Origin of the sequence: Paenarthrobacter sp. PH39-S1 (genome assembly GCF_030063245.1) — a bacterium.
Taxonomy (GTDB): Bacteria; Actinomycetota; Actinomycetes; order Actinomycetales; family Micrococcaceae; genus Arthrobacter_M.
Genome location: NZ_JASISR010000026.1, coordinates 1 through 57,066, shown reverse-complemented (window position 1 = coordinate 57,066; position 57,066 = coordinate 1). Strand labels below are relative to the sequence as shown.

Here is a 57,066-nt window from a genome sequence, read left to right as displayed (position 1 = left end):
CAAGGACATCTCTTACGTGCGCCTGCGGCCCGACCGGGTGGTTGAGGTGCGCTACGACCAGATGGAGGGCGCACGATTCCGGCACACCGTGCAGTTTTTCCGCTGGCGCCCCGACCGGGAGGCACGGTCATGCACCTTCGAGCAGCTGGAGCGGCCCATTGCCTATGACCTGAACCGGGTGCTCGCCTGACGGCCAGATGCTCGCCTGACGACCCGATGAGGTTTCCTGCTGCGGCGCTACGTAGCCGCCGGGTCCGGCTTGCGGGCGCGGCTGGGCTGCACCCGCGGCGGCTCCCCTGGCATTTTCGGGTAATCAGGCGGGAAAGGCAGCTCGCCCAATCCGGCCTCCACGTCCCGCTTCCACCAGCCGAGCAGCTCCCCGATTGTCCCGGGCGTCGCACGCATGTCGGCCCACGGGTCGCCGACCGTTTTAAGCCGCTCCGGCACGGTGGCAAGCGTGTAGTTCCGCGGATCCGCGTTCTCCAGCTCGTCCCACGCCAGCGGACAGGAGACTGGCGCGTGCGCCAGGGCACGCGGGCTGTAGGCGCCTGCAATCGTCCGGTCGCGGTTCGCCTGATTGAAATCAACGAAAACCCGACGGCCGCGCTCTTCCTTCCACCACGCCGTCGTGACCTTCTGGGGCATGCGGCGCTCAAGTTCACGGGACGCCGCGATCACGGCGTGACGCACATCCAGGAATTCGTGTACCGGTTCGATCGCGGCGAACACGTGCAGGCCGCGGTTTCCGGAGGTCTTGATAAAGGCGGTGAGGCCAGCCTCCGCCAGCACGGACCTCAGCTCCAGTGCAACCGGGACCGCATCGGCAAAGTCCGTGCCCGGCTGCGGGTCCAGGTCAATGCGCAGCTGGTCCGGATTGTCCGAATTGCCGGCGCGGGAAGCCCACGGATGGAACACCACGGTGTTCATCTGTACCGCCCAAACGGCAGCCGCCGGCTCATCGATGACCAGCTGCGGATGGGACCGAGCGCTCGGATAGACGACCATCACCGACCGGACAAACTCCGGTGCGCCCTTAGGCGGGTTCTTCGAAAAGAACTGCTCGCCGTCGATCCCGTCCGGAAAGCGCTGCAGGGAGACCGGCCGGTCTCCATTGGCGGCAACGAAGGCCTCCCCCACCGCCACGATGTACCGGGCAAGGTCCAGCTTCGAGATCCCCGGCTCCGGCCAGAGGATTCTCCCAGGGCTGGAGATCCGCACCTCGCGTTCCCCATGCGGTCCGCCGACGGGAAGTATTACTGCTTCGCTTGCCATAGGAACAACCTACTCAAGGAAGGCCGCCGCGTCATGTGTTTCCGTTCGGCACCGAGAACTCAGGACTGTTCGTGACGACGGGGCGGAGCCGTGACAACGGGGCGGAGCCGTGACAACGGGGCGGAACAGCACCGTCATCACGGTCCCGCCCCGTCGTCAGCGCGACGCGGCAGGAAACCAGCTGATTCCTCAGGGTCGTCACGCGGTTTGGGCGCACTGTAGCCCGTCGGCCGTACGGCCCATGCAGCTCATCCCGCCAGGCAGCGCCGGCTGCCCTGGCGTCGGCACCGGACCGACCAGGTGAACGGTCAGCCCCACCTCCGAGCCGAAAGCATTGCGACCGAAGAAGCGGTACATCGATTCCGTGGTCCGCAGTCCGATGAAGTTCGGGTCCCGGTAGTGAACCTCCGTATCAAAGGGCGCCAACCCGCAGACGGATAAGCTATCTGTGTGGCGCGGCGGATCCCACGCCGTGACCTCACTCCCCCTCGATCCGGAGCCACCGGGTTTCGGCTCGATGTCCCTCGGCCACAGCCAGCCGGCGTTGCCGGTCGTGACCGCATCGAACACCTGCTGCGGCGCCCGTCAATGTCGGTTTCGGAGACGATCTCAAAGTCCTTACCCACGGTTCTGCTTCTCGATCAGGCCGGCGCTTCTGCCGGCTGCCTGGGGTGATGAAGCCGGATAGCGGGCAGCGGTAACGCTTGGATGAAGGGCGCGCTGGCGAACCGGACCTCGCCGCCCATGACAAGGTGGCAAGCGGCTTTGGGCCGCCGCCGCTCCGGTCATCGGGGTCCCGACATCGACCACCGGCCGGGCCTCGACCGCCAGCACCCAGCGGGCGGAAAGCCGGTCTGGGGACAGCCCCGGATCCGGCTGGACCGCCGCCAGCGCCGCGGGTGAAATGACGAACGACGACGCCATCACCGGCACGATGCACTCGCTCACGTTGCCCTTGCGGCGCTCTTGGATCAGTTCCACCAGACCGTGCCGCTCCAGCGCCTTGAGGTGGTAGTTCACCTTCAGTTGGCCCAGACGGTTGGGCCGCAGGAAATCGCGCTCGTGGTGATCATCCGTCGCGACGAGCTCGGAGGCAGCCCAGCGGGGTGCCACCCTATGGTCAGTCCAGGAACATCATTCCTGGAACGGCCGAACCTCGGTTGGAAGGCCGGTCACGCGGGTGGCCCTGCGGCCCCAGTCGAGGGCGGCGTCAAGATCTGATGCGGTGATGATCCAGAAACCGCCCAGGTGCTCCTTACCCTCGGCGAAGGGGCCGTCGGTGGTGAGCACCTCCCCATCCTGGAACCGCAGCACGGTGGAGGTGTCCGCCGGGTAGAGGCCCCCGGTGAATACCCAGGCTCCGGCATCCTTGATCTCCTGGTTGAGGACGTCGATGTCCTGCATCACTTTCTCCAGAAAATCCGGCGGCGGGATCTCCCCATCGGGCTGATACATGCTGAGCAGATACTGGGTCATTCCGTGTTCCTCCTTATGGTTGACGCCAACCTTTTGCCGGCGTCCCAACGGTCATAAGAACGGCCTACGCCCGCGAGGACAACCGCACAACAAAAGAGGCGGAATTTTTCGGTCGTCACGGATGCTGCAGAACTCAGCCTATTCACAGCCTACGAACGAAGCAATTGACTGACTAGTAAGCAACGTAAGCCGAGGACAAAGGCACTAGGATAACCACGCAAAGCAGGGTCTGGCGGGCCAGCTCGAAATCGGGCCGGATGCCTTCGATGAGCTCACAGTCGTGGAGCTTGCCGGGTTCGTCCGCTCGTTCTAGAGACGTTCGAAATTGCCTCCCTTTCCTGGGGAGGAAACGGAACCTCGACACCCAGCTGCGTCCCGGCAGCAATGGCGGGCGCAGCTGGCGACGGCAGTTAATGCCTTCCTGGAAAAGTGGACAGTCGGTCGATTTTGCCTGCGGTAACGAGAGATATATATATCGTGTGTATTCCAATGCGCGGAAGAACGCGATGGAAGGCAATCCAAAGTAAGGGTCGCGGCGCTTCTCCTTCTTCGGGACACCGCCGGTTCCCGTCGTTATGCTGCTTAGACCGGTACCGCCGCAGTGAGTGAGATCCTTTTACGCGACATCCCCACGACGGGCGGTTGCCTCGAATATGGGGACTACCTCGACAAGGTGGGGGCTCGTTTGAGAAGCTGCAGGCGGCTCCGGTTAGCCTCATTTCTGTGGCACATGGCCTAGCGATCGAGTAGCAGGGAGCGACTTTGAGTTCATAGCCGGAAGTGGCACGGCTTGTGCTGCGGGCGAAGCAGTTGATTGGCTCATTGATTTCTGCGCCGCTGAACATCGAGATCATGCCTCGAAAGTAGCAAAACGGGACCGGTCAGGCCGGCAAGTGCGCGGCGCCGTCGGGCCTGGACCTTTGCCGGCGGCCCGCTACGCACGCCGGTCTTGCGCCGGTGATAACGTGTCGGATATGTGCGTCGAAGTTGCCTGTTTTGGCCGCCCCACCCATTGATGAAGGAAGGCTTGTCTGCTCTCATGGGGAATTTCTCCTCTGCGTGGAAGGGATTGCTCCTCGGCTTCCGAACCTTTCTGCGTTGGCTTGCCCCGAAACATCCGGCCCAGGTGATTGTGGCAGGCTTTGTGGGCGCGATCGCTGCCGGAACGTTTTTACTGATGCTGCCGGTGGCGAAGCAGGGCCCGGGCGGGGCCTCCCTGCTGGAATCATTGTTCACCGCTACTTCCTCCGTTTGTGTTACAGGGCTGATCGTTGTGGACACGCCGGTATTCTGGACTCCGTTCGGCCAGACAATCATTATGGTTTTGATTCAAATCGGCGGCTTTGGTGTCATGTCGTTCGGCACCGTGCTCGGGGTTCTGGTGGCCCGAAGGCTGGGCCTGCGGTCCAGGCTATCGGCCGCTGCGGAGACCAAAAGCACGGGCATCGGAGATGTGCGCCTTGTCCTGTTGGGGGTCCTGAAAATCAGCCTCGGCACGGAGGCCGTCCTGGCACTGGTACTGACGATGCGTTTCATGACCGGATACGGTTACGGGCCCGGCAAAGCACTGTGGCTGGGCGTATTCCATTCAGTTTCCTCATTCAACAACGCCGGATTCGCCCTGTTTTCAGATAATCTGACGGGCTTCGTGGCCGACCCCTGGATATGCCTTCCCATTGCCGTCGCGGTCATCATCGGTGGACTCGGATTCCCGGTGCTCTTTGAATTGCGCCGCCAGTACCGCCGTCCGGTGCTGTGGAGCATGAACACCAAACTCGTCCTGAGCGGGTCGGTGGTGCTCCTGATCGCAGGAACGGCATTCATTGTGGCCGTGGAATGGATGAACCCTGCCACTTTGGGACACCTGCAGCCGGGCGAACGGATTCTCGCCGGATTCTTCCAGTCAGCAATAACCCGGACAGCGGGCTTCAACAGCATCGATATAGGCCAGATGCACCCCGTGTCCTGGATGGGCATGGATATCCTGATGTTCATCGGGGGCGGCCCCGCCGGCACCGCTGGAGGGCTGAAAATAACGACCTTTTCCGTACTGTTTTTCATCCTTTCCACCGAGGTGCGTAGCGGAACCGCCGTCAACATCTTCGGCAAGCGCCTTTCCCGCGCTGTTCACCGGCAGGCCATCACTGTTGTCCTGCTCGCGATCGCCCTGGTCGTCGTGTCGACCATGATCCTGATGCTCATCTCCGGCTTCGGGCAGGAGAAGATTCTCTTTGAAGTCGTCTCCGCGTTCGCCACCGTGGGGCTGTCCACCGGCATCACCGCCGGTCTCCCGCCGGCTGGGCAGGTGATCCTGATCATCCTGATGCTCGTTGGACGCCTCGGGCCCGTCACCCTCGGATCAGCTCTGGCCCTGCGGCGTCGTCCCATACTCTATGAATTCCCCAAGGAAAGGCCACTCATTGGCTAAGAACATTTTCTCCACCCGGACCGGCGACCGGATCGCGCAGGCCAACTCCGTCGCGGTCCTCGGATTGGGCCGCTTCGGGGGTGCCCTCGCGCTGGAATTGGAAGCCCAGGGCACGGAAGTCTTGGGGATCGACGCCGACGAGGACACCGTTCAGTCGTTCAATGGGCGCCTGACGCATGTGGTGCGCGCGGATTCCACGAAAGAGGAAGTGCTGCGCCAGCTCTCCGTCCACGAATTTGACCGCGCCGTCGTGGGCATCGGTTCAGACATCGAAGCCAGCATCCTCACCACGTCACGGCTTCTGACCTTTAAGAGACCGCAGATCTGGGCCAAAGCCATCAGCGAACCGCACGCGGAAATCCTGGGCCAGCTCGGGGTTGAACACGTCATCCGGCCCGAACACGACATGGGCCGCCGGGTCGCCCATCTGGTCCTGGGATCGATCCTGGACTACGTGGAGTTCGAAGACAACTTCGTCATGATCCGAACCCGCCCCCCGGCGGTCGCGACTGACCGACCCCTCGGAGTGCTCCAACTCCGAGACAAATACGGCATCACCATCGTCGCAGTAAAGCGCTCCGGAAATGCTTGGGAACACACGACGGCCCAGACCATCCTCGACGGTGACGACCAAATCATCGTGCAGGGAACCAAACCGCAAGCCGAAACCTTCAGCAAGCTCCCCTGAGCGACTGGCGGAATATTCGCGGAAGAGTTCGTTTCAGACGTACTTCAGGAATTGAAGATCGATTACGTCCGGCGCGGACCTCGCAGGAGAACGGCGGGTCGCATCCGCGCAGGAATTTCGCAGTGCCCGAGACGACGACTCCTGAGCGCCCCCGGGGGCAGCTACTGCCACGCTCCTGCCACCGGTCAGCGCTCGCTAAGCGCCGCGGTGTCGCCGGAATCAGGCTCGCAGTTGCGTTCGGTGTTCGGGATGAGCCGCTCGTGGAGCAATTGGGCCAAGTGCTTGGACGGGCTTTTTCCTATTTGTTCGATTTGGAGGCGGCAGGAAAAGCCATCGGCAACTACCTCATCTTCCGGACCGGCCTGTTGCAAGGCCGGCATGAAGGACTGTTCTGCACATGCGACCGAGACGTCGTAGTGTCCTTTTTCAAAACCAAAGTTACCGGCGAGGCCGCAGCAGCCGTCTGTGACCGAGGTGACGTCAAGCCCCGCCGAGATCAGCAGTTCCGTGTCGGCTTCAGTGCCGAAGGTACTGCGCTGGTGGCAATGGAATTGCGCCAGCGCTTTGGTGGGCATGCTGTGATCGAAATCCAGACCGCGGCCGGAGAGCGCCTCGGCCAGGGACTTTACGCGGGCCGAAACACGCTTCGCGGCGTCCGTGTTGAGCAGTTCGACGACGTCGGTGCGCAGCGCTGCCCCGCAGCTGGGCTCGAGAACGATGATAGGGGTTTCGCTCCCGTCATCCAAAGCCGCCACGGTGCGCCGCATGATGGTCTTGGCGGCGTCGAGCTGCCCGGTGGAGACCCACGTCAGCCCGCAGCACAACCCCCGGGGCGGCGGAAGGGTTTGGTAACCAGCGGCACGCAGCAATGCGACAGCCTGCCCCGTGATCCCAGGCGAAAATGAATCAGTAAAGGAGTCAAGCCACACGATGACCGGCTGCGCCCCGGCCATATCAGGGGTGGCCATCTCAGGGGTGGCCGTACCGGGGGCGGGCGTGCGGCGCAGGGCGCTGCGCCCGGTGCGGCGGTACAGTTTCGGGATGGCGCGTTGCTGGTCGATTCCGCCCAGCGTCCTCGCCAACTTGGCCACGCCGGGGATGCTCATCGCAAGGTTGACCAGCGGCGCAATGGGCGAGGCGAGACGGAGCCAAAGCGGCAGCCACCCCATGGAGTAGTGCGAGGCCTGCCGGATCCGGCCCTTGTAATGCTGGTATAGGAATTCGGCTTTGTAGGTGGCCATGTCCACCGAAACCGGGCACTCGGAATGGCAGGCCTTGCAGGACAGGCACAGATCAAGGGCATCCTTGACCTCGGTGGAACGCCAGCCTTCCTCCTGCAGGGAGCCGTTCATCATCTCGGAGAGCAGTCGGGACCGGCCCCTGGTGCTGTGGCGTTCGTCCTGGGTAGCGCGGAAGGACGGACACATGCCGCCTCCTGAGGTTGTGCGGCAGGATCCGACGCCGACGCAGCGGCGCACCGCCTTGGTAAAGTCACCGGAGTCATCCGAATAGGCGAAGGCCAGACCTTTCGTGGCGCTTTGCTGTCCCAAATTGCGCAGATCCGCGTCCAAGGGTGCGGGATCGACGATGATGCCCGGATTGAGCAGTTTTCCGGGGTCGAAAGCATGTTTGAAGGCGCCGAAAGCCGCCAGCATCCGGGGCGAGTACTGCCGGTCGAGCAGTTCCGAGCGGGCGCGTCCGTCGCCGTGTTCACCGGAGAGCGACCCGCCATGGGAGGTTACCACCTCTGCTGCGGCTTCCTGGAAGTGCCGGAAGTGGCGGACCCCTTCGGCCGTGAAGAGGTTGTGATCGATGCGGATGTGCAGGCAGCCTTCACCGAAGTGTCCGTAGAGCATGCCGTGGACGTTGAACCTCGCCATTAGGGACCGGAAATCCCTGATGTAGGCACCCAGGTTTTCTGGAGGGACGGCGGCGTCCTCCCACCCCGGCCACGCTTCCTGACCGTCTGCGGTACGGGAAGCCAGCCCGGCGCCGCGTTCGCGAATAGACCAGTAGCCGCGCTGCGCGGCGCCGACGATGATCTGCACGTCGATGGCACCCGTCTCGCGTGCCACCTTGCGCATCTCCTCCGCCTTGGCGCGGGCGTCGTCGTCATTGAACCCGCCAACCTCCACCAGCAGCCACGCGCTGCCCTCCGGCAGGGTAGGGCGATGCCCGGGCCCCGGCCGGGAGTCGGAGGCGCGGACCAATTCGGCTTCCATGCCCTCCACGGTCAGCGGGCCTGCCTGGGCCACGACGGGAGCCGCGACGGCGGCAGCATATTCGTCCCGGTAGCCGGCGACGACGAGTTGGCGCACGGGCGGGGACCTGACCAGTTTCACGGTCGCGGCCGTGATAAGAGAGCAGCTGCCTTCACTGCCGACGAGGGCCTTGGCAACGTCAAGGTTGTTTTCGGGTAAGAGGTACTGCAGGCCGTATCCGGAGATCTGCCGGCGGAAAGTTCCCAGTTCGGTGCGGATTTCCCCCAGATAGGCGTCTCGGACGGTGATGAGTTCTTTCACCAGCCCGGCAGCGGAATCCGGGATGGGCTGGCCGGTGCGGCCGTGGGCGGCGACGGAGGCTGAGGTGCCGTCGGCCAAGACAAGGTCCAGAGCATGGACGTTGTCCGCGGTCGTTCCCCATGCCACGGAGTGGGATCCGCAGGCATTGGTGCCGATCATCCCGCCCAAGGTGCACCGGTCGTGCGTGGACGGATCAACGCCAAAGGTGAGCCCGTCATGCTCTGCTCGTGCCCGGAGTGCGTCCAGGATGACCCCGGGTTCGACGACGGCGGTACGGGCTTCGGGGTCCACGGACAAGATGTTGTTCATGTGCCGGGTGAAGTCAACGACTACTCCGGGGCCGATGGCGTTGCCAGCAATATTAGTTCCAGTGCCGCGCGCGGTGACAGGGATGTCCTCCTCCCGGCAAACCTGAACTATGAAGGCGACGTCCCCGGCATGGCGTGGAAAGGCAACACCTTGGGGCAGCACCCGGTGATTGGAGGCGTCGCTGGCAAACGCGGCTCTGGTGCCGGCGTCAGTACGGAAATCCCCATCGATGCTGGCACGGATTTCTCCGGCCCATGTCGGCGTGATGTCAGAATTCATTTCAGTACAAGCTTTCTGGGGGTCTCATCGGCCGCGGACTGCAACCGACCGTGGTCAAGGCCCTGACCGCCGAGGGCCTTGACCAATTGTTCCAATGCCTGGGGCGGCTGAGGGCTGTCCGGTTGGCCGGCGTCCGAGGCAAGGACCAGCCGGTCCCCGGCGGCTCGTGCTACCGCCGCGAGACCGGTCTCGGTCATTCCTGGCTGATGCCACAGCTGGTAGGCGGTAATTTCCACGTAGGCTCCCACATCGGCGAGTTCACCGATCTCGGCCGGGCTCATCCCAGGAACCGTATAGGAGGGATGGGTGAGCAGGAACCGGGAGATGCCACGGCTCCTGGCCTGGTCGAAAAGCCACCGGCATTCGCGTCTGCTCAAATGCCCGGTGCAGAGCACTGCGTCGTGGTCGGCAATTAAATCCAGAACGAGGGCGATGTCGGCCATCTGGTTGTCTCGAGGAACGAGTACCGGGGGAACGGCCAGCGTGTGCCGGTCAAGGCGGGGATCCAGGTCGTTCAGCCGCGGCAGGTGCGCGGACTCCTGGGTGTGTGCATCGGCGGTGGGGAACCAGATCATCCTGCCACCACTGGAAAGAGCCGCGAGAACCGCCGCGGGATTGATGCCTCCCGCGGCGCTGTTCAGCGCCACGCCCCCCACCACGTCCAGCCCGGACGAGCGGGCCAGCGCGGCGGCGCGCCCTACTGTGGACTCGTGGTGGGCTTTAAGGACAAACCCGCTGAATCCCGCGTCAGCGTAACGGGAGCAGATTTCATCGTCGTAGCCGATGCGGTCCACCACATCGGGAGCGGCGTGCACGTGCACGTCAAACATGGCGTCCACCTCCCCGAGGTTCAGGAGCGAGACCGGCACGAGTCAGAGTGTCGATCACGAAGCTGTTGCGGGCTTCTGCCAGTATTGGCGTGTCGGCGCGAAGCTTCCGCAGGGCCGCGAGGTCCAGTGTGGCCTCCAGAATGGTTTCTGAGTCCCCGGCGTTGGCGAGGGTGTTCCCGTCTGGGCCAAGAATCCGGGAACCGCCCCAGAATCTGGCGCCGCCGTCCGTTCCGCATCGGTTGATGAACACGACGTAACACTGGAGCAGCAGGGCCGTGTGCTCTAGAATCACCTGCCAGGTGCGTTGTATCTGGTCGGGGTTGGTGCCGTCGATGCTGGCCACGGGCACGATGAGTACCTCGGCCCCGGCCCTGGCGGCGAGCCAGGGTACGACAGGGTGCCACATGTCGTTGCAGATCACCGTGGCGCACCGGGCGCCACGGATCACGGCGGTCTCCAGGACGATGCCGGCCTCAAAGCTGAGGTGCTCGTTCCAAGGGGAATAGGAGACCGGGTGGATTTTGTGCTGGAAGTCCCTGGTCCTTGCGCTGGAATCGGCGAGCATGTAGGTGTTGCGGGGTAGCCCTCTGCCTGCATTTTCGGCGAATCCGATGCCGATGGCGGCGGGCCCGGAGACCAGCGAGTCCAGCCTCGGGTCGTCCGCGGTCAACGCTTGAAGGTCGGCGCCGGGGCCGAACCCGTACCCGTTCAGAGCCAGCTCCGGGGTCAGTACCAGGTCGACGTTTCCGAGCCGGTCACGCAGATCGATGATCCTGGCGATGTTCGAGTCGACTTCGCCGAAGACGGGGGCGGTCTGGAGCAGCCCCACGGTGAGGACGGGGGGCCGCTCCCGGCCGGTTACTTCAGTTTGTTGGCCGTCAACCACCCGCTGGCCACCTCCTCAGGAGTTTTGCCGTCAACGTCGATCTGCGCGTTGAGCTTCTGCAGTTCGTTGGTAGTCAGCAGCTTGCTGACCGGCTCCATCGTGGTTTGGATCTGCGGGTTCTTATCCAGCACGGCGCTGCCCACGTTCAGGGACAGATTGTAGGGCGGGAAGAAATGCTTGTCGTCCTCAAGCACGGTCAGCCCCAGGGAAGCGATGCGCCCGTCGGTGGCAAAAACTTCACCGAAGTTGCAGGGGTTGTTCTTCGCTATCGCGTTGTAGATCGGTCCTTCGGCCAGGGTGGCAACCTTGTCCTGGGGCAGGCTCATGCCGTAGGCCTTCTCCAGCCCGGGCCAGCCGTCGTCGCGGCCAAAGAATTCCGAGGCGCCGCAGAAGGTGGCGTTCCCGGGGTCGGTTTGAGCCAGTTTTGCATAGTCCGAGAGCGTGGAGACACCCAGTTTCTTTGCGGTCTCGGTCTTGACCGCCACGGCGTAGGTGTTGTTGGCGGCGGCCGGCGGCAGCCAGACGACGTTGTTCTTGGCCTTGTCCATAACGCTGAGCTTCTGGTACATCACTGTCGGGTCAGTGATCGTTTCCTTCTGCTGCAGGTCAGTGATCCAACCGGTGCCGGTGTATTCCCAGTACATGTCGATGGCTCCGCTGGTGAGGGCACCCCGAACAGCGTTGGAGCCGCTCATTCCACAGGTGCGCTTCACCGTCGCTCCCTGGGATTCGAGCCGTTCAGCAGTGATTTCACACAGCAGGAGCTGCTCGGTGAATTCCTTCGAGCCCACGTTCAAGGTGGCACCCTTAAGCGGGCCGTCTTGGGCCGGGCCCGCGGCCTGCCCCGGGCCGCTGCTGTTCAGGGCGCAGCCGCTGGTCAACACCACGCTGAGTAACCCGACGGCAGCAAGCAAACTTTTACGCATCTGTGTCTCCTTTTGGATTGGTTGTTTTTCAGATTCCGCGCGGACGAAGCAGGCGCTCGGCGATGCCGGCCAGCCAGTCCACGGTCAGGGCCAGAGCGATGGTCAGCGCGCTGCCAAGAATGAGTACGGGCATCCGGTTCAGGGAAATCCCCGAGGAAATGATGGTTCCCAAGCCACCCGCGTTGGTGAAAGCGGCCAGGGTAGCCACCCCCACGTTCAGGATCAGCGCGACCCGGATCCCGGCTAGCATCACGGGGACTGCGAGGGGGAGCTCGATGGTGTAGAGGACCTCCCGGGCACTCATGCCCATCCCCCGCCCGGCGTCGATGAGCGCCGGGTTGACCTGCCGGATGCCGACCATCGTGTTGCGCAGGACCGGCAACAGGGCATAGACGACTAAGGCGATCACCGCCATCCAAAAACCGACCCCGAACAGCATGGCCAGCAGGACCAGCACACCGATCGAGGGGACGGCTTGGCCTGCATTCGCTGCAGCCAAAACAGCCCCGCCGGCTCTGCGGGCACGGGGCCGGGTCAGGGCCACGCCGGCCGGGACACCGATGACGATGGTCAGCACGGTTGAGACGGCCACCAGCTGCACGTGCTGCCACAGCGAGGCAAGGACCACCCCGGGGGCCATGCTGCGGGTTTCACTGGAATCCAGGGGAATGGAGCTGACATACAGGGAAACTCCGACCACGAGGGCAATCACGATCGCCGGCATCACCCAGAGCGTTGAGCGCCGGCTTCCCGGCAGCGTCACCCGTTCCATCACGGTCGAGCTCATGAGAGCGCCCTCGTTGGTTCGGCAGCGGCGGTCAGCAGCCCCTGCAGGTCAATGAACCGGGTAGCACCTGTTTCGAGCTTCACGCAGACTCCTTCCGCCCTCGCGGCCAGGACCTGTTCCAAGGCCCGGTGCACAGTTTCCCCGGCACCCACCTGCACGGTCCTGAGCAGGCCGCCGGCATCCGGGGTGGACAAATCGATGACGTCCGACACCTTCAGCAGGGAGAGCCTGCGAACGGCCGCGCCGGCGCCGACAAAATTCCGGACGAAATCGTCGGCCGGATTGCTCAGTATCTCCAAAGGCGTGTCGAACTGGGCCAGCCTGGACCCTGCGCCGAAGATCGCGATCCGGTCGCCCAGGCGCAGAGCCTCGTCAATATCGTGGGTGACAAAAACGATCGTCTTCCGGATCCTTTCCTGAAGGCGCAGAAATTCCAGCTGCAGTTTTTCCCGGGCGATCGGGTCCACCGCGCCGAAGGGTTCGTCCATCAGCATCACCGGCGGATCCGCCGCCAGGGCCCGGGCCACGCCGACCCGCTGCTGCTGGCCACCCGAGAGCTGACGCGGGTAACGGCGGGCATACGTAGCCGGTTCCAGACCGACCAGCTCCAGCAGTTCCTCAGCCCGTTGGACCCTCTTGGCCTTCGGGATGCCCAATAATTTTGGCACCAAAGCAACGTTCTCGGCGATCGTCAGGTGCGGCAGGAGCCCGATCTGCTGAATCACGTAACCGATACCGCGGCGCAGGCGATCCACGTCGACGTGGGTGACGTCCTTGCCGTCGATCCAAATCCGTCCCTCGCTGGGTTCGACCAGGCGGTTGATCATCCGCAGTGTCGTGGTCTTCCCGCACCCCGAGGGGCCGACCAGAACCACGAACTCACCGCGCTTGATTTCCATCGACAGGCCAGTCACCGCGGCCTTGGGCTGATCGGCGTAGCGTTTCGACACGCCGTCCAGGAAAATCATGGTGTCCGGGCTGCATTCTGGTTTTTCAGACATTTAATCCTCGCAGAGTGGTGATTTTCGCGATCGCGATAAAAAGGAGATCAAGGACCAGTGCCACCAGCACAACCCCGATCACTCCCGACAAAGCCTCATTCAGGGCGTTCGCTCCCCCGATGCGGGCCAGGCCGCGGAAGATCAGCTCTCCCAGTCCGGGCCCGCGGACGACGGCGCCGATCGCGGCGGTCGCAACAAGCATGATCGTGGCCGTCCGGATACCGTTCAGTATCACCGGCCATGCCAGCGGGATCACGACCGTGCGCATCCGCCTTCCCCGGCCCATGCCCAGGCCCCGGGCGGCGTCGATGACCGCTGGGTCCACGCCCTCAATTCCGGTCACTGTATTGCGCAGGATCGGGAAGATCCCATAGATCGCCAGAGCCACCACGGTCGGAGCGACGCCCAAGCCCAGCAGCGGGATCATGAGGGCAAACAGGGCGAAGGATGGGATGGTCAGGAGCGTGCCGGTCACGGACAACAGCGCCTGCCGCAGACCGGGCATCGACTCCGTCACCAGGGCAAGCCCTATTCCTATGACCGCCGAAATTGCGACACTGATGAGAACCAGTTCAGCGTGCTGCTCCGCCAGGAACAGCAAACGAGTAGCGTTATCGGCCAAATACGACAGCAACACGGCGATACCGGATCAGACTGTGGGAAGGGCCGCGAACGCGGGCTTGAAAAAGGGCAGGGCGAAGCGTTGCATGATTTCTCCTGTTAGTTTCTTGACTAGATGGATAAACGGAAAGTTCGAGGACAGCAGATCCAGGTTTCCGGAACATGGAGTGGCCACTACGCCAAAGAGCGAACCGCCGAAAGTGGTTGTTGAAAAGCCTGGACGGCCGAAAGCAGGTGACCCGCGAACACGTGTATATGAGGTTCAATACGGAGTGCAGGGCCCGAAATGTTCACGGCAGCTGTAATTCGTCCAGAATAATCGCGCACCGGTGCGCCGATGCCCAACAGTTCCGGGTCAAATATCCGGTTTGCCACCGTGTAGCCCCGACGGCGGGCGTCCTGCACCCGGGCAAGGAACTCCCGGGCCTCCCGGGCCGTGATGCCGTCGTCGCCCCGCCGGACGATATCGACAATATGTTCATCTTCATGGTCCAACAGCAGCGCCATCCCACTTGAACTGCGGTTCACCGGCACTGTGCGTCCCACCCAGCCCACCGCTTCAATGGAGCGCCTCGAGCTCTCCGAGTGAACCGTCAATACCTCGCCATCGCTGAGCACCGTCAGATACGTCCGCTCCCGAACCATCTCGGTCAAGCGCAACATCACCGGCCCCGCGGTTTTCATCAAACGCTGATCACCGGCGCGCAAAGCCAGAGCAAACAGCCGCCAGCTCAACTCATATCGACCTGCAGCATCGCGGGCAACCAGGCCGCTCTCCAGCAGACTTTTAAGCTGGCGCGACACGACCGATTTTTCACGCCCCATAGACCGCGAAACGTCAGAAACGGTCATACCCTCCGGAAACTCTGCGACGTCCGCAGAACTGAGTACGTCAAGGATTGCCATAACCCTCGCCGCTCCAGTGTGTTTCTGCTCCATGACCATGTCCCAAATACTAAGCATCGGATGTGACGTATGCAACAAGCCGTTGCATAAACCGCAACGGTTTCCGAGAAGTCTTCACTTCTGAAGACGGACCCCGCCCACTTGCACCGTGGGCCAGGTGAGGAAACAGTTGTCTCGGACCCTTAGGCGGATACGCTTCGGGACGGGGAAGAGCTCACCAGGAATGCCTGGTCAAAAAACTCCTTCAGCCGGTCGCACAGCATCAAAAATTCCGGGTGGTCACTGTACATAAAATCATTGTGCCGGCCGTCGACGGTGTACAGCGTTTTCGGGGACGACGCCGACGCGTACAAGGCCAAGGCCTCGTCGTAAGGGTGCAGAGAATTGCGCGACCCATGTCCGATGAACAGCGGCGTCGGCGCCAGGTTCCTGACCACTTTTCCCACCTTCAAATCGAGAATCGATTCTGTGAACTGCAGCCGGGTCGGGTGTCCAAATCCGTACACTTGAGCGAGTTCTTTTTGCACGTAATCGTCCGTTGCAGGATCAAGCGGGTAGTGGGCGAAGGTGTCTGCCAGTTTCGATTCTCCTTCAAGGACCCGCCGCACGCGGTCTTCGTGCACCTCGTCGAGAATCCGGGTCCATTCATCGTAGGAATGAATCGACTTCAGCCACCGTTCACCATCGTAAAATCCATTCAGCGAAGCCACGGCAGCAACGTTTCTTCCCTTTTCAGCGGCGAGGACCACATTGGCCGCGCCCATTCCCCATCCGATGAGTCCCAGCTGTTGATCATCAACATCTTTCTGTGACTGCATGAAAGTGACCGCATTGCGGATATCCGCGACCTGCTCTTCGATAAGAACCGTGCCCTTGTCACCCTCGCTGTCTGCCATCCCACGGTAGTCGAATCCAAGGCAGATGTATCCGCGCTCCGTCATCTGGCGCGCGAACATCTTCGGGTAGAACTCATTGAATCCCTGGTAGCCGGAGTTAATAATTAGGGCCGGCTGGGGTCCGCTCGTTGAATTGTCAGGGTAATAGAGCGTGGCCTTGAGGCGGCTGCCTTCACTGAAGAATGTTGTTTCTTTCTCAATCACTTTTTTTCCTTCGTTTAGTACTTAAGCAGGCGATACTTCGAATGGCTGGCAGCCGCTGCGGCGTGCTCTCAGTCACACGCCTTACTATGCAAGCACGTTGCTCGAAGTGCAATGGAGCGATGCAGATACTGCAACCAACATGTGAACCCCCGCAAAGGGGAGGGGAAGCGCTAGTGCCTGAGCTGCCGGTCGTTCCTCCGCTAAGCGTCGCTCACGGCGATTCCACCTGCCGGCAGGGATCGGTGGCTCCGCCGTCATGTCCTGATGCGATAGCGAAGATATACAATCCCGTTGCGGAAACGCCGCTCCTCCAGCAGTTCGAGCTTCAGGTGGACTCCATCGGGAAGGAAGTGTTTGCCCCCTCCAACGACGACGGGCGTAACAAACATGCGGCACTCATCAACCAGGCCTGCCTTGATCGCATGGGCGGCGAGGTCAGTGCCGCCCACAGTCATGTCGTGTGCCGCCGTCGTCTTCATCTTCCGGACCGCCCCGACGTCGAAATCCCGCTCAATCCGCGTCCTGGCGCTGGAGGCCGCCTTCAGCGTCCCGGAGTACACGATCTTGTCGGCCGCCTGCCATATCTCTGCAAAGTCCCGGACAAAGGGAGACTGGTCCGTCCGGGCGTATATGGTCTCCCAGGCGGCCATCACCTCGTACATCCGCCGCCCGTAGAGATAGGTGCCGACCTGGCGCTCGAGGTCGTTGACGAACCTGTGCACCTCCTCGTCCGGCACACTCCAGTCGAAGCTGCCGTCCTTGTCCGCTACGTAGCCGTCGAGCGACGTGATACCGGAGTAGATCAGTGTGGCCATGCTGCGCCTTCAATCCGCATGTCGGTTGCGCCTTCACGGTAGTCCGGTCGGAGATTCACCGATAGTCCGGTCGGGGTTTTTGCTGGTAGTCCGAGGATAGATTCAGCGGCCCGCGGCCCGCAACAGATCTGACTCAACTTCCCGCGGCCGCAACAGGTCTGACGCAGCTGCCCGCGCCCGCACCAACTTGCCCCGGTCATTTGTCCGGGGCCTTGCCTGAGCCGGGCTCGGCGACATCCATCTGGAGGCACGGCACCGGCGGGTCCTGCTACTTTTCGGCCCCGGCCACCATGCCCTTGATGAAGTATTTCTGCAGGAACAGGTAGGCCACCAGCACCGGTGAGCCGATGGCCCGGGCAATGGTCTGCACGCTGGGTTTGGCCGGCAGGTAGACGGACATCGAGTAGTCATTCCAGATGGCCACGCCAGCCAGGATCACCACGGTGGCGGTGACCGGCTTGAGCACGGGGATACGATGCGGAAAAGGATCTGGAACGTGTTTTTCCGACTTCTCTCGGGATGCCGACCGGCCGCCCCTTTGTGCGGCACGGCCGGTGATCAGGACCGCCGGTTAGCGCGGTCCGTTGTCGAGCAGGTTGATCGTGGTCGTGACGTGAACGATGTGCCGCCATCCGCGCCGGGCAGCCAGGACGGCGGCCGGGCTGACACGGAAGCCTTTGCTGTGCACAATGGTCAGTAGCTCGGCATCGATGACGTCCTGCCGGAGTTCATTTAGCCAGGACAGGCGGATGGCCGGGCCGGAAGGCAGCCGCAGCCGCTCGGTGATCCTGCCGCCAAGCGCGCCGGCCACCAGGATTGAACCGACCCCGACCAGCACCAAGACGTCGACGGGGGCTCCGGCGTTGGCCACGACGAGGGAGGGGACGAACAGTGCGATGATGAGGCCGATCCGCTGCATCAGTGCCCGCAGTAGCTGGCCTTTGGTCCGTCGCCGCGCGGTCAGCGAGGTCAACTCCCGGTCGGAATTCCGCTGCGCCCTCAGCCGCCACTCCTTGGCGGTCCCGAGCAAAGTCCTGACGTTGGCTTCCGCAACCTTCAATTCCGCCGGGTATTCGTTCCGCAGGTCCACGAGTAGCGGATCCTCCCGGTCTGACCACTCCTGGGCAAGGCGGTGATTGATTGCCGCGGCAAGATGGTTCAACCCCATCCGCGCTGCCGAACTTATGGGAACCTTCGGATATTCATCGGCCGCTTCAAACCCGCCGGCGTTCCGGCCTTCCGCCAGAATCCCATAGCGGGGTGAACCATCCGTCATGACGTAGCTGCTGACGACCCGAGCGCCGGCATGCACTGCGGTGGATTCAATGGTTGGGGACATAGGAGAGGCCTTTCGGGCTGAGATTAGGGTTCAGGCACCGGGTGAACGGCGTCTGTATTGGCTCTCCCCCCACTCTGCAGGGCCAACTCTAAATTAATGATGGCACACCTTCGGCCCGCGCACACATTGCGCCCGCAGACCGTGATACCAGCCCAACAGCGGATCAACGCGAAAACAAGGTTCTTACGCAAGAAGTTGAACATTGTTCCCGCCCTGCAGGGCCCGCCTCCTCAACGGCAGCTCTTGCAGCCAACGGGACGCAGCTCTTGCAGCCAACGGGACTCAGGCGGCCAGCACCTCGATTTCACCGGGTTTTGCGGCGTTTGACGCGAAAACGAGCCGCCGGTTGGCAATCTTGTCGGTAAAGAACCGGTCGTGGCTGACCACCACCACAGCGCCCGGGAAATGCAGCAGCGCCCGTTCCATCACCTGCGTGCTGGACAGGTCCAGATGGTTGGTCGGCTCATCCAAAAGCAGCACCGAGGCGCCGGAGAGCAGGCACTGCGCCATGGCCACGCGCGCCCGCTGCCCGCCGGACAGATTCCCGATCCGCTGCGCGAGGTCGGCCTCGGAGAACTGGAACATCGCCAGGAACCTGTTGACCGATTTTTTCGTCGCGGTCAGTGCCAGGCTGTCAGGCATCGCATTGACCGCATGGGTGACCGTGTCGTCGTCGTCGAGCTCCTCCAGCACCTTGTTGTAGGAGACCAACCCCGCACCCTTCGCCCAGACCACGTCGCCCGAATCCGCCTGCTCCTCCCCCGTCAACACCCGCAGCAGCGTGGTCTTGCCGCTGCCGTTCGCGCCCAGCACCACGATCCGGTTGCCCCGCCGGATCTCGAGACTCAGGTCGTTGAACAACAGCTTTTCACCGTAGGCCTTGGCGAGCCCCTCCACCTGGCACAGCACATCCTTGACGTGCAGGCCACCGTATATTTCGGTGATGATCTTGTCCACCGGCCGAGGTGCGCGGGACTTTTTGATCTTGGCCAGCTGGTTCCCCAGGCCCTTGCCGGCAGCCTTCGCGGCCTCGCGGCGGTCCGAAAGTCCTTCCGCCTCGAATGCCAGGAGCTCGGACTCGTGCACGAACTGGCTTTCCAGGGTCTTGAGCCGGAACTGTTTCGCCACCACGTACTCGCCAAAGTTGCCCGGGTACTCATGCAGGTGGAAGTTCTCCACCTCGATAATGCGGGTGACGACGGCGTCAAGGAACTTCCGGTCATGCGAGACAATGATCGCGGCACCTTTAAAAGTCCTGAACCAGCTTTCGAGCCATTCGACGCCGGCGACGTCCAAATAGTTGGTGGGCTCATCCAGCAGCAGCACGTCCGGTCCCTCGAGCAGGATTTTCGCCAGGGCTGCACGATTGCGCCAGCCACCGGACAGCTCATCGATGGCGCAGATACGGTGGGCTTCGTTGAAGCCGAGCGTGGTGAGCACCTTGTCAATGTTGCGCTGGTAGTCCCACCCGTCGAGCCGGTCCATATCCTCAAACAGCTCGGACTGGCGGTGGATCAGCCGGTCAAGTTCCGCAGCATCCGAGGGCTCCGCGGCGATGGCCGCGTCGATTGATGCCAGTTCGGCTTCGATGACCTTGATGTTGACGAACAGGGCGTCGAGGACTTCCCAGATGGTGGCGGCGCCGTTCAACTCGGAGAACTGGGAGAAGTAGCCCACCTTGGTGCCAAGCTCCAGAGCGACAGTCCCGCTGTCCGGGGGCAGCTGGCCGAGGATCAGCTTCAGAATGGTCGATTTACCGGAGCCATTCTTGCCGATCAGCCCGACGCGGTCCCCTGGCTCGAGCCGGAAAAACGCCTCCCGCAGGACCTGTACATTATCGAAGCGGACGCTGACGTCGTTCAGCCGGATCAGGCTCATTGATGCAGTCCTATCAAGGGGTGTTCTGGCGGCCGGAGCATCGTCCGTCACCGGTGCGTTCTGCGGGCAATTCCACGGTCGTTGCGGCCCGCACAGGACCTCGGCTCGCTGTCGGCAGGAGCTGTATGGCCACTGTTGATTCTACCGGCACAGGATTCTCCCCGACAGCAGCCGACAAATGCACTCCGCCCGTCCACCCGGTCGTGGATAAAACTGGCAGCTGCGCAATACTTGACAAATACCCCATGGGGGTATAAATTCGGCAGTACCGAACATGACGTTACGACCCCGCTGGCCAGCACGCAATGAAGGTCCTCACCCCGCGGTCCAGCGGAGCGTGTGCTGAATTGACCCGACGCTCCCGGTCCGGCCGGCCGCCGACGCGGTCTCGTTCCAGGTCTCCGGCATGACCGGCGGCCGCTGCGTCCACAGCGTCACTGAACAACGGCAGGCCCTCGACGGCGTTGCGGACGGCCGTCGAGGAAGTGGGCAACCAGCTCGCCGACGCCCGAGCACCGCACCGAGCCAAAAGGAGAGTCATGATCACCGCGCATCACGACCACACGACCAGTCATGACCAGAGGCCTGTCCACGGCATGCCCGACGACGAGCACCTGGTCCAGACGCACGGCCAGCACGCCGGACACAGCACCGCCATGTTCAGGAACAAGTTCTGGCTGTCCCTGGCCCTGTCCATCCCGGTCGTACTGTTCAGCCCCATGTTCATCCATCTGCTCGGCTACACGGTCCCGCACTTCCCGGGCTCCGGCTGGATCGCGCCGGTGATCGGGACCGTCATCTTCATCTACGGCGGCGCGCCGTTCCTCAAGGGTGCCATCTCGGAGCTGAAGCTCCGGCAGCCGGGCATGATGCTGCTGATCGCCATGGCCATCATGGTCGCGTTCGTCGCGTCCTGGATCACCACGCTGCGGATCGGCGGCTTCGATCTGGACTTCTGGTGGGAACTGGCCCTGCTGATCGTGATCATGCTGCTGGGCCACTGGATGGAAATGCGCGCCCTCGGCGCCGCCTCCGGAGCGCTCGACGCCCTCGCCGCGCTCCTGCCCGATGAAGCGGACAAGATCGTCGACGGCGCCGTCACCACCGTCCCGCTGAGCGAGCTGGCGGTGAACAACGTCGTACTGGTCCGTTCCGGCGCGCGTGTCCCCGCAGACGGGCAGATCATCGACGGGCAAGCCGAATTTGACGAATCGATGATCACCGGTGAATCCAAGGCCGTCGCCCGTGGTATGGGCGAGAGGGTCGTGGCCGGGACCGTGGCCACCGACAACGCGGTGCGCGTGCGTATCAGTGCCGTCGGCACCGACACCGCCCTGGCCGGCATCCAGCGCCTCGTCGCCGAAGCCCAGGCCTCCTCCTCCAAGGCGCAGGCCCTGGCCGACCGAGCGGCCGCCATGCTCTTCTACTTCGCGCTGGGCTCGGGCATCATCACCTTTTGGGTGTGGGCGCTGCTCGGGGACATGAGCGACGCCGTCACCCGCACGGTCACCGTGCTGGTCATTGCCTGCCCCCATGCCCTGGGCCTGGCCATCCCGCTGGTCATCGCCATTTCCACCGAACGCGCTGCCAAGGCCGGGGTGCTGATCAAGAACCGCATGGCTCTCGAACGAATGCGCACAGTCGGCGTCGTGCTCTTCGACAAGACCGGCACCCTCACCGAGGGCCGCCCTGCCGTCACCGGTATTGCCGCCGTCGACGGCGTTGACGAGGCCGAGCTGCTCGCCGCGGCCGCAGCCGTTGAGACCGATTCCGAGCACCCCGTGGCCCGGGCCATTGTCCACGCCGCTGCCGAGCACCCCGCGGCACGGGAACTGGAACTGGTCGGCACGGGATTCTCGTCCGTGACCGGCCGCGGCGTGCACGCTTCGGTCGGTGGCTCCGACGTCGCCGTTGGCGGCCCGAACATGCTCCGTGACCTCGGCCTGGACATCCCCGCGGATATTGCCGCAATCACCGGCCATTGGATGAACCGCGGCGCCTCCGTGTTGCACGTCATCCGCGACGGGCGGATCATCGGCGCCCTGGCACTGGAGGACAAGGTCCGCGAAGAGTCCCGTACCGCGGTCCGGGAACTGCAGGAACGCGGAGTGAAGGTCGCCATGATCACCGGCGACGCACGCCAGGTTGCCGACGCGGTCGCTGCCGACCTGGGCATCGACGAGGTCTTTGCCGAGGTCCTGCCCCAGGACAAGGACAAGAAGGTCCTGGAACTGCAGCACCGCGGGCTGAAGGTCGCCATGGTCGGCGACGGCGTCAACGACTCCCCCGCCCTGGCCCGCGCCGAGGTGGGCATCGCCATCGGTGCCGGCACCGACGTCGCCATGGAATCGGCAGGCGTCGTCCTGGCCGGCAATGACCCGCGCTCCGTGGTCTCCATGATCGAGCTCTCCAAGGCCAGCTACCGCAAGATGATCCAGAACCTGATCTGGGCCACCGGCTACAACATCGTCGCGGTCCCCCTGGCCGCGGGCGTGCTCGCCTTCGCCGGCGTCGCCATCTCCCCGGCCGTCGCGGCAATCCTGATGTCGATCTCCACCATCGCCGTGGCTCTGAATGCCCAACTTCTGCGCCGCCTCGACCTGAACCCAAGCCGGGTCCGGTGAGCACGGTCTGCGCCTGTACGCACCGGTGCAGGACTGACAGACAGCAACCAACGTTGAAGGGTACAACATTATGAAGCGCTGCCTTTCGATCTCCGCTCTGGCCCTAGCGGCCGCGATCACCCTAGCCGGCTGCGGCTCCCCCCACAGGCACCAATACTGCCGCGCCCGCCGCCGGCAGCAGTTAGAGCAGCATGCCGGGCCCAGGCCGCGGCTGGCCACCGCGGACGTGGTGGCGCGGATTGAGGCCGTGGGTACCAAACCGGCCAGGTTCGTCATGGAGCTGATGGAATTCTTCGCCAAAACCTACAAGGATGCGCAGGGCTTCGACTACCCGCGGGTGCACGACCCCTGCGCCGTGGCCTACGTGATCGACCCGTCCGTCATGACCACGCAAAAGGTCCCGGTGGACATTGAATTGAACGGCACGCTCACCCTTGGCATGACGGTTGCGGACTTCCGGGCACCGGCGCCCGCGGACTGCAATACCTCCGTTGCGGTAAAACTGGACCATCAGAAGTTCTGGGACCTCGTCACCGACGCGCTGGTCCGGATCGGGGATGTGGAAGCATAAGTACCACCGTCAGCCGCACCAAGTCCAATGCCGGCAGCGTCACGGCCCTGATGGTGGCACTGCTGGCCGCCTGTATCGCCTTCCAGCTCAACGCGTCCATGCTCAGCCCCGCGCTGGTCACCATGGGCGAGGAACTGCACACCAACCAGGCAGTGATCGGCCTGTCCCAGACCTGGTTCTTCACAGCGGCCGCGGTGTTCTCCCTGTTCCTGCCCCGCCTGAGCGACATCATTGGCCGCAAGAAAGTTCTGCTGGGCATGATGATCATGATGGCCGCCGGCTCGGTCATCTCCGCCGTTGCCCCCGACGTCACCTGGCTGTTCGTGGGGCGGATCATCCAGGGCGTCAGCGGCCCCACCGTGCCGCTGGCCCTGATTATGCTGCGCTCCGAAGTCACCGAACCCAAAAAATACGGCGTATTGATGGGCCTGATCACGGCGGTCAACGGCGGCATCGCCGGCATTGACTCGTTCGTGGGCGGCTTCTTCGCGCAGCATTACGGTTTCCGCAGCATCTTTTGGCTGATGGTTGTCCTGGGTGGCGCAGCCGCATTGCTGGTGGCCTTCCTTGCCCGTGAAAGCAAGCCCGGCGAGGGCACGCGGATGGACTGGCTAGGCGTGTTCTTCATCGTCATTGCGGTCGGCGCCCTGCTGACCGCCCTCAATGAGGCAACATCGCTGTTGGGCGCCTTCTCGAGCGGCACCTTGGTGCTGACCATCGCGCTGGCGGTGATCGCCGTCGTCGGCTTCCTCTTGTTCTGGAACACGGAAAAGCGCTCCAGGCACCCGATGGTGGAAATTGTGCACCTGCGCCGGCGCGCCACTTGGGCCACCCTGCTGACCACCACCTTGACCATGACCGGCATTTTCGCCGTGATCAACGGCATTGTGCCCGCGTTCGTGCAGGCCGCGGCACCGGGCTTCAACATTGGTGCCACGCAAATGTCCCTGATTATCCTTACCCCGTACGCCCTGCTGGGCTGGGTCTTCGGCCCCATCAGCGGCCGGCTGGCGCCCGTCCTCGGCTACACCCGGGTGCTGCGGATCGGCCTGATCGGCGCCCTGGTAGCGCTGGCCGTGATCGGTTTCTTCGGCCTGCACAACCTGGGTCTGATGATCGCCGGCACGGTGCTGCTGGGCATTATGTACGCCGGAACCGTGAACATCATGCTCAACGGCCTGGGTGTGGTGCACCCCCCCGAGGGCAACCCCGGCTTCCTGCCCGGAATGAACGCCGGCGCGTTTAACCTCGGTGCCGGCCTGAGCTTTTTGGTGCTGCCGGCGATTCTGGTGGCCGCGGGAACCATGGGTGTTGTGGCGTCGTACACCGCGGTTGTGGTGGTGGCCCTGGTGATCACCGGGCTGGCGCTGGCCTCCTCGCTGCTGATTCCCAGGCCGGTTGACGCCGAGGTCCACGCTTAAATGCCCGCACCCTGCCCGCGCTCTGCCCGCTCCCTGCCCGCCATCGGCAGCCTGGAAAGGCACGCCATGACTTCCCGACGCATCATTGTGACCGGTTCGCTGAACGCCGACCTGACCATTTACTGCGACCGCCTGCCGCTGCCGGGCGAGACCCTGCGCGGAACCGGTTTTGCCGTCAACGCCGGCGGTAAGAGCGCCAACCAGGCCGTGGCGGCCAGCCTGGTGGGCGGTTCGGTGACGCTGATCGGCGCGGTGGGCGACGACGCCAACGGGGCCATGCTGCTGTCCTCCGTCGCGGCCGCCGGGGTCGACGTCAGCCGCGTGCGCCGCACCGCCGAGCCCACGGGTGTTGCGGTGATTTCCGTTGACAGCCACGGGGAGAACTCGATCATCATCTCCGCCGGCGCCAATGCAACGCTGGCTCCGGAGCAGATGGGCGCGGACTCGTTTGCCGGCGCCGCGGTGGTCTGCCTGTGCCTGGAAGTTCCGCTGGAGGCTGTGCAGGCCGCGGCGCAGGCTGGGCACGACGGCGGCGCGAAGGTTCTGCTGAACCTCTCACCCTATGCGTCCATTCCGTCCGAGTTGGCAGCGCTGACGGATGTGCTGCTGGTGAATGCGCACGAGGCCTCGGAGTTCCTGGACGGTTTCACCCTGCCCTCCGCGGAGGACCCGGAGTCCGAGTGGGAGCCCGCCGTGGCCAGATTTGCCGCGCGCGGGCTGGGCCAGGTGCTTCTCACGCTTGGTTCGCAGGGTTCGGTGGTGCTGGATTCAACCTCGCCCACCCGCGCGGTGCGCATAGCACCCACCCGGGTAGACGCCGTCGACACCACCGGCGCGGGAGACGCGTTCACCGGGGCGGCGACCGCCCGCCTGGCCGCCGGTGATTCCCTGCTGGCGGCCGCCCGGTACGCCTCCGTTGCCGCGGCCATGGCGGCCACCAAGAAGGGCACCCAGGCGGCCTATCCCACCGCGGCGGACGTCGCGGCCCTCGCTGCGTCGGACGCAAGAACGAATTCTTCCTAGTCATCGAACTGGGCGGCACCGTCCGCCGAGCGCAGGCGTAGAGTGAAAAACATGCCAGCGCAAAGCCCAGCCCAGCCCACCACGTACCTCGGACGCACGGGAGTGGAGGTCAGCCGCCTCGCCCTCGGCACCATGATGTTCGGCGATTGGGGCAACAAAGATCACGAAGCTTCGATCCGCATCATTCATCGCGCCCTTGATGCTGGCATCAACTTCATTGACACCGCTGATATCTACTCGTTCGGGGAGTCGGAGGAGATCGTCGGCAAGGCAATTGCCCAATCCGGCAGGCGCGGAGATATCATTTTGGCCACTAAGTTTTTCAACGGCATGAAACAGCAGCCTAACTATCGTGGCGGTTCGCGCCGCTGGATTATCCGCTCGGTCGAAGACTCCCTGCGCCGGCTCGGTACCGACTACATCGATCTCTACCAGATGCACCGTCCCGATGAGCACACCGACATCGAGGAAAGTCTCGGCGCCCTCACCGATTTGGTCGCCCAGGGAAAGGTGCGCTACATCGGCTCGTCCACGTTCCAGCCATCGCAGGTCGTCGAGGCCCAATGGACTTCGCGTGAGCGCCACCTGGCACGCTTCGTCACGGAGCAGCCACCCTACTCAGTGCTCACGCGAGGCATCGAGGCCGATCTGCTGCCGACTACGCAGCGGCACGGAATGGGGACCCTCGTCTGGAGCCCGCTAGCGGGCGGATGGCTCAGTGGTAAGTTCCGCAAGGGACAGGATCTGCCGGCCACCCATCGCAGCGATCGCGATCCTGGTCGCTACGACCTGGGCAACCCCAAGATAGCCGCCAAGTTCGAAGCAGCGGACAAGTTGGGCGGACTTGCCGACGAACTGGGCATCCCGCTCGTGCACCTCGCCATCGCGTTCGTGCTCCGTCACCCCGCGGTCACGAGCGCGATCATGGGGCCCCGGACAATGGAGCAGCTCGAGTCACAGCTGGATGCCGCTGCGCTCGAGCTCGATGCATCCACCCTCGACCGCATCGACGAAATCGTGCCGCCCGGGGTGAATGTGAACCCCGATGATGCTGGTTTCAGCAATTTCTGGTTGACGCCCGAGCTCCGCCGGCGGTGACCTACGCGTCAGCACGGAAGTGACCCTCCCCGGGAGCAAACCTCCGCCGCGTCGACGTCCAATCCCACCGCACTGCGTCAGAGGATCCTGTACTGTACTGTTTAATTGTATGGCCAGCCGATCCCCCAATACGGCTGGCCACATCTCTTTTGCGGCCGCGAATGCCGTACCACCAGAGTTCTGAGCCAAGACTCTAATCCAAGGACCGAAGGGGTTGCCGCCGCCCCCAAAAATAACGCCGGCACATTCGGACGTCCGCGGATGCCGAACTACTTTCCCATCAAACCCGCAGCCCCAAAGAAGAGCATAGACCAATGACGAGTTAGAAACAATATGGTCATCCGGTTTAATCTGGTCATTCCCATGCCATGCTTGTCGAATCTGGTGTTGCCGGATTCATCGCCGGATTCAGCAGTCCCGACAACCACATCATGTCCATCGTCGAACTCGCAGTGGAGAACGAGGTGGTCCTGGTGCGCCCATCCCGAGGTCTCACGCCCGGGTGGCAGCCTTTGCCGGTTTCGAACTGGAACCATCACCGGAAATCAGTCCGGACAGAGCCTTCAGATCCTCGTGAAAATCTTCATGCACAATCCCGGGGAGCAGGATCGCCCACATTTCTTCGATGCGCAGCATGACGTCCGCGCGGCGGGTCAGTACGTCGGAGACCATTTGAACCCCGGTGAACGACGCCACAATGAACCGGGCAAATGCAGCAGGATCCACTCCGGAGCGAATGTGACCTTCCTTCTTGGCCTGATCCGCCAAGTCTTCCATCGTGGCGATCCAGTCTTCATAAGGTTCCGGCATGGGGGCACCGAACGCCGTCGCTTCAAAGGTCAGGCGGATGCCAGCCCTGACAACGAGTTCATTGACGAGCTGGAGCCCGAAGGCACGGCACATGAGGATCATCGTCACCAGTGCCGGACGGTTCTCGTTGAGGAGTTCTTCGCTGTACGCACGGGCCATCCGGTGCTGCTCCTCGATGACGGCCTTGGCCAGCACTTCCTTGGATTGGAAATGAAAGTAGAGGGCTCCCTTGGTCACCGCTGCGGCGTCCGACACCTGGGTCAGGCTGGCGTTGCCGTAGCCGTGCTCCTCAAAAACCGCCGCTGCACCGGCAAGGATCGCCTCACGTGTGGCCTTTGCTCGATCCTGAAGGACCATTGATGAACCTCCCCCCTAGTCGGATGTCATGTTTGCCTGACCCTCGATCATGAACTCTCCGGCGGGAGCCAAATTGCCGCCCGGCGAGGATCCTTCCGCCCGGTGCCTCCGGTTTCATCGGACGCCTGGATCTCCAGGCCCTTCCGAAAACGCGACGACACCCCTCCTTGCGATCCTAGCAAGACGGCCGACCGGGCCGCCCGGTTCCTCAAGCCTCGCGCTGAGAACCCGGGGGTCCATTCGGTCTGCCGTGGAAAAGTCCTCGATGGGCACATACCGCCACTGTGACTCCTGGGCAATTCGACGGCGGATTTCCTCCCTGCGGCACTTCTGCTCCGGTCCGCCGCGCCTCCGCCATCGTGGCCGCGCCTCCTTCGTGGGATGCAGCGCGTGGGCGGTGAACGACAAGCCCATCGTACAACCTACGGAAATGCGATAGGCAAAGGAGATGATGGTAGAAAGAATGGAAAACCCACTGCACGAATCGCGGACGAGATGAAGGCAGATGAGACTCCGATCGTTGAGCGTGGTCTCTTATCCATATCGGAGGAGGCATCGGAGCTGGCCCGGCGACGTTCGGCCGTGATCGCCCCGTTCACCGCGTTGGGAACTGTGGGAAAGCAAACTGCTGATGATGCTGCCGAGCAGTTGGGTCCATCACGACGTCGGGTCTACTCGTTGGTGACGCGGGCGAGCGCCGGGGGATTCTCCGTAGGCGAGAAAGCACCGCCATGCAGACTCGAACCATATGCCCATATGAACGAGTATGCTGGTATGCATGAAGACGACGCTGAACTTGCCAGACGCGCTCTTTGACGCATTGAAGCGGGCGGCGGCAACCGAAAAGCGCACGGTCACGAGCATCGTGGAGGAAGCGCTCCGGCAACGACTTTCGTCCGCTCAGCGCTACGCGGGAAAACCGCTTCAGCTCCCGACATGGAACGGCAAGAGCGCGGACGGCTATCTCGTCGATATCGCGGACCGGGAGGCACTGTGGGCGACTATGGATGAATCCACGTGATTCTCGTCGACGTCAATGTGCTGGTGTACGCGTTCGACTCGGATGCACCGCAGCACGAGGCATATGCACCGTGGCTCGCCGAAGCGTTGGGGGGAGCCGTGCCGACCGTAGCAGAGGAGTTCGCGCTTCTCGACACCGTCCTATCCGGGTTTGTGCGCATCGTCACGCATCCGAAAATCATGCCGGCCCCTGCTCCCATCAGACGCGCACTTGAATTCGTGAACGCGCTGATCGGCGCTCCTTCCGCGAGATGGTTGCCTGCGTCCGAGTCTTTGTGGCGAGCGTTCGCACAACTGATCGACGTCGATCGGGCCGTCAAGGGCAACCTGGTGCCCGACGCCTACATCGCCGCTGCTGCCATTGCCCACGGGGCTCGTCTCGCGACGGCAGATCGAGGATTCGCCCGGTTTTCAGGATTGACCTGGTTCGATCCTGCGGACGGACAGCGCTGACGTGCGTCGCGGTCAGTTACTGAGGCCGCACTTGAATATCCTCTTGACGGCCGCGACTTGTTGTTGCTCAGGCGCCCGAAGCAATGCCAGAGATCAACCCGCTGATATGCCACCTCAGGGGCAGACTTTTTTTGGGGGGGGGTGATGGGGACGGCGAACCTACCTTTGTTGGCCAGTCGCGGACGACACACGGACACGAAAGTCTGCTGGCTTAACTAGATACCCCGCTGCGGTCCAACGACCGTAGTCCGACGGCCCCTTCCGGGGGCCGTTTTTTGTTTCTTCCCCACGTCGGTGGCCGGATACTGGGTCGCCAACCATTGCTGGTCCCGATCTAAGGCAAGCCGGTCAGGACCAGGCGACGACGAGGCGGGCGATCTGGTCCGGGATCATGACGTCGATCCCGGTGAGCTCCCGGAACCGCCGCAGCCGGTTCATCAGCGTATTGCGGTGGCAGAAGAGCTGTTCCGAGGCGGCGCCCACGCTGCCGGTTGCCGCGTAGGTCCGGACCGCTTCGACAAGTCGTTCGCGCTCCGCTCCCCCACACCGGGCCAGGGCGGTGTCGACGTCGGCGGCGATGGGGATCCCGGCCTCGGCCATTCGCATGCGGGCGATTCTCGCCCACGCCCGCTTGAGCGTTAGGGCCCCTTCGTCGCGGTCGCTGATCAGGCTGGCGAGATCCCCGGCGATGCGTGCGGATGAGGCGAGCGCCGGTAGTCCCGCCACGTTTTCGACCAGACCGCAGCGCAGACGCCGGATCTCTTCCGCGGCCTCGTGCACGGCCGAACCGGGGCGTTCATCGACGGGCCAGAAAGCCACCAGTGCATCCCCCAGAGGATGGGTGAAGATCTCGCTGCCCCGCCGCGCCGCATGGGCGATGACCACGCGCAGTTGCGTTGCCTCGGTGCCGGCCGCCACCGTGACGTCCAGGGGCGTGTCCGGGTGGAGGCCCAGTTCGTTGGCGATCCGGTCAAGCATCTCCGTTGTGGGATTGACCGGCCCGAAGACCGCGGCCACATAGCCCTGCCGGATCGCCGTCGCCTCGTTGAGGATGCGCTGCTGCTCGGCGATGTAGATGACCTGCGTCTGGCTGGCATAGGAGTCGACGACATGCCACACAATTTCGGCGTGCCGCACCAGCAGGGCCGCGTCGGCTTCGTCGGCTTGGGCAGTCAGCTCGCTCCAGAGCACCGAGAAGTCCAGGCGGATCGCGGACATGAGGGACTCGACCGGAATACCGGCACGGGCTCGGGAGACCCCCACCTCGGTGGCGATGCGCAGCCGTTCGGCCTCCATCCCCGCGGAATCGACGTCGTGCCGCAGACTCTTGATCAGGGCCGCGAACGACGTTGCCGCGGTCCTTCGGATTTCGCTGGCCGGGAGCGGCGCCTGGCGGTAACTGGGTATCTGCAGGACCCGGTCCAGGAAGGTGTCGGTCAGGGCCGCCACCAGGAGCCGGTCCAGCAATTCATGCCAGCGCCGCGCCTCGGCCCCGTCGGATCCCACTGTTTGGGTCGAGTAACAGTTGCTCACACTATTAGAATATGTGCTTTTGCACAATGGGCCGCGGAGATTTGGCGACATTCCGTGCCCGTATGAGCTGCGCCACAATGGCAGACTCGGAAGTATTCAATTTCCTGGCCGCGCATCGCCGCTGCCGGACCTGCATTCCCACCACCAAATGGACCTACCGCGGAGATCCCATGACGTACCAACCCACGAATGTTGAAGCCGGAGCGACCCGGACCATCACCGACAAGGAAGCGACCAAGGTCGCCATCGGTGCCATGATCGGCACCGCCATGGAATGGTACGACTTCTTCCTGTTCAGCGCCGCGGCCGCCTTGATTTTCAATGCCCAGTACTTCCACAGCGCCGATCCCACGGCAGCGACCATGGCGGCGTTCGCCACCTTCGGCGTCGGTCTGGTGTTCCGACCGCTGGGCGGCATGTTCTTCGGTGCCATGGGGGACAAGATCGGACGCCGCAGGACGCTGATGGTCACCATCGTCGGCATTGGCGTCGTCACCGGCTTGATCGGCATGCTGCCGACCTATTTTGCCATTGGCATCGCCGCGCCGATCTTGTTGGTGCTGCTGCGCGCCGTGCAGGGCCTCTTCGTGGGCGGCGAATGGTCCGGCGCCATGACCCTGGTCGTGGAAAACGCCCCGTTGAAGAAGCGAGCACGGTATGCCGCACTGCCGCAGATCGGCTCCCCGATCGGAACGATCCTCTCCTCGGGCGGCTTCTTTGTGATGACCCTGCTGTTCTCGGCGGAGAATTTCAATTCGTTCGGATGGCGTATCCCATTCCTGGCGGCGATCCCGATGCTGCTGATCGCCCTGTACATCCGCAGCCGCCTCGACGAGTCCCCGGTCTTCACCGAACTGCTGGAAAAGGGCGAAACAGAGAAGGCTCCGATCCGCACCGTCCTGGTCGAGTCATGGAAGCACATCATTGTGGGCATGGCCGCGGCGCTGCTGGGCGTCGGCGGCTTCTACCTGGTCACGGCGTTTGTCGTCTACTACGGGGTTAAGATCCTGCACTACGATGCCGGCCTCATGCTGCTGGGCGGGATGATCGCCGCCATCGTGGAAATCCCGGTGCTTCTCCTCGGCGGCCGCCTCGGCGAGCGCTTCGGTGCCAGCCGGGTGATCATCTACGGCGGCCTTGTCTCCGCCGTCGTCGCCGTTCCATCCTTCATGCTCATCTCCAGCGGCAGCGAAGTGCTGGTAATCCTCGGCATGGTCCTCGCCGTGGCCGCCCTGTCGTTCCCCTATGCGGCCTCCGGAACCGTACTGACCGGCCTGTTCCCGGCACGCACGCGCTACACCGGGGTCGGTTTCGCCCAGAACGTGGCCGGCATGATCAGCGGATTCATCCCGCTGGCCGCCACGGGCCTCGTCGCCTCGGCCGCCAACCACTGGTGGCCCGCGGCAGCGATCCTGATCTTCCTGTCGCTCTTCACCGCGGTCGCCGGCATCGTCGCGCCGCGGATGAGCGTGAGCCTGCCCGGCTTCAAGCACTGAGCAACCTTCAAGTACCGAGCAACCTTCAAGAACCGAGCAACCTTCAAACACCGAGCGACACGTCCCCCCAGCACGACAGGAAAGAATCACCTCATGCCACAATCAGCCGGCCATCTTCTGGTCCGCCAGCTCGAAGCACATGGCGTGCCCCGCGTCTACAGTGTTCCCGGCGAAAGCTTCCTGGATGTGTTGGACGGACTGCATGATTCCCCCATCCACACCGTGGTTGCCCGCCAGGAGGGCGGCGCCGGGTTCATGGCCCTGGCGGAGGCCCGGCTCACCGGCATGCCCGGCGTCGCCATGGTCACCCGCGGTCCCGGCGCGGCCAATGCGATGATTGCCGTGCACACGGCGTGGCAGGATGCGACGCCGCTGATCCTGTTCGTGGGCCTGATCCCGACCGCGGACCGGGACCGGGATTCCTTCCAGGAATTCAGCCTGACCGGCTGGTTCTCGACCACCGCCAAGCGCGTCTTCGTCCTCGACGACGCAGACCGGACCGCCGAGATGGTCGCCGAAGCGATGCACCTGGCAACGTCGGGCCGGCCCGGTCCCGTCGTCGTCGGCCTGCCCGAGGACGTGCTGATACGCACGACGGCGGCAACCCCGGTACCGCCGCGCGAGGTGGGGAGCGCGACGCCGTCGGTCGCTGAAATGGGCGAGGTGGCGGCCCGGATGTCGGCGGCGGCCCGGCCACTGATCGTGGTGGGTGGCGAGGACTGGAACGAGCAGTCCGGCCGGGCACTGATGGATTGGGCGGCGGCCGCCCGCGTGCCGATTGCCGCGGACTGGCGGGCGTACGACGTCGTCCCTCACGACGGTCCCACATGGGCAGGCTGGCTGGGGTACGGCAGGGCCGACACCTTGGCCCGCCGGCTCGATGAGGCCGATCTGCTGGTTTTTGTGGGCTCCGGCCGCTCCGATGTGATGAGCGACGGTTTTACCCGCGGCGTCGGGGCGCAAACGGTGCTGGTGCTGCCCGATCCGGAGGCCACCATGCACGCGGGCCGGATCGACCAGCACCTGCTCACCCCGGCATCAACGTTCGTCGCATCCCTGCCCGCAGCCGATGCCGCACGGGGAACACGAGGGACCGGCTGGATGGATGAGCTCGCCGCGGACCAGGAACGTTTCGCGACCCCCCGCCCGGACGGCGGCGACGCCGTGGACCTCGCCGGCGTGGATCTCGGTATGGCCTTCGAGGTGCTGGAGCGCCGGCTGCCCGCGGACCGGGTGCTGACCTACGGGGCCGGCAACGCGACGATCTGGGGTCACCGCTATCTGAGCCACCACGGCGCCCGTTCCCTGGTGGGTCCGCGGAACGGTGCGATGGGCATGGCCGTGCCCGCCGCCGTCGCCGCTTCCCTGGTTTATCCGGAGCGCCAGGTGGTGGCGGTGTGTGGGGATGGTGATTTCTTCATGAACGCCCAGGAGCTGGCGGTTCCGTTCGCCCACGGCGGCGCCCCGCTGGTGCTGGTGATCGACAACGGGATTCACGGCACGATCGTCCAACACCAGCGCGCGCATTACCCGGGGCGCCCCTCCGGCACGCAGATGACCAACCCGGACTTCGCCGCCTGGATGCGCTCCTTCGGCGGATACGGCGAATATGTCGAGCACACCGGTGACTTCGAGGAGGCGCTGGAGCGGGCACTGGCCAGCGGGCCGCCCGCGCTGCTGCATCTGCGCACCGACCCGGACATCCTGGCCCCGTCGGCGGATAACGGGTACGCCGCCCAGCGGGGCGCCGGGGCAGCCCGATGAAACTGGACCTGATTCTCCGTGGCGCCAACATCATCACGCTGGAGTCGGAACGTCCGACGGCGTCCAGCGTGGGGGTGCTCAACGGGCGGATCGTCGGCTTCGACGAAGAACTGGACGGGTGCACCGCAACCCGGGTCGAGCAGCTGGAAGGTGCCACCGTGGTGCCCGGGTTCATCGACGCACACTGCCATACGACGTGGTGGGGTCTGGGACTGAGCGCGGTCGATTTGGAACCGGCACGCGGAATGGAAGAACTTTATGCCCTCCTCGAGGCCGAGGTGGAACGCCTCGCCGATGATCCCGGCGCATGGGTCAAGGGCACCGGTTTCAACCACAAACACCACGGCGGAGCGTTTCCCGATATTGACCGGCTCGATGCCATCACCGGGGACCGGCCGCTGTATCTGCGCCACGTCTCCGGTCACTCCTCCATCACCAATACGGCCACTCTGCGCCTGGCCGGGGTTTTTGCGCCCGGCTTTGAAGATCCCGAGGGCGGGGCGGTGCTGCGGACCGCCAGCGGCTCCCCCACCGGCGTCGTTGAGGAATCCGCGCAGGCCATCATCCAGAACCTGCTGCTGCCCTACTCGATCCCGCAGATCGTCAAGGCCCTGGACGATGCCACCACCCGGTACGCGGCGGAGGGCATCACCAGTTTCACCGAGGCCGGGATCGGCGGCGGCTGGATCGGCCACAGTCCCATCGAGGTCCAGGCTTATCTCACCGCCCACCGCGCCGGGCGGTTGCGGGCCCGCGCCCAGCTGATGCCGGCCCTTGACGCGCTGCATCCGATATCCGCCAACGCGGCGGACATGCACGGGAAAGGAACCGGGCGGGGCCTGGATCTGGGGGCGATTGCCGGTTTCGGCAACGAATGGGTCTCGCTGGGCCCGGTGAAGGTCTTCATGGACGGATCCCTGCTCGGTGCCACGGCCGCCGTAACCGAGGACTATTGCGGTCACCCGCACAACACCGGCTATCTGCTCGAGAGTCCACAGGCGTACCGGGACAAGGTCAGCGACGCCTACCGCGCCGGCTGGCCGATCGCCCTGCACGCCATCGGGGACGCCGCGATCGACCTGGCCCTGGACATCATCGGGCATTGCCAGGACCGGTACGGCCGCAATTGCCTGCCCAACCGGATCGAGCATTTCGGCATCGCCCGCCCGGACCAGGTGGAACGGGCCGCCGCGGCCGGCGTCGCCGTCACTCCGCAGGCCGCGTTCATCGGGCCGCTCGGCGACCAATTTGCCGAACTCGTGGGGCCGGAGCGGGAAGGCTGGCTCTACCGCGGCCGCTCCCTGGTCGATGCGGGAGTGTTGGTCGCCGGGAGCTCCGACCTGCCGGTGGCCGACAACAACGTGCGGCGGGGCATGCAGTCCTGGGTGGACCGTACCACCGAGAACGGCCTGATCCTGGGCGGCGCCGGCGAGCGCCTCACCCCGGAGGAGGCGCTGCGCACCTATACGGAATGGGCGGCCATGGCCACCGGGACCGACGGCGACCGCGGCACCTTGCGGGTGGGCAAGCTCGCCGACTTCGTGGTGCTCTCCGGTTCCCCGCTGACCGCACCGGACATCGGCGCGCTCGACGTCGTCGCCACCCTTCTCGGCGGCACCTTTAGCTATGAGCAGCATGGCGGAAACCCAGCTCTTCTTCCGAACGGAGACACCAAATGACAACATCCCCAAGCCGTGACAATGGGTCCCGGGACCATAAATCCCGGGACAGTACGTTCCGGAACCATACGGCCCGGAACAACGCGTTCCTGGCCGATTTCCGGTCGATGAGCACAATCGGGGCCACCGCCGGCGGCGGGGTCGACCGGCAGGCCGGCACCGCCGCGGACGGGCAGACCCGCTTCTGGTTCCGCGGGCTCATGGAGGGGCACGGGTTCGTGATCCGCTACGACGAAGTGGGCAATCAGTTCGCGCTCCTTGAGCTCGCCCCCGGTGCCCCGTACGTGGCGATCGGATCACACCTTGATTCACAGCCGATGGGCGGCCGGTTCGACGGCGCCTATGGGGTGCTCGCCGGCGCTCATGCCGCCATCGAGCTCATGGAGCAGGCTGCGGCCGCCGAGGGTGAGCCGATGTTCAACATCGCCGTAGTCAACTGGTTCAACGAGGAGGGGTGCCGCTTCAAACCCTCCATGATGGGCAGCTCCGTCTTCACCGGAAAGATCCCGGCCGAACAAGCCCTGGCGACCAGCGACCCGCACGGGGTGACGGTCCGGGAGGCACTGAACGCCATCGGCACCCGCGGCGACTTCCGGCTCGACGTCGCCGCGTACGTGGAAATCCACATCGAGCAGGGGCGTTCGCTCGAAGACGCCGGCTTGAGTATCGGCCTCGTTGAATCGACCTGGGGGGCGAACAAATACGAGTTCGTGGTCCACGGGGAGCAGGGGCACACCGGTGCCACCGTGATCAAGGACCGCAAGGACGCCCTACTGGGGGCTTCCGCGCTGGTGGTCGCGGCCAGGGAGATCGCCAACCGGTTCAGCACCGACGAGCATATGGTCATCACCTCCTGCGGGGAGTTCACCGTCTTCCCCAACTCCCCCGTGGTGGTGGCCAGCCGGGTGGACCTTCTGGTGGACGTGCGCAGCACCGATCCGGACGTCCTGGCGGCGGCCGACGCCGAGCTGCACCGGCGGGCGGCCGAGATTGAGGCGTTTGCCGACGTCCGGATCGAACGCGGCGCAGAGCACGCATGGGACGCGAAAACCTACGATCAGGCGGGCATGAAACTGGCCGCCGCCAGCGCCGATAAACTCGGTCTGGGATACGGCATAGTCCGTACCCTGGCTGGACATGATTCCACCAACCTCAAGGACATGGTGCCCACCATCATGCTCTTCGTGCCCAGCGTCGAGGGCATCTCCCACAACGAACGCGAACTGACCAGCGACGCTGACATGCTCGCGGGACTGGCCATGCTCACCGAAGTCGCGGGCCGGATGGTGAACGGTGAGCTCGTGCAAAAATAGGGGCGAGCTCGTGCAAGGATAGGACCGCATCGGATTTCCCGGCCAACCGCGGCTACTGGGCCACAAAGACAGCCAAGTACTGTAAACAGGAGAGTGCCACGTGTTTTCATCTGATTCCGCGCTGAGCCGGGCGCAGTCCACGGTTCAGCTGGACAACGACCAGTTTCGCGTGACCGAGTGGCGGTTCGCGCGCAACACGGAAACGGGCTGGCATGTCCACTCCCTTGATTACGTCGTGGTGCCGATGACCACCGGAGAGCTGATACTCAATACGCGGGACGACTCCTACCCCTTCAAGCTGACTGCGGGTGCAGCCTACACACGGGCCCCTGGTCTGGAACACAATATTGCGAACCACGGCGGGACCGAGATCGTGTTCCTCGAGGTCGAGCGCAAGTAGGCTGCCCGCGAGCGACAGGTGTACCTGCCGCGCCGCGGTTAGCCGGACTCGATTGCACCGTCAATAAAACTGTCCCGGCCGTTGGCATAGTCGGAGCCGGCCGGGCGTACGCAGCCGAACGACTCCTGCAGTGCGGCCAGGTAGCGGGTCAGCTGGCCGGACTGCTGCATCGGCCATGTCGCGGGCGACAGCTCACCGCTGGTCCGATTATGCCCGGCCACCTCCAATACTTCGAGGTCTCCGCGCCACAGGGCCAGCGCCGAGGACACGCCCGCGCGGTCGTTCGGATCCAGCAGCGAAGCATCCGGACCAAACGCCACGAGCGTGGTGGAGTCCTCGTCGAAGTATTCGGTTCGGGCGAAAGTCAGCGCCATCCCGCGGCCGCCGTAGGACCTGAACGGCTGCACCCGCCCGGCCACCTTGATCCACGTCTTCATCCCTCGGCTGGCGCTACCCTCGGCACGGTGCCGTCGGACATGTGGACCAGCGCGCCGTCGTCGTTCTGAACCAGCCGGGCTACTCGCGCTCCCAGCCGGAATTCCGCCGAGGAATCCGCTCGCATGCACCGCGCCAGGTACCCCGTGCCTTCCTTGAGTTTATATGTCGACGCCGCCTCGTCCATCAGCTCACATGACAGTCCGCATCTGCCTCTGCGTGTTCAATGGCTGCACAGAATTCCTTTGCCATCCGGGTGCTGATGGCGTTTGCGGCCATGGCAACCTGCCCATAGGCGACCGCGGAACTTCGCGGAAACGCTCGCCAGGAACGATGAAATCGCCGAGCGTCCTATAAAACGTTCCGACCACACCGGCTTCATCCGCGAACTCTGATGGCCCACGGTCAGGATAGCGGCCATAGCCAGCAGATGACCGACCTGCGCAACCGCGTCCACCGCCACGTTCCCCTGCAGCAGCGATGATTCCTCAACGTGCTGCTCACGTTCCTTGTCGTGCCGATCAGCCGGACCCTAGCCGCACTGTCGGCGGCAACCTATGGAAACAGTGCCGCTGCAAAGCCGGTCGGCTCCGTCACACCGCTGATGATCAGCACCATGCTCGACGCCGGTTGCCTCACCAGTTCTCTCGGCCTAACTCGGTGGCGGACAGGCACCGCACTCAAAGCCGGCCTTGCCCGTCGCAACCCGACCCGCCGCCGTCGTCCGCCCGGGAAAGAACAGCGCATTGCTTGCCGGGCCGACTCCACGGTGTGCCCCAATGGCAACTCTCCGGAGGACATCGGTCCCGTCAACTTCATGTCCGCACTCATCGTCTCGGGCCATGAACTACCGTGAAACCCGGAAATTTCCCCACTGGGCGGACAAGTGCCTGCGCTTGCCCCGGGAACGCTTCGAAGATGAGATCCAAGTCCTCATCGCTCCAGTTCCGACTCAACGCGAGATGCCGTCGGTATTGAGTACTACATCAAAGGCGAGTTGTGCCAGGCCAGCCGCTGAGGGCCTGAGTCAGCGGGCCATCCCGCCATTCCGGTCGATTATTCGCTCCACCCAACCATGCCGCTGCGGGGAGGGGATTTGCCAATGGATGTTCGTGATCCGCCCTTCCCACGTTTCAGCGCATATTTTGGTACGCCTGCAGCCCTGGGGCCGTTAGCAGATGCGGCGTCCCGAGCACTGCGTCAAGAGCCGACTCGCTCATCAGCCCCTGTCCGCGAACCACGTCCACTACGCTGGCGCCGGTGGCCATGGCCTCTTGTGCCACTTCGGTTGCGGAGCGGTAGCCCAGATAGGGGACGAGTGCGGTGACCAGGCCTATGGATTGTTCCACGCTGGTCAGCAGCGCCACCGGGTCCGCTGTTATGCCGTCCACGCAGCGCTCGGCGAGCACGGTGCAGGCCGAGCGCAGTTCGCGCAGGGAGGAAAACAGGGCGCGGGCCATGATCGGCTCGAACGCGTTGAGCTGTAGCTGGCCGGATTCTGCGGCCATCGTGATGGTGATGTCATTGCCTACGACGGAGTAGGCCACCTGGTTGACCACCTCGGGGATCACCGGGTTCACCTTGCCCGGCATGATGGACGATCCGGCTTGGACGGGCGGCAGCTGGATCTCGCCGAATCCGGCGCGCGGGCCGGAGGAGAGGAGGCGCAAGTCGTTGGCAACCTTGGACAGCTTTACGGCAATGCGTTTAAGCACGCTGTGCAGCTGGACCAGTCCGCCAACGTCCTGCGTCGCTTCGATCAGGTCCCCGGCCGGGATGACCTCCACGCCGCTGATGGTGGCCAGGTGCTGACAGGCCAGCCGGGCGTAGTCGACGTGCGAGTTGAGCCCGGTACCGATGGCTGTGCCGCCGAGGTTGACCTCGGAGATCAGTTCCATCGCTTCGCGCAGCCGCTGCTCGTCTTCGGCCATCATCACGGCAAAGGTCTTGAATTCCTGTCCCAGGGTCATCGGCACGGCGTCCTGGAGTTGGGTGCGTCCCATCTTCAGGTAGCCGGCGAATTCCTCGGCCTTGGCAGCGAAGGATCGGCGCAGCCCAGCCATGGCGTTCAGTAAATCCTCGGCGGAGCGATATAGTCCCACCCGCAGGGCGGTCGGGTATACATCATTGGTGCTCTGGCCCAGGTTCACGTGGTCCAGCGGATGAAGCAGATCGTACTGCCCGCGCTCGGCGCCCATCAGTTCCAGCGCCCTGTTGGCGATGACCTCATTGGCGTTCATATTGGTGGAGGTTCCGGCACCGCCCTGAACGACGTCGACGATGAATTGCTCGTGCAGCTTGCCGGACCGGATTTCACGGCACGCGGCCATGATGGCCTCAGCGCGCGGGCCGTCCAGCAGCCCCAGTTCTCGGTTGGTGGTGGCGGCGGCTTCCTTAACGGAAGCCAATGCCACCACGAGATGCCTATACAGTCCGATAGACACTCCGGAAATGGGAAAGTTCAGGCTGGCGCGCACCGTGTGAACGCCGTAATAGGCGCCGTGGGGGACGTCCAGCCAACCGAGCAGATCGTGTTCGCGGCGGAACTCAGCTGACATCGACGCTCTCCATTTCCAGCGGGATTCCGGGGCCGTTCGGTGATAACCGTGCGGCGCCGCGGCTGATCAACCGGGCGCGCAGCCTCGAGTCGGCAGCAAGGTCGATGCAGGTGTGCGCCATGGCCTTGGCCGCATCCAGCACCGCCCGATCGGCTGCCGCGGTGATACAGGCGGCGGCGAATTCCCTCTGGTGGTTCACCGCTGGCAGCGACTCTATGCCGATGTATGGATGGATGGCCGGCAGCATCTGGGAAACGTTGCCCATGTCCGTGGAGGCGCGGTTCATCCGCATGTCCGGGCCGGAACTGGTAAACGTGCGGCCCAGCGCGATGGCGTTGGCCACGTAGCGATCCAGGATAGCCTCATTCGTGGCGAATTCGGCGTAGGGCTTGCTTTCGGCCTCAATCTCCAGCTCGCAGCCCGTGGACAGGGCACCCGCCTCGAAACAGCGGCGCACCTTCGCCTCGAGCACCGCCAGGTCAGCCAGCGAACCGGCACGCACATACCAGCGGCCTTCGGTGACCTCTGGGATGGCGTTGGGAGCTTCTCCGCCGCTGGTGACGACGCCGTGGACCCGGACCCCGGATTCCAACTGCTGACGCAACAGCCCGATGGCCACCTGTGCCACGGTGAACGCGTCCGCCGCGTTGATCCCGCGTTCGGGGTAGGCGCCGGCGTGGCTGGCCTTACCCCGGTACCGGATCTTGCTGTGCGAGACGGCGTACGGTTCGGCCCGTGCCACGTCGAGCGGACCGGGGTGGACCATCATGGCGGCGTGCACGCCGTCGAAGGCGCCGCCGTCGAGCAGTTCAATCTTTCCGCCTCCGCCTTCCTCGGCCGGTGTCCCAAATACCGTCAGTGTGATGTCAAGGGCGTCCACCACCGGGGCCAGCGCGGCGGCTGCCCCCACGGCTGCCGCTGCAATGATGTTGTGTCCGCAGGCGTGACCGAGCCCCGCCAGGGCGTCGTATTCGGCACAGATGCCCAAATGCAGGCTGCCGCTGCCCACGGTGGCGGCAAACGCCGTCGGCAGCCCGCACAGATTCGTCTTCACGTTGAACCCGACGCCGGCGAGTTCGGCAGCCACCCAGGCGGAGGCGTTGGTCTCCTGCCAGGCGATCTCCGGATGGGCATGAATGCGATGCGAGAGCGCCACCAGCCGGCCCTCCAGGGAGTCGATGCGGGCGCCGGCGATGTCCTTCATCCTGTTCACAGGTCCCCCGGAACACCATAGGTGGGGGCGGTGTCCGGGTGGACGGCTCGGGTCAGGTAGTCGATCTTTTGCGGTTCCCACAGTGTCCAGAGTTCGGACAACCGGGCGATCGGATCGTCGTCGTCCCAGTCCACCCGCAGGTCCGTGACCGGCCAGGCAGCCTGGTCCACCACGACGAGTCCCGCCGAATGCTGCGGACCCTCTTCACCCCCAGCATCGCGGCCGGCGCGCAGACCTGCCAGCAGCCGATCCTCGAAGTCCCCGTCAGCGGAACTGTAGGCGGCCATGATGGCATCCACCACCTCAGGCGAGGACAACAGGTTTCCGGCAGCCACGGCACCTGCACCCTCCACCGTCCGGTGCGTGCCCAGCGTCCCGGAGCCACTGAAGGCGGCCGTGCGGCCGTGTGCGTCAACCACGCTCAGCTGGCGGTAGTTGATGTCCACGGTCCCGGCCACCAGCTTGGCCATCGCCTCGGCCGCCGGCGCACCGGCTTCCAGCAGGTCCAACAGCGCAGTGCCAAGCCCCGGATCGGTGATGTTCTGCGAGGCAGCACCGCCCACGCCCTGGCGCAGATGGACGCAGCGGGCGGCGACGGCCGGCGAGGACGAGGTGACCACCATGCCGAACCCGCCGGTCTGCGGATCGCGGGCTACTAGGGAAAACGTCATGGGAACTCCTTTTAGTTGGCTAACGAGGCAGAGTTGCTGAGGACGGCGGTGGCATCGATTTCCACCAACCATTCGGGGCGGCCCAGGGCGCTGACCACCAGGCCCGTTGAGACCGGGAAGACGTTTTTGAGCCACTTGCCCATGGTCCGGTAGACGGGTTCGCGGTAGCGCGGGTCGATCAGGTAGACGGTCACCTTCACAATGTCCTCAAGGCTGCCTCCGGCCTCCTCGAGCAGCATCTTGATGTTAGCCATCGCCTTCTCGGCCTGCGCCTCCACGTCACCGATGCCAAGGGATTCCCGGGTGTCCAGGTCCTGGCCGATCTGCCCGCGCAGGTAGACGACTCCGTTGGCGACCACTGCCTGGCACAGGTCGTTGTCCAGGTTCTGCTCAGGATATGTGTCCTTCGTGTTGAAGGTTCTGATGCGGGTGTGCTGCATCAGACCTGCACCGCGCCCAGGATCTTGTCCGAGAGGCCCGCAGAGGCTTTCACCAGGCCCAGCGGCCCGTCGAAGTCAAAGTTGCGGTAGACAGCACCCAGCTGGGCGAAGGGCGGGGACTGTGCAAAAAGCTGGAAAGTGAGGCGGTGCCCGGCGTAATCGCTGTTGAGCAGGTCGCGGGCGAAGGCCAGCAGCCGGCGACGGTCCTCGGAGACCCAGTTCTCGTTCACGGAGTAGAACTTCTCCAGCCACGGTGCGGTCTCCGGATCGGCGAAGGTGGCCGAATCCGGGGTGATGCAGATCTGCCCGCCGCACAGTTCGCGGGCCAGGTGCATCATGGCGGGCAGCTGGGACAGTGCTGTGACCCGGCCCGCGTAAAGCAGCGACTGGTTGGGCATGAGCAGGCCGCCGGGGCTGGCCTCGGCATTGGCGATGGCCGCTGTGAGATGGGCGTTGATACCCTCTCGGTAGCAGGCCAGTTGCGCCAGCTTCTCCTGGACTGCCTGCTGCTTTTCCAGCCCAGTCTGCTTCACGTTCCACAGCGCGGATCCAATCATCAGGTCGGCCAGGTGCAGGGTGCGCTGGACGAAGGGGAAGGCGCTGTAGCGGTGCAGGGTGGAGCGGATGAAGGCGGCGGCCTTGGTATGCCGGTAGAACAGCACGTCCTCCCAAGGGATTTCGACGTCGTCGAACACCACCAGGGATTCCACCTCGTCCACGCGGTTGGCCAGCGGGTAGTCTTCCGACGGCGCCCTGCCTGCAAAGCCGTTGCGGGAGATGAACTTGAGCCCTGGACTACCCATGTCCATGACGAAACCGACAGCGTAGTCGGAGAGCTCGCTGTTGCCCCAGTTCGCAATCGTCGGCTTGGTGAAGGCCTGATTGGAATAGGCGGCTGCCGTCTCATACTTGGCTCCGCGGACCACAATGCCGTTGTCGGTTTCGCGGACCACGTGCAGGAGCATGTCCGGGTCCTGGTCCTGCGGGGCCTTGGACCGGTCGCCCTTGGGGTCCGTGTTCGCGGAGACGTGGAACGGGTCTGCCGTGATCGACTGCGCAATGTGGCGGCGGATGTTCTCCGAGAACCGCGGATCCACTTCGTTGAGGACGTCCTGGCCGTCGTAGAGGGACCACATCTCCCCGATCGTCTCATCGCCAACGCGGGTGACCACTCCGCCGGCCTCGCGCTGGACCAGGTCAACGGCGGCCCGCTTGTCGTTCCAGTCCTGCCGGGTCTTGGGCAGCCGGTTGGCAATGGCGTTCAGTTCGCCGGTGGTCTCATCGGCGTACGTCATGACCTTCTGCGTCTCCTCCTCGTGGGCAAGATCGTAGATGCGGGCCCGGACGTCCACGATCGGCTTGAACATGGCGTGCGTGGTGACGTCGTCCACCTTTTCCCCGTTAATCCAGACCTTGCGGCCGTCGCGGATGGATTCGCGGTATTCATCTCCGGTGCGGATCATGTGGCATTCTCCTTGGTGTTCTTGCGGTAGGTGGGGCCCGAGCCGGGGTAATCGTCGAAGACGGACGGCGGGACGGGGAGGGGTTTGGCATAGGTTTGGGCGCTGTAGATCAGCGGGTCCCCGCCGTGCGTTTCAACGTTGGTGACAAGGCCTATGTAGATCCTGTGCGTGCCGGCCTCAACCATTTGATGGATGCTGCAGTCAAAGCTGGCCACGGCGTCGGCGATGCGCGGCGATCCGGACGGGGCCGGCTCCCACTGGCCGCAGCTGAAGTCCCAGGGACCCTTGCCGGGCCAGGGGCGTCCGGCAAAGGTGTCAGCAACGTGGTCATGCTGGCTGCCCAGCACATTGACGGTGAAGGCGCCGTTGGCGTGGATGGCCTCGTTGATCGGGCTGCGGCTGTTGATGCAGACCAGCACCAGGCGGGGGTCAGCGGAGACGGAGCACATGGCGCTCACCGTCTGGGCAAAACGACCCGTTTCGCCCTCGGTGGCCACCACGGTAACACCGGTGGCCACGGCGCCCATCGCAGCAATGAATGGATCGTAGGGCCGCGTGGGCGTTGATGCGGCAGTGGAGGTGCTGTCGGCTGAAACAGTCATCGTTTTCTCCTTATCCGGTTGCAGATTCATCTCCAATCAGTATTCGGAGTAGAAACTGTATGTGTCCAACATAACTTTCTGATCATTGCCATCGGTTTTATAGAAACCCCGCCACCGGAGAGCCTGCCCGGGCGATCGACGTGGAAAATCCGGCCGGATCCTGCTAGGCCCGAGTTCCCAACGAGGTCCGGCATTGGTCGATGAACGCGACCGCGCGCCGCGTCAGCCGGACTCCGTTCAGGTGAACGGCGCCTGCATTCAGGCCGGGAAATGTACCGGTCAGTGGTCTGGTGACGAATGCCAGGCCCTCGTAGCTCATGTTGATGTTGGTCCGCTGGCTCAGGATCGAGTAGCCCAGGCCGCGGGCGACGAGTGCTCGGACCATTTCAAAGCTGGTGGTGCGGAACCTGACGTTAGGAGTCAGATTCTCTGCGCCGAAGAATGACAGGAAGTAGTCCCCGCCCGGCGGAAGGTCAAAGAGGATCAGAGGTTGCGGCGCAAGATCCGCCAGGGCGAGGTTCTCCCGGCTGGCCAGTTCGTGGCGCTCGGGCAGGATGACGTAGGGCGGCGTGGAGACCACCACATTGAGCGCCAGATCTTTCGCAATGTGGCGCTGGCCGAAGTCGTATTCGTACAGGATGGCCAAGTCCAGCGAACCGTCCCGCAACTGTTCCTCCAATCGGGTGTGCGATCCCTCGACGAAGTTCAGGTCCACGTCCGGATGGTTTTTTGTGAAATCCGCGATGACGCGCGGCAGCAGGATCGGTGCCAGTGTGCTGTAGCAGCCCACTGCCAGTTTTCCCGAAAGGGATTCACTGGACTCCCGGGCGGAATTGCGCAGATCCTCCATACCGGCCACCAGCCTGCGGGCATCGGTGAGGACCTGCTGCCCAACGTTGGTTAGCGCCAGCCCGCGCGGATGCCGGATGAAAACCTGCACGTCCAGGGCCTCTTCAAGATCGGACAGCGCCGTGGAAACGGCCGACTGGGAAAGATAGAGCCGTGCGGCGGCGGCCGTTACGCTGCCGGTCTCCGCAGCCGCAATAAGGTATTCAAGTTGCCGCAAACTGACATTGGACATCGATTTAACCGAACCCCTTCTTCTAATACATCTGTTTTACATGCCGTGTGATCCATTGCATAGTCGTTCTCAGTACCAACGCCGCCGCCTGATCAAGGAGCAGATCATGACCGATCCCGATCTTCAACTTTTGTTCGATACTCTCTCCATCGATTCGACCTGGGGGCGCGAACAGCAACTGGCGGACTTCATGGCGGCGCAGATGCGTGCCTGGGGCGTTGATGATGTCGAACTTGTCGAGTCCCTGCCTGGCCGTCCCAGTGTTGGCGGCCGGATCCGCGGTACAGGAGGCGGAAAGTCCCTGATCCTGAACGGGCACCTGGACATCTATGAAACGTCCCCGGACTGGACCCGTGATCCCTTCGCGCCTGTTGTGGAGAACGGTCGCGTGTACGGGGCCGGTATTGCCGACATGAAAGCGGCGACGACGGCGGCCCTCGCTGTGATGCGACGCATCGCCACCTCCGGCGAACGACCCCGGGGGGACGTCATATTCCAAGGGGTCTCGTGTCATTTTGAGGGCGGCGTGGGAACCCGCTCCCTGCTGAAGGCCGGCTTCACCGCCGACGCCGCCATCTGTGGCGAGCCCACGGACAACACCATCGGCACCGTGCACCGGGGCGCCGCATACCTGAAGATCACCACGTTCGGAAAGCAGGCGCACACCTCCGCCAAAGAGATGGGGCTGAACGCCATTGAAACCATGGAACCGATTCTCGTCGCGATGCGGGACCTGGAGGGTGCGATGCCCTACACCCCGCACCCTGATCTGCCTGGCGGCCCGAACCTGAACATCGGCACCATCCGCGGCGGCACCAAACACAACCAGGTTCCGGACCGTTGCGAAATGACCTGCGACATCCGGCTGCTGCCGTCACAGGACCCCTATGATGTCAAGGTCCAAGTGGAACAGATGATCAGCAATCTGAAAGCCACCGATCCCCGGATAGAAGCCACCGTGGAATTCAGCGACCACTGGCTCAGCGGACCCAGGCTCCCCTACGAGATCGACCGTTCCTCCCCCATTTCCACCACCGTAGCGGCCGCCGTCGCCGCCACAGGCTCTGACCCCGTGTACCAGGGCATCCAGTTCTGGACGGACATGGTGCCACTGAAGCAGTTCGGCATCCCCGCAGTCAACGTCGGCCCTGGCACACCGCCCTACAGCTGGCCCGACGAATGGGTCGAACTAGACAAATACCGGCAAATTATCGATGTCTACGCCCACGCCGTCACCCTCTGGTGCAAATAGCCACTCCCCGAAAGGAAATTTACTCCCATGAAAAGCTACAACCGAATCGCCATCTTTACCGGTGCCGCAGTGGCCGCTACGCTCGCCCTCTCCGCCTGCGGGGGCGCCAGCCCCGCCGCCGAGAAGTCGCCCACCGTGAACACCAAGACCTCAGGCATCCTCAGTATCGGAAGCGACCTTACCTACCCGCCGTACGACATGCTGACCGATGGCAAGCCAGCGGGCTTCGACGTCGACTTCATGAACGCCGTCTCCGCTGACCTTGGTCTCAAACCGCAGTTCTCAGACACCCGGTTCGCACAAATCGTCGCAGGCATCAAGGCAGACCGCTATGACGTAATCGCGTCTACGCTGTATGTCTCTGAGGCGCGCAGCAAAGAGGTCGACTTCGTCCCCTACTTCCAAACCGGTAACGCAATCCTGGTTCCCAAGGACGCCACACCGCTGACCAACGCCCAAGATCTGTGCGGCAAGAAAGTCTCTGTCATCACAGCCACCGTCATCGCCAAGCTCATGCCCACTACCGAGAGTGACAAGTGCAAGGCCGCCGGCAAGCAGCCCATCACAGTCCAGGAATTCCCCACCGACCCGGAAGCCACCCAGGCCCTGCTATCCGCCCAGGTGGACGCGCAGATGACCGATGCAGCCGTTGCCAAAACCGTCGTAGAGAAAACCAATGGCCGGCTCAAAATCAGCTCGGACTCACTGATCTACCCCATCGCGGTTGGCCTGGCAGTGAAGAAGGGCAACGCCGCCCTGCAGCAGGCCCTGACGAAGAGCGTGGAGAATTTGAAAACCTCTGGCGAATACGCCAAACTCCTGACCAAGTACAACGTACAGGCCGTTGATCCCGCTGTGCTTACCGAATCTCTGAAACAGGGTTAGTCATGACATTCGACTGGGCCTATACCTTCTCCCTCTTTGGCGATCCCGAACTCTGGAAGGCAGCCGGCGTCGTCGTTGCCCTGAGTGTTCTCGCTTGGGTAATTGCGAACGTAGCAGGCATCTTCCTGGCACTGATGAAAGAATCGCGGTCGAAGCTGCTCTCCAGCATTGCCGGCGTCTACGTCTGGCTCTTCCGGTCCCTGCCGCTTCTGGTATTGCTCGTTTTCGCCTACAACGTTCCGCAGGTCTTCCCTGCCACCCAGGTGATCCTGGGCTCCTCGTTCAATGCTGCGCTCATAGCCCTCGTGCTCAGTGAGGCGGCCTACATGGCGGAGATCCACCGCGGTGGACTGCTCTCCGTCTCCATCGACCAGCGCGAGGCGGCCCGGGCACTGGGTCTGCCGTACGGGCACGTCCAGCGCCACATCGTCGTCCCACAGGCCTTCCGGATCGCACTGCCGGCGCTGGGCAACGAATTTGTCTCCATCCTCAAGCTGACATCCCTTGCCAGCGTCATCTCGCTGCAGGAGATCCTGCTGGTAGGTCAGCGCCTGTACACGCAGAACTTCCTCGTGCTGGAAACCCTGCTGGCCGTTGCGGTCTTCTACGTCCTTCTGGTCACAGTATTTGACCAGCTCCGTGCACTCCTGGAGCGCAAGCTCGACGTCAACCGGCGCCGGCCCTCACTGCAGACCGAGCCCAATAACGTTGCGGATGTCCGCGTGGCACGCGGACGGGAACGTCGCCCCCACAACGGCGACAAACTTGTCCACGCGCAGGGCGTGAGCAAGTCATTCCACGGTAACCAAGTCCTTAAGGGCGTCGACGTAGATGTCCACGCCGGCGAGGTAGTGGTCGTGATCGGGCCATCCGGCTCCGGGAAAACAACCCTGGTGCGCACGCTCAACCATCTGGAGCCGGCCGATGGCGGCGTAATTGAGGTCAATGGTCAACTGTTGGGCAACCGACACGGCACGCAGGGTCGGATAGTGGCCCTGTCCGACAAGGAAGTTTCGCTCCAGCGGCGCAATGTTGGCATGGTATTCCAACGGTTTAACCTCTTCCCGCACAAGACGGTGCTTGAAAACGTCACCTTGGCCCCCATCCAGCTGCGGCAGTTCTCCAGCGCCGAGGGGGAGTCCTTCGGAATGGAGCTGCTCGGCAAGGTAGGTATGGCCGCGCATGCCAAGAAGTATCCCCACCAGCTCTCCGGTGGCCAGCAGCAGCGCGTTGCAATCGCCCGGGCGCTGGCCATGAAACCGTCCGTGATGCTCTTCGATGAACCCACCTCGGCACTGGACCCGGAACTGGTCCAGGAGGTCCTCGCCGTCATCGCCGACCTAGCCCAGGAGGGCGTCACCATGGTCATAGTGACGCACGAAATGAAGCTAGCCCGCGACGTAGCGGACTGGGTCGTGTTCATGGAAGATGGCGCCGTGGGCCAGCAGGGGCCGCCGGAATCCGTGTTCGGCCCCAACGCAGACCCGCGCATCAAGCGGTTCGTGCAAACCGTCTCCGACGTCCCGCTGATCTCGGAAACCCCCGTCCTCGGGTAATTCCCGTTCGGCACAATCCGCAGTAGCGGCTTTTCGGCATATACCGGAAGCCGCTACTGCTGTGCAGGGGTCCGGGTGCTGTACTAATGGCGCCGGCTACGCACGGTTCAGCATTTGCGGGAACCGGTCGAAGCCCCCTATGCACGCATTGCCGGTGGAGAGTGACATCCTGAATCTATGGATGCCACTCTTTTCAACATCAATTCGTCCTAACTGCTGCACGCCACGCCCAAGGCGACTTGGGCCATCATTGCTGACCCAGACATGAGCTGGCCGAGTTGGTGGCCAAACTGCGGCTTCGCCGGCCCTTAGGTTCGCACACCCGGCCACGGCGGCAGCCCTGATGCCCGCCAAGCTCAGTTAGGAAGCGGAACCAGCATCCGGCTGCCGGGATCGTAAACTGCGCTGTCCAGCGAGAAATGCGGCGTGGCCAGAATGCAAGGCGGGTTGCACACGATCAGCCAGGCACGTCCAGAAGGGAACATATCGGTCAGGATGGCCTCGGCGCAGTCATGGACGCACAACTTCCGGAAATTTTCTGCGGCACAGTCGATGGCACGCGGTTCGGTATCGGCCGCGCCCGCAGTCCCGACGCGCCGTTGACGGCGGATGGACCTCAGCGGCTTAAGCGCCAACCAACCGCCGTCAAATGCCCGACGACGGGGGCATGCCTATACGTTTTCCTGCCATGATTGGCCAACTAGAATCCGGCCGAGCACACCGACCCGACCCCCATCGCCCGGATTACGCCTGCGATAAGTTCATGGGAAATCGTGACGACCGGGTCAAGGAACAAGCCGGGGATTCACGGCTGGGCGTACTTCTCCTCGGCGGCGGCCAGCAGCTTACGGACCACTCCATGCATTTGGTGGCCTTGGCCCGGGTCAGGCTCTTGACGTTGTATGCGGCCTTTGTCTTTTCACCCAGCAGGCGGCTCAAGGTGGCGCTGTCCCCTCCGGCGGACTTCAACACGTTGATAGCGTCGGCATGGTTTTCCGACTTGGAGTGCTGGCCGAGCGTCAGCAGGCAGAAGGCGTCCGAGGCGGCGATCCCCGCATGGACCGCGAGCGTCGCGATTACGTCCGAGTAGGACTCGGCGTCGTTTAGCGCGTCGATAGTCTCCGCTGCTGCCAGGAACGCGCGGGCGTCCTCGAAGCGCGCGCCAGCGTCGGCGCGGGCCGTCATCAGGCGGCCGCCAATGCGTGCAGCCGGCGCGAGAGCCAATGGCTGTCCCCGAAGATGTGGATCCCATCGCGGTCGATCGAGTCGAAAACCGGCACCGATTGCACCTCGGATATCTCGCAAACCATCGGACGGACGTCGTTTCCGGTGAGGCGGTACGCGTCGACGGCCAAGTCACTGATCGCTTCGTAAAGCTGGTCGCTGGCCCCGTCGGGGATAACGAACAGCAGGTCAATGTCCGAATCGTTGCGCATCTCCCGTCGGGCCGCGGAACCGAACAGAGTCACCTGCAACGGCTGCCCGCCCCACCGGGATATTTTATTGGCCAAGAACCGGGTGAAGCGCTCCGTCGCCTCCGACGCTTCAATGACCAGACCTGCAAGCATATGCTGGCTGTTTAGTGAGTACTCGATTCGGTTGCCAATATGGCCGGCGTCCACGACGCCGTTCTCCTCCAGCCGCTCCAGGCAGCGGCGCACGCCAGAGATCGAAGCGCGAAGCCCCCTGTCGCGCACGAGAGCACCCGAGGTACTGGGGCGCCCATCGGCCAGTGCCAGGAGGACGTCGGCCTCGAGTGCGGGGCAGATGGCCCGCAATGGATTTTGCAACTGCACAATAACCTCCTGGTCGCTCACAATTGTACGCGTTTAGCCGGGCGAAGGTCTCAGCAGAAGAGACGATCACGATGCTGATGGAGGCACCGACCAGGATGCCGCCGATCTCCTTGAACGACTCAAGGAAGGGGATAGCAGCGGCTTGTCGGCACTACGTCATCAAGGTTGGAAAGCACGGACGAATGGTGGATACGGACGCGTCCGGCCACCATCGGGAGACCGCAACGGTGCGGATCCAACGAACTCTCGGAACACGTCATGGACGTCTTCCGCGAAGGTGACTAGAAAATTTTCGCCCCGAAGGTATCCCATGTCGACAGCGACCGGACACTGGCGATTTTCTCGGTGCCGGGGTCCATGCGGACCGCCGGCACCAACTGCGGGCCGAGCTGGCCGGACTTGGATCCGGTTCCGTGGCCTCCGGTGTGTGGATCGCTCCCGCCGCGGTTCAGGACCAGGCCAAGAAGCGGCTTGAGGTAAAGGGGCTGAGCCGGTTCACGGACTTCTTCCGGAGCGATTTCCTGCTGGACGACGCCATGCGGCTCAAGGTTGCCCAGTGGTGGGACCTGGCGGCCCTTGATGAACAGTTCAGCGACTTCCTCGCTCTCTACGGATGGGCGGTCCAGAAGTGGTCAGCGCTGGTGGGCGAGGATCCGGGCCTCGCTGTGCCGGGATCGGACCCCGAGCTGCGGCGGGAAGCCTTCAAGTACTACATCCCATGCTGACGCTCTGGCGCCGCTTCCCCTACCGCGACCCCGGTCTGCCCCGCAAATATCTGCCGAAAGCTGGAAGGGACCGGAGGCCAGGAAGGCCTTCCTGTCCACGCACCGGCTCATCGCACCGCTGGCCGCCGTCCAAGCGCACGACCTGATGAGGTACTTCGCCTCTCCTATGCCAGGATTCGTTCAAGGCGCTGCTTGCGCCGCTGCCAGTCGGGCATGACCGTTTCCTGGAGCTCGTAGAAATCCCGGCTGTGGTTTGGAATAAGCAGGTGGCACAGTTCGTGGGTGATCACGTAGTCAATCGAATCCATCGGCGCGCAAATGAGATTCGGGTTAAGCAGCAATCGTCCGCCCGGTGACATCGAGCCCCATCGCTTCGGCATTCGCTGAAGACGCAAACCTGCAGGCTCCACTGCGCCCGGGATTTGAAATCGTTGTCGGTTGAGCTCCACTCGGCGCGGCAATTGAATGCGTGCGCGCTCGCGGAACCAGGATGTCACGTACTTCTCAATTGCTGCAGTGTCGTCGAAGGCAATGCCAGTCACCTCGAGAAATCCACGCACCATCTTCACCTGGGCAAAATCAGGAGTCACCGACGCGTTCTCGACCGGAACCACGCGTATCCGATACTGCCTGCCCAAGTAAAGATGCGTTTCGCCAGGAACATAGCGGCGCGCAGGAGTCCGCGGACGGAACTGGGCGAAGGTGCGTTGTTGCGCAAGAATCCACCGGGCGCGCTTACGGACTCTAGCAGCGATTTCCTCCATAGCCGCGTTGATCGGCGCTTTAACGCGAACCAACCCGTCGGGTTCCACCGCGATCTCAAGCGTGGCGCGCTCACGGCGCTCCAAACGGTACTCAATGACGTGAGTTCCGTAGTCAATCTGGCTCGTTTCCAGAATCATTTCAGGAAGCGCGCCCTTGCAACCTTGAGGACCCCGGTTGTGAGGCCGTCAACCACGGGCTGTCTCATCTGGACGCCACGGTGTTCACCAAAGTCGTAGAAAAAGTCATCGAGTTCCGTGGCGAGGGCATTCTGCTCGTTTGGCTTGGTCCAGAAGTTAACCACCAGTCGGCCACGGACGATGTCCACCACCATTCTCGCCATGTCCGCTCTTTCGTCGTCGGGTACCGCGAGGAATTCTTCGAGCTCCGACTCCAAAAAGCTCGTGCCGAGAGCACCGTAAATCGCGGCAGCATCGTCGTCGTGCGCGATTGCGGAAGGAAGCGCCGCGCCGCGATCACCGCTGGCCAGTTGTTCAGCGATTTCCCTCGCCTGGAACAGATACCGTTCACCGTCCCGGCGACGGCGGTACTCGTCAATGGCCCGCTGCAGCAATTCCGAGAACCGCGCGTAAAAGGCCGGGTCCTGGCCCATCCGCTCGGTGATGGTTTTTCTGGTGGCGCTGACGATCCGGTCCGCCTTGGACCCAGGTGTTGTTCCGTCCTCCTCCACGACGGCCTTCAGCGCGGCGGGATCGTTGATGTTCAGTTGCTCAATGACCTTCTCGGCCGGCAGGGCCGTTACATGGTCATCGAGCAGGCGCCGGATGCGGGGTTCGTAGTCACGAAGGTCAACGGTCTCCTGGTAGCGCTTCTGCACCGCCTGGCGCAGCTCTGCGAACTGGGCGTAATCGTTGCGGTAACGGTCAACATCGGCCTGTTTCATGATGTCGAGCAGCTTGTCGCTGGACAGTGAAAGGTGCAGAGTGCGGCCGAATGCCTTGAGCCGCTCGTAGAATTCATGCCGCAGCGGCTCATCAAACAGGTGCTGCTCCAGCGCTTCCATGTCGTCTTTCCGGGCGACGGCGTTGAAGAGGTCCCAGACATAGCTCCATCGTCCCGGCAGCAGGCGAATCTGATCGCGGATGTCCACCACTGCACCGGCGATCTCCTCCGAGTCAAAGTCGCCCAGAGCACTGTAGGACGTCAGTGCCTCGTCCAGCTCACCGAGGAGGCCTTCATAATCCACCACATAGCCGAACTGCTTCTCGGCGGTCCCATCCGAAAACAACCGGTTGACCCGAGCCACAGCCTGGAGCAAGGTATGTTCCCGCAGCGGCTTGCAGAGGTAGAGAACGGTGTTACGGGGGGCATCGAAACCGGTGAGTAGTTTGGAGACCACAATGATGATTTCCGGTCCGCCGGAGCCCTTGAACTGGTTGATGAGCTGCTCGTTGTAGTTGGCCTCGGTGCCGTAGCGGGCCAACTGCGTTTTCCAGAAGCGCTGCACGATTTCCCGGGAGTCGGCATCCACTTCTTCGCGGTCTTCCGCGTCTTCGGGCGGAGAGATAATCACCTCGCTGGTGACGTGGCCGATCTCGTCGAGTTCGTGCTTGAACCGGATGGCGGCCGCCTTATTCGGCGCCACCAACTGCGCCTTGAACCCGGTCTCCTGCCAGCTTTGGCGGTAATGCTCGGAGATGTCAAAGGCCTTGGCACGGATTGCCTGGGCCGTCTTTCCCAGGACATCGGCGCGGCTGAACTTCCGCTTCAGATCGCGTTTTTGCTCGTCCGTCAGCCCGGCGCTGATCTTCTCAAACCAGGCGTCAATCACACCGGCGGTGATCTGCTGTTCCACCAGACGGCCCTCGTACAGGATGGGCACAACCGAGCCATCCCGCACTGCTTCATCGATGGTGTAGCTGTGGATGATCCCGCCAAAGGTGTCTGCGGTGTTTCTCTCCCGCTTCAGCAGCGGGGTTCCGGTGAATCCGAGGTAGCAGGCATTGGGCAGAACCCGGCGCATGGCCACATGGAATTGACCGTAGCCGCCATAACGGCCGGTCTGGCTGCGGTGGCTTTCATCCACCAGGACAAAGATGTCGCGGGACTCGTCACGGCCTTCGCGACTGGCGGCGCCGTCGAACTTGTTGATGAGTGTGGTGATCAGGGGAGCACCGTCGCGCACCAGTTCGCCAAGATGTTTGCCGCTTTTAGCCCGGACCGGTTCCAGCTCGCAGGCAAGGAAGGTGTCGCGGATCTGTCTGTCTAGGTCATCGCGGTCCGTGACGATGATGATCCGCGGGTTGGTTACCTGGGGGTCCAGCACCAGGGCTTTGCCGAGCATCACCATGGTGAGTGATTTCCCGGAACCTTGGGTATGCCAGATGACTCCGCCGTTGCGGCGCTCTTCCTGACCGGCGGCCAGCACACGTTCCAAGGTCTTGCGCACGGCGAAGTACTGCTGGTGCCGGGCGATCTTGCGGACGCCGGCGTCGAACACGGTGAAGCGGCGGACCAGATCCAGCAACCGTTCGGGGCGGCACAGCGCATAAAGCAGCCGGTCCTGTTCACTGATGGCGCCCTCGCCTACGAGTGCTTGGACGGCCGCGTCGGTATCCTCGGCGTCGTGCCATCCCGCCCAGAACTTCCGCGCCGTTCCAACAGTGGCGTACAGAGCCTCCTGCCGGTTGGCCGAGATCAGCAGCTGAGCGTAATGGAACAGTTGCGGGATGCCGTCCGCACTCTGGTAGCCGATCAGCTGGCTGCCGGCCTTTGTGAGTTCCTCGGTGGGGCGCTTGTTTTCGATGACGATAAACGGAATGCCGTTCACATAGCCGACGACGTCGAGCCGCTGGGTTGCGCTGCTGCCGGTGCGCTCCACGCGCATTTCCGTGGTGACGTGAAAAACGTTGTTGGCGGGAGTTTGCCAGTCGATGTAGCGCAGCGTGTAGCTCTTACTGTCGCCGTCCACGACCTTGGTGATGGTGGTGCCGAGGATCAGGCGGTCGTAGACCTCCAGGCTGGCCGCCTGCGGACCCTTGGCCTGTTCCAGCCCGGGCCCGAGCCGGCGCACGGCCTCTTCCGCGTCCGCCACGTCAAAGGGGTACCGGCGCAACTTGTGCGTGAACTGGTTGATCTTGAGGATTTGCGCAGCGAGGATCCCGGTGAACAGGACATTGCTCTGCCTTCCACCGCGTTCCTTCAGTGCTTCGGCAGGTGTGAGCTGCGTGAACCCGAGCGCTTCCAGAAGTTGCACGGCTGGGCCCTGCGACTGGCTCAGCTCCGAGGCATCGAAAGTTTCTTCACTCATCATTTTGTCCCCTTGGCTCGATCTCAGCAGCCACGTTCACACGTACCTGCCCTGTCAGTAGCTTTTGCATGAGTCCGCGCTTTTGGATGCGGAGCGCCTCAGCAGCAGACGCGTGAAGCCTTTCGAGTTGCTTCAGTTGATCCAGTACGTCCGCAATTCGCCGTTGCTGTTCTAGCGATGGAAAGTTCACGCGGATTCCCGAGAATGCAGGATATTTGAGATTCCAGGTGTCGCTTGTAAGGCCTTGTGAATACCGCTCGAAATCGAACATCATCCGCGGAGACTTGAAGAGGTGTGCTGAAAACTGAGGGGAAACGCGGGCACTATCCGGCACCACAACCGTGTACGCCGGACTGATTACACCCGTGGTCTGGACGACTCCAGACGCGCCCTGCCACATGCGCATGGTGTTGTAAGCCACGTCTCCTGGAAGCACTAATTTGTACTTCGATCGATCGGCGTTGGCCGAGTTCTTGCGCCCTGTCGACTCTTGCGTAACCACACCGTTTCCTTGGGTAACGCTTAGCAAGGGGAGCGATGGGCCCCCCGCCTCATTTCGCTCGGAAAATAGATCTCCGAGTTTCCATTCATTCCAACCCGCTCTGACCCGGATCCGCGAGTAAGAACTTTTTGACAGGGGTGTGTTAAACCGAACAAGTGCCCCTTGAGCTGGGAAAATAGTAGTTGCGAAGCCAAAATTTTCCAGACAGAGAAGGACACCTGTTCAGTGG

Annotated in this window: 53 protein-coding genes and 1 pseudogene (1 of these 54 only partly in view); 21 read left to right on the top strand and 33 right to left on the bottom strand. The window is 63.5% G+C overall.

What is annotated here, in order from left to right; translation table 11 throughout:
- Positions 1-190: the final stretch of an ATP-dependent DNA ligase gene (locus QMG52_RS15970; protein WP_283561401.1), read on the top strand. 863 nt of this gene lie to the left of the window's left edge; 190 of the gene's 1,053 nt are visible here — the last part of the coding sequence; its start codon lies beyond the left edge, outside the window; the stop codon is at positions 188-190.
- A 47-nt stretch (positions 191-237) separates the two neighbouring features.
- Here QMG52_RS15970 and ligD read toward each other — a convergent pair whose 3' ends face one another.
- The 3 genes from ligD to QMG52_RS15955 form a co-directional block, all read right to left on the bottom strand.
- A complete protein-coding gene (gene ligD / locus QMG52_RS15965; protein ID WP_283561399.1) occupies positions 238-1,272 on the bottom strand; it encodes a non-homologous end-joining DNA ligase in 1,035 nt (344 codons plus the stop codon).
- A gap of 618 nt (positions 1,273-1,890) precedes the next feature.
- Positions 1,891-2,385 carry a hypothetical protein gene (locus QMG52_RS15960; RefSeq protein WP_283561397.1) on the bottom strand — a complete coding sequence of 165 codons (495 nt, stop codon included), beginning with the start codon at positions 2,383-2,385 and terminating at the stop codon, positions 1,891-1,893.
- 21 nt (positions 2,386-2,406) lie between these two features.
- A complete protein-coding gene (locus tag QMG52_RS15955; protein WP_283561396.1) occupies positions 2,407-2,748 on the bottom strand; it encodes a YciI family protein in 342 nt (113 codons plus the stop codon).
- 1,039 nt (positions 2,749-3,787) lie between these two features.
- Between QMG52_RS15955 and QMG52_RS15950 the strand changes: the two genes are divergently transcribed.
- Positions 3,788-5,176, top strand: coding sequence for a TrkH family potassium uptake protein (locus tag QMG52_RS15950; RefSeq protein ID WP_502920550.1), 1,389 nt, complete (start codon positions 3,788-3,790; stop codon positions 5,174-5,176).
- Positions 5,169-5,864: a potassium channel family protein gene (locus tag QMG52_RS15945; protein WP_283561393.1), complete on the top strand. Its 696-nt coding sequence runs from the start codon at positions 5,169-5,171 to the stop codon at positions 5,862-5,864. The genes QMG52_RS15950 and QMG52_RS15945 overlap by 8 nt, the downstream gene beginning before the upstream one ends.
- 185 nt (positions 5,865-6,049) lie before the next feature.
- Here QMG52_RS15945 and QMG52_RS15940 read toward each other — a convergent pair whose 3' ends face one another.
- The 14 genes from QMG52_RS15940 to QMG52_RS15875 form a co-directional block, all read right to left on the bottom strand.
- Positions 6,050-8,974: an FAD-binding and (Fe-S)-binding domain-containing protein gene (locus QMG52_RS15940; RefSeq protein ID WP_283561391.1), complete on the bottom strand. Its 2,925-nt coding sequence runs from the start codon at positions 8,972-8,974 to the stop codon at positions 6,050-6,052.
- Positions 8,971-9,804, bottom strand: coding sequence for a DUF6282 family protein (locus tag QMG52_RS15935; RefSeq protein ID WP_283561390.1), 834 nt, complete (start codon positions 9,802-9,804; stop codon positions 8,971-8,973). The genes QMG52_RS15940 and QMG52_RS15935 overlap by 4 nt, the downstream gene beginning before the upstream one ends.
- Entirely contained in the window at positions 9,797-10,690 is an 894-nt protein-coding gene (locus tag QMG52_RS15930) for a carbon-nitrogen hydrolase family protein (RefSeq protein ID WP_283561389.1), read from the bottom strand. The genes QMG52_RS15935 and QMG52_RS15930 overlap by 8 nt, the downstream gene beginning before the upstream one ends.
- A complete protein-coding gene (locus tag QMG52_RS15925) occupies positions 10,663-11,616 on the bottom strand; it encodes a glycine betaine ABC transporter substrate-binding protein (protein ID WP_283561388.1) in 954 nt (317 codons plus the stop codon). Before QMG52_RS15925 ends, QMG52_RS15930 begins: the two co-directional genes overlap by 28 nt.
- Before the next feature lie 28 nt (positions 11,617-11,644).
- The gene (locus QMG52_RS15920; protein WP_283561387.1) at positions 11,645-12,403 is read right to left on the bottom strand and encodes an ABC transporter permease; all 759 of its coding nucleotides are present in this window, start codon (positions 12,401-12,403) and stop codon (positions 11,645-11,647) included.
- Positions 12,400-13,404, bottom strand: coding sequence for an ABC transporter ATP-binding protein (locus QMG52_RS15915; RefSeq protein ID WP_283561386.1), 1,005 nt, complete (start codon positions 13,402-13,404; stop codon positions 12,400-12,402). The genes QMG52_RS15920 and QMG52_RS15915 overlap by 4 nt, the downstream gene beginning before the upstream one ends.
- Positions 13,397-14,026: an ABC transporter permease gene (locus QMG52_RS15910; protein WP_283561385.1), complete on the bottom strand. Its 630-nt coding sequence runs from the start codon at positions 14,024-14,026 to the stop codon at positions 13,397-13,399. Before QMG52_RS15910 ends, QMG52_RS15915 begins: the two co-directional genes overlap by 8 nt.
- Positions 14,027-14,199: 173 nt before the next feature.
- On the bottom strand, positions 14,200-14,970 hold the full coding sequence (locus QMG52_RS15905) for an IclR family transcriptional regulator (protein ID WP_283561384.1): 771 nt from the start codon (positions 14,968-14,970) through the stop codon (positions 14,200-14,202).
- Between the two features lie 143 nt (positions 14,971-15,113).
- A complete protein-coding gene (locus QMG52_RS15900) occupies positions 15,114-16,031 on the bottom strand; it encodes an alpha/beta hydrolase (protein WP_283561383.1) in 918 nt (305 codons plus the stop codon).
- 254 nt (positions 16,032-16,285) lie between these two features.
- Positions 16,286-16,846: a dihydrofolate reductase family protein gene (locus QMG52_RS15895; RefSeq protein ID WP_283561382.1), complete on the bottom strand. Its 561-nt coding sequence runs from the start codon at positions 16,844-16,846 to the stop codon at positions 16,286-16,288.
- 268 nt (positions 16,847-17,114) lie between these two features.
- Positions 17,115-17,312 carry an ABC transporter permease family protein gene (locus QMG52_RS15890; RefSeq protein ID WP_283561381.1) on the bottom strand — a complete coding sequence of 66 codons (198 nt, stop codon included), beginning with the start codon at positions 17,310-17,312 and terminating at the stop codon, positions 17,115-17,117.
- A gap of 105 nt (positions 17,313-17,417) precedes the next feature.
- Positions 17,418-18,185, bottom strand: a complete 768-nt coding sequence (locus QMG52_RS15885; RefSeq protein ID WP_283561380.1) for a hypothetical protein — start codon at positions 18,183-18,185, stop codon at positions 17,418-17,420.
- Between the two features lie 282 nt (positions 18,186-18,467).
- On the bottom strand, positions 18,468-20,063 hold the full coding sequence (locus QMG52_RS15880) for an ABC-F family ATP-binding cassette domain-containing protein (protein ID WP_283561379.1): 1,596 nt from the start codon (positions 20,061-20,063) through the stop codon (positions 18,468-18,470).
- Between the two features lie 280 nt (positions 20,064-20,343).
- Positions 20,344-20,556, bottom strand: coding sequence for a hypothetical protein (locus tag QMG52_RS15875; protein ID WP_283561378.1), 213 nt, complete (start codon positions 20,554-20,556; stop codon positions 20,344-20,346).
- A gap of 46 nt (positions 20,557-20,602) precedes the next feature.
- Here QMG52_RS15875 and QMG52_RS15870 point away from each other — a divergent pair, with 46 nt between their 5' ends.
- The 5 genes and pseudogenes from QMG52_RS15870 (at position 20,603) to QMG52_RS15850 (ending at position 26,800) form a co-directional block, all read left to right on the top strand.
- The gene (locus QMG52_RS15870; RefSeq protein WP_502920548.1) at positions 20,603-22,687 is read left to right on the top strand and encodes a heavy metal translocating P-type ATPase; all 2,085 of its coding nucleotides are present in this window, start codon (positions 20,603-20,605) and stop codon (positions 22,685-22,687) included.
- 211 nt (positions 22,688-22,898) lie between these two features.
- Positions 22,899-23,258 (top strand): annotated as a pseudogene (locus QMG52_RS15865) (nucleoside hydrolase); the annotation flags it as partial.
- A 50-nt stretch (positions 23,259-23,308) separates the two neighbouring features.
- A complete protein-coding gene (gene uriT, locus QMG52_RS15860) occupies positions 23,309-24,679 on the top strand; it encodes a uridine transporter UriT (protein WP_283561376.1) in 1,371 nt (456 codons plus the stop codon).
- A 66-nt stretch (positions 24,680-24,745) separates the two neighbouring features.
- On the top strand, positions 24,746-25,702 hold the full coding sequence (locus QMG52_RS15855; protein WP_283561375.1) for a ribokinase: 957 nt from the start codon (positions 24,746-24,748) through the stop codon (positions 25,700-25,702).
- A 51-nt stretch (positions 25,703-25,753) separates the two neighbouring features.
- The gene (locus tag QMG52_RS15850; RefSeq protein WP_283561374.1) at positions 25,754-26,800 is read left to right on the top strand and encodes an aldo/keto reductase; all 1,047 of its coding nucleotides are present in this window, start codon (positions 25,754-25,756) and stop codon (positions 26,798-26,800) included.
- 492 nt (positions 26,801-27,292) lie between these two features.
- On the opposite strand, the gene QMG52_RS15845 is transcribed toward QMG52_RS15850, so the two are convergent.
- Positions 27,293-27,967: a ScbR family autoregulator-binding transcription factor gene (locus QMG52_RS15845; protein WP_283561373.1), complete on the bottom strand. Its 675-nt coding sequence runs from the start codon at positions 27,965-27,967 to the stop codon at positions 27,293-27,295.
- Positions 27,968-28,745: 778 nt separating this feature from the next.
- Between QMG52_RS15845 and QMG52_RS15840 the strand changes: the two genes are divergently transcribed.
- The gene (locus tag QMG52_RS15840; protein ID WP_283561372.1) at positions 28,746-28,988 is read left to right on the top strand and encodes a ribbon-helix-helix domain-containing protein; all 243 of its coding nucleotides are present in this window, start codon (positions 28,746-28,748) and stop codon (positions 28,986-28,988) included.
- On the top strand, positions 28,985-29,440 hold the full coding sequence (locus QMG52_RS15835) for a TA system VapC family ribonuclease toxin (RefSeq protein ID WP_283561371.1): 456 nt from the start codon (positions 28,985-28,987) through the stop codon (positions 29,438-29,440). The genes QMG52_RS15840 and QMG52_RS15835 overlap by 4 nt, the downstream gene beginning before the upstream one ends.
- 348 nt (positions 29,441-29,788) lie before the next feature.
- On the opposite strand, the gene QMG52_RS15830 is transcribed toward QMG52_RS15835, so the two are convergent.
- Positions 29,789-30,973 carry an RsbRD N-terminal domain-containing protein gene (locus QMG52_RS15830; protein WP_283561370.1) on the bottom strand — a complete coding sequence of 395 codons (1,185 nt, stop codon included), beginning with the start codon at positions 30,971-30,973 and terminating at the stop codon, positions 29,789-29,791.
- Positions 30,974-31,143: 170 nt separating this feature from the next.
- On the opposite strand from QMG52_RS15830, the gene QMG52_RS15825 reads away from it, so the two are divergent.
- The 5 genes from QMG52_RS15825 to QMG52_RS15805 all read left to right on the top strand — a co-directional run bounded on the left by QMG52_RS15825 (position 31,144) and on the right by QMG52_RS15805 (position 37,625).
- On the top strand, positions 31,144-32,469 hold the full coding sequence (locus tag QMG52_RS15825) for an MFS transporter (protein ID WP_283561408.1): 1,326 nt from the start codon (positions 31,144-31,146) through the stop codon (positions 32,467-32,469).
- Positions 32,470-32,562: 93 nt separating this feature from the next.
- Complete coding sequence (locus QMG52_RS15820) at positions 32,563-34,233, top strand: thiamine pyrophosphate-dependent enzyme (protein ID WP_283561369.1); 1,671 nt, start codon at positions 32,563-32,565, stop codon at positions 34,231-34,233.
- A complete protein-coding gene (locus QMG52_RS15815) occupies positions 34,230-35,912 on the top strand; it encodes an amidohydrolase (protein ID WP_283561368.1) in 1,683 nt (560 codons plus the stop codon). Before QMG52_RS15820 ends, QMG52_RS15815 begins: the two co-directional genes overlap by 4 nt.
- The gene (locus QMG52_RS15810; protein ID WP_283561367.1) at positions 35,909-37,225 is read left to right on the top strand and encodes a M20 family metallo-hydrolase; all 1,317 of its coding nucleotides are present in this window, start codon (positions 35,909-35,911) and stop codon (positions 37,223-37,225) included. The genes QMG52_RS15815 and QMG52_RS15810 overlap by 4 nt, the downstream gene beginning before the upstream one ends.
- A 100-nt stretch (positions 37,226-37,325) precedes the next feature.
- The gene (locus QMG52_RS15805) at positions 37,326-37,625 is read left to right on the top strand and encodes a cupin domain-containing protein (protein WP_283561366.1); all 300 of its coding nucleotides are present in this window, start codon (positions 37,326-37,328) and stop codon (positions 37,623-37,625) included.
- Between the two features lie 38 nt (positions 37,626-37,663).
- On the opposite strand, the gene QMG52_RS15800 is transcribed toward QMG52_RS15805, so the two are convergent.
- Entirely contained in the window at positions 37,664-38,062 is a 399-nt protein-coding gene (locus QMG52_RS15800; protein WP_283561365.1) for a hypothetical protein, read from the bottom strand.
- Positions 38,059-38,250 carry an FAD-dependent oxidoreductase gene (locus QMG52_RS15795; RefSeq protein ID WP_349361738.1) on the bottom strand — a complete coding sequence of 64 codons (192 nt, stop codon included), beginning with the start codon at positions 38,248-38,250 and terminating at the stop codon, positions 38,059-38,061. The genes QMG52_RS15800 and QMG52_RS15795 overlap by 4 nt, the downstream gene beginning before the upstream one ends.
- A 303-nt stretch (positions 38,251-38,553) precedes the next feature.
- Between QMG52_RS15795 and QMG52_RS15790 the strand changes: the two genes are divergently transcribed.
- Positions 38,554-38,916: a hypothetical protein gene (locus QMG52_RS15790; protein WP_283561363.1), complete on the top strand. Its 363-nt coding sequence runs from the start codon at positions 38,554-38,556 to the stop codon at positions 38,914-38,916.
- A 277-nt stretch (positions 38,917-39,193) separates the two neighbouring features.
- Here the strand turns inward: QMG52_RS15790 and QMG52_RS15785 are convergent, their stop codons facing one another.
- The 7 genes from QMG52_RS15785 to QMG52_RS15755 form a co-directional block, all read right to left on the bottom strand.
- Entirely contained in the window at positions 39,194-40,618 is a 1,425-nt protein-coding gene (locus QMG52_RS15785; protein WP_283561362.1) for an aspartate ammonia-lyase, read from the bottom strand.
- On the bottom strand, positions 40,608-41,822 hold the full coding sequence (locus QMG52_RS15780) for a M20 family metallopeptidase (RefSeq protein ID WP_283561407.1): 1,215 nt from the start codon (positions 41,820-41,822) through the stop codon (positions 40,608-40,610). Before QMG52_RS15780 ends, QMG52_RS15785 begins: the two co-directional genes overlap by 11 nt.
- Before the next feature lie 5 nt (positions 41,823-41,827).
- Complete coding sequence (locus tag QMG52_RS15775) at positions 41,828-42,502, bottom strand: DUF1028 domain-containing protein (protein WP_283561361.1); 675 nt, start codon at positions 42,500-42,502, stop codon at positions 41,828-41,830.
- Between the two features lie 11 nt (positions 42,503-42,513).
- The gene (locus QMG52_RS15770; protein ID WP_283561360.1) at positions 42,514-42,942 is read right to left on the bottom strand and encodes a RidA family protein; all 429 of its coding nucleotides are present in this window, start codon (positions 42,940-42,942) and stop codon (positions 42,514-42,516) included.
- Positions 42,942-44,405: a 4-hydroxyphenylacetate 3-hydroxylase family protein gene (locus QMG52_RS15765; protein ID WP_283561359.1), complete on the bottom strand. Its 1,464-nt coding sequence runs from the start codon at positions 44,403-44,405 to the stop codon at positions 42,942-42,944. The genes QMG52_RS15770 and QMG52_RS15765 overlap by 1 nt, the downstream gene beginning before the upstream one ends.
- Positions 44,402-45,007, bottom strand: coding sequence for a flavin reductase family protein (locus tag QMG52_RS15760; RefSeq protein ID WP_283561358.1), 606 nt, complete (start codon positions 45,005-45,007; stop codon positions 44,402-44,404). Before QMG52_RS15760 ends, QMG52_RS15765 begins: the two co-directional genes overlap by 4 nt.
- Before the next feature lie 163 nt (positions 45,008-45,170).
- Positions 45,171-46,088 carry a LysR family transcriptional regulator gene (locus QMG52_RS15755; protein WP_283561357.1) on the bottom strand — a complete coding sequence of 306 codons (918 nt, stop codon included), beginning with the start codon at positions 46,086-46,088 and terminating at the stop codon, positions 45,171-45,173.
- Positions 46,089-46,194: 106 nt separating this feature from the next.
- Here QMG52_RS15755 and QMG52_RS15750 point away from each other — a divergent pair, with 106 nt between their 5' ends.
- The 3 genes from QMG52_RS15750 to QMG52_RS15740 are packed head-to-tail and all read left to right on the top strand — an operon-like array spanning position 46,195 to position 49,781.
- Positions 46,195-47,340: a M20 family metallopeptidase gene (locus QMG52_RS15750; protein ID WP_283561356.1), complete on the top strand. Its 1,146-nt coding sequence runs from the start codon at positions 46,195-46,197 to the stop codon at positions 47,338-47,340.
- Positions 47,341-47,367: 27 nt separating this feature from the next.
- Positions 47,368-48,225 (top strand): ABC transporter substrate-binding protein, encoded by an 858-nt coding sequence (locus tag QMG52_RS15745; RefSeq protein ID WP_283561355.1) that lies wholly within the window; start codon positions 47,368-47,370, stop codon positions 48,223-48,225.
- Positions 48,226-48,227: 2 nt separating this feature from the next.
- Entirely contained in the window at positions 48,228-49,781 is a 1,554-nt protein-coding gene (locus QMG52_RS15740; protein WP_283561354.1) for an amino acid ABC transporter permease/ATP-binding protein, read from the top strand.
- A 744-nt stretch (positions 49,782-50,525) separates the two neighbouring features.
- Here the strand turns inward: QMG52_RS15740 and QMG52_RS15735 are convergent.
- Together QMG52_RS15735 and QMG52_RS15730 are read right to left on the bottom strand one after the other, a co-directional pair.
- On the bottom strand, positions 50,526-50,966 hold the full coding sequence (locus QMG52_RS15735) for a DNA-binding protein (protein WP_283561353.1): 441 nt from the start codon (positions 50,964-50,966) through the stop codon (positions 50,526-50,528).
- A complete protein-coding gene (locus QMG52_RS15730) occupies positions 50,966-51,598 on the bottom strand; it encodes a nucleotidyltransferase domain-containing protein (protein WP_283561352.1) in 633 nt (210 codons plus the stop codon). The genes QMG52_RS15735 and QMG52_RS15730 overlap by 1 nt, the downstream gene beginning before the upstream one ends.
- A 284-nt stretch (positions 51,599-51,882) precedes the next feature.
- Between QMG52_RS15730 and QMG52_RS15725 the strand changes: the two genes are divergently transcribed.
- Both QMG52_RS15725 and QMG52_RS22370 read left to right on the top strand, forming a co-directional pair.
- Entirely contained in the window at positions 51,883-52,302 is a 420-nt protein-coding gene (locus QMG52_RS15725; RefSeq protein WP_502920549.1) for a hypothetical protein, read from the top strand.
- Positions 52,191-52,448 carry a PaaX family transcriptional regulator C-terminal domain-containing protein gene (locus QMG52_RS22370; RefSeq protein WP_502920547.1) on the top strand — a complete coding sequence of 86 codons (258 nt, stop codon included), beginning with the start codon at positions 52,191-52,193 and terminating at the stop codon, positions 52,446-52,448. The genes QMG52_RS15725 and QMG52_RS22370 overlap by 112 nt, the downstream gene beginning before the upstream one ends.
- Positions 52,449-52,466: 18 nt before the next feature.
- Here QMG52_RS22370 and QMG52_RS15720 read toward each other — a convergent pair whose 3' ends face one another.
- Genes QMG52_RS15720 through QMG52_RS15710 form a run of 3 tightly spaced genes read right to left on the bottom strand, consistent with a single transcriptional unit; the run spans position 52,467 to position 56,837 of the window.
- Positions 52,467-53,204 (bottom strand): M48 family metallopeptidase, encoded by a 738-nt coding sequence (locus QMG52_RS15720; protein ID WP_283561350.1) that lies wholly within the window; start codon positions 53,202-53,204, stop codon positions 52,467-52,469.
- On the bottom strand, positions 53,201-56,338 hold the full coding sequence (locus tag QMG52_RS15715) for a type I restriction endonuclease subunit R (protein WP_283561349.1): 3,138 nt from the start codon (positions 56,336-56,338) through the stop codon (positions 53,201-53,203). Before QMG52_RS15715 ends, QMG52_RS15720 begins: the two co-directional genes overlap by 4 nt.
- Complete coding sequence (locus QMG52_RS15710) at positions 56,328-56,837, bottom strand: restriction endonuclease subunit S (RefSeq protein ID WP_283561348.1); 510 nt, start codon at positions 56,835-56,837, stop codon at positions 56,328-56,330. Before QMG52_RS15710 ends, QMG52_RS15715 begins: the two co-directional genes overlap by 11 nt.
- Positions 56,838-57,066 lie beyond the last annotated feature (229 nt).

What these genes read in the sequence shown, in the direction of transcription:
- QMG52_RS15760 (WP_283561358.1), bottom strand. Translation starts at nt 45,007, where the DNA reads ATGACTGTTTCAGCCGACAGCACCTCCACTGCCGCATCAACGCCCACG.
- QMG52_RS15940 (WP_283561391.1), bottom strand. Translation starts at nt 8,974, where the DNA reads ATGAATTCTGACATCACGCCGACATGGGCCGGAGAAATCCGTGCCAGC.
- QMG52_RS15785 (WP_283561362.1), bottom strand. Translation starts at nt 40,618, where the DNA reads ATGTCAGCTGAGTTCCGCCGCGAACACGATCTGCTCGGTTGGCTGGAC.
- QMG52_RS15950 (WP_502920550.1), top strand. Translation starts at nt 3,788, where the DNA reads ATGGGGAATTTCTCCTCTGCGTGGAAGGGATTGCTCCTCGGCTTCCGA.
- uriT (WP_283561376.1), top strand. Translation starts at nt 23,309, where the DNA reads ATGGTGGCACTGCTGGCCGCCTGTATCGCCTTCCAGCTCAACGCGTCC.
- QMG52_RS15720 (WP_283561350.1), bottom strand. Translation starts at nt 53,204, where the DNA reads ATGATTCTGGAAACGAGCCAGATTGACTACGGAACTCACGTCATTGAG.
- QMG52_RS15935 (WP_283561390.1), bottom strand. Translation starts at nt 9,804, where the DNA reads ATGTTTGACGTGCACGTGCACGCCGCTCCCGATGTGGTGGACCGCATC.
- QMG52_RS15825 (WP_283561408.1), top strand. Translation starts at nt 31,144, where the DNA reads ATGACGTACCAACCCACGAATGTTGAAGCCGGAGCGACCCGGACCATC.
- QMG52_RS22370 (WP_502920547.1), top strand. Translation starts at nt 52,191, where the DNA reads ATGGGCGGTCCAGAAGTGGTCAGCGCTGGTGGGCGAGGATCCGGGCCT.
- QMG52_RS15895 (WP_283561382.1), bottom strand. Translation starts at nt 16,846, where the DNA reads ATGGCCACACTGATCTACTCCGGTATCACGTCGCTCGACGGCTACGTA.
- QMG52_RS15765 (WP_283561359.1), bottom strand. Translation starts at nt 44,405, where the DNA reads ATGATCCGCACCGGAGATGAATACCGCGAATCCATCCGCGACGGCCGC.
- QMG52_RS15855 (WP_283561375.1), top strand. Translation starts at nt 24,746, where the DNA reads ATGACTTCCCGACGCATCATTGTGACCGGTTCGCTGAACGCCGACCTG.
- ligD (WP_283561399.1), bottom strand. Translation starts at nt 1,272, where the DNA reads ATGGCAAGCGAAGCAGTAATACTTCCCGTCGGCGGACCGCATGGGGAA.
- QMG52_RS15820 (WP_283561369.1), top strand. Translation starts at nt 32,563, where the DNA reads ATGCCACAATCAGCCGGCCATCTTCTGGTCCGCCAGCTCGAAGCACAT.
- QMG52_RS15810 (WP_283561367.1), top strand. Translation starts at nt 35,909, where the DNA reads ATGACAACATCCCCAAGCCGTGACAATGGGTCCCGGGACCATAAATCC.
- QMG52_RS15850 (WP_283561374.1), top strand. Translation starts at nt 25,754, where the DNA reads ATGCCAGCGCAAAGCCCAGCCCAGCCCACCACGTACCTCGGACGCACG.
- QMG52_RS15800 (WP_283561365.1), bottom strand. Translation starts at nt 38,062, where the DNA reads ATGAAGACGTGGATCAAGGTGGCCGGGCGGGTGCAGCCGTTCAGGTCC.
- QMG52_RS15845 (WP_283561373.1), bottom strand. Translation starts at nt 27,967, where the DNA reads ATGGTCCTTCAGGATCGAGCAAAGGCCACACGTGAGGCGATCCTTGCC.
- QMG52_RS15885 (WP_283561380.1), bottom strand. Translation starts at nt 18,185, where the DNA reads ATGTCCCCAACCATTGAATCCACCGCAGTGCATGCCGGCGCTCGGGTC.
- QMG52_RS15775 (WP_283561361.1), bottom strand. Translation starts at nt 42,502, where the DNA reads ATGACGTTTTCCCTAGTAGCCCGCGATCCGCAGACCGGCGGGTTCGGC.
- QMG52_RS15925 (WP_283561388.1), bottom strand. Translation starts at nt 11,616, where the DNA reads ATGCGTAAAAGTTTGCTTGCTGCCGTCGGGTTACTCAGCGTGGTGTTG.
- QMG52_RS15740 (WP_283561354.1), top strand. Translation starts at nt 48,228, where the DNA reads ATGACATTCGACTGGGCCTATACCTTCTCCCTCTTTGGCGATCCCGAA.
- QMG52_RS15755 (WP_283561357.1), bottom strand. Translation starts at nt 46,088, where the DNA reads ATGTCCAATGTCAGTTTGCGGCAACTTGAATACCTTATTGCGGCTGCG.
- QMG52_RS15905 (WP_283561384.1), bottom strand. Translation starts at nt 14,970, where the DNA reads ATGGTCATGGAGCAGAAACACACTGGAGCGGCGAGGGTTATGGCAATC.
- QMG52_RS15750 (WP_283561356.1), top strand. Translation starts at nt 46,195, where the DNA reads ATGACCGATCCCGATCTTCAACTTTTGTTCGATACTCTCTCCATCGAT.
- QMG52_RS15715 (WP_283561349.1), bottom strand. Translation starts at nt 56,338, where the DNA reads ATGATGAGTGAAGAAACTTTCGATGCCTCGGAGCTGAGCCAGTCGCAG.
- QMG52_RS15745 (WP_283561355.1), top strand. Translation starts at nt 47,368, where the DNA reads ATGAAAAGCTACAACCGAATCGCCATCTTTACCGGTGCCGCAGTGGCC.
- QMG52_RS15915 (WP_283561386.1), bottom strand. Translation starts at nt 13,404, where the DNA reads ATGTCTGAAAAACCAGAATGCAGCCCGGACACCATGATTTTCCTGGAC.
- QMG52_RS15815 (WP_283561368.1), top strand. Translation starts at nt 34,230, where the DNA reads ATGAAACTGGACCTGATTCTCCGTGGCGCCAACATCATCACGCTGGAG.
- QMG52_RS15920 (WP_283561387.1), bottom strand. Translation starts at nt 12,403, where the DNA reads ATGAGCTCGACCGTGATGGAACGGGTGACGCTGCCGGGAAGCCGGCGC.
- QMG52_RS15780 (WP_283561407.1), bottom strand. Translation starts at nt 41,822, where the DNA reads ATGAAGGACATCGCCGGCGCCCGCATCGACTCCCTGGAGGGCCGGCTG.
- QMG52_RS15770 (WP_283561360.1), bottom strand. Translation starts at nt 42,942, where the DNA reads ATGCAGCACACCCGCATCAGAACCTTCAACACGAAGGACACATATCCT.
- QMG52_RS15735 (WP_283561353.1), bottom strand. Translation starts at nt 50,966, where the DNA reads ATGACGGCCCGCGCCGACGCTGGCGCGCGCTTCGAGGACGCCCGCGCG.
- QMG52_RS15880 (WP_283561379.1), bottom strand. Translation starts at nt 20,063, where the DNA reads ATGAGCCTGATCCGGCTGAACGACGTCAGCGTCCGCTTCGATAATGTA.
- QMG52_RS15870 (WP_502920548.1), top strand. Translation starts at nt 20,603, where the DNA reads ATGATCACCGCGCATCACGACCACACGACCAGTCATGACCAGAGGCCT.
- QMG52_RS15955 (WP_283561396.1), bottom strand. Translation starts at nt 2,748, where the DNA reads ATGACCCAGTATCTGCTCAGCATGTATCAGCCCGATGGGGAGATCCCG.
- QMG52_RS15840 (WP_283561372.1), top strand. Translation starts at nt 28,746, where the DNA reads ATGAAGACGACGCTGAACTTGCCAGACGCGCTCTTTGACGCATTGAAG.